Annotated in this window: 46 protein-coding genes and 3 tRNA genes (2 of these 49 cut by a window edge); 24 read left to right on the top strand and 25 right to left on the bottom strand. The window is 74.6% G+C overall.

Annotated elements, in window-relative coordinates; all coding sequences use genetic code 11:
• The 8 genes from MT994_RS14950 to MT994_RS14915 form a co-directional block, all read right to left on the bottom strand.
• On the bottom strand, positions 1 to 121 hold the 5' portion of the coding sequence (locus tag MT994_RS14950; RefSeq protein ID WP_354806882.1) for a tetratricopeptide repeat protein. 2,231 nt of this gene lie to the left of the window's left edge; the window shows 121 of its 2,352 coding nt (coding positions 1–121); the start codon lies at positions 119 to 121; its stop codon lies off the left edge, out of view.
• The gene (locus MT994_RS14945; protein WP_194228828.1) at positions 118 to 1,224 is read right to left on the bottom strand and encodes a hypothetical protein; all 1,107 of its coding nucleotides are present in this window, start codon (positions 1,222 to 1,224) and stop codon (positions 118 to 120) included. The genes MT994_RS14950 and MT994_RS14945 overlap by 4 nt, the downstream gene beginning before the upstream one ends.
• A complete protein-coding gene (locus MT994_RS14940; protein ID WP_354806881.1) occupies positions 1,221 to 2,261 on the bottom strand; it encodes a glutamate ABC transporter substrate-binding protein in 1,041 nt (346 codons plus the stop codon). The genes MT994_RS14945 and MT994_RS14940 overlap by 4 nt, the downstream gene beginning before the upstream one ends.
• Positions 2,258 to 3,616 carry a hypothetical protein gene (locus MT994_RS14935; protein WP_308820499.1) on the bottom strand — a complete coding sequence of 453 codons (1,359 nt, stop codon included), beginning with the start codon at positions 3,614 to 3,616 and terminating at the stop codon, positions 2,258 to 2,260. Before MT994_RS14935 ends, MT994_RS14940 begins: the two co-directional genes overlap by 4 nt.
• Complete coding sequence (locus MT994_RS14930; protein ID WP_354806879.1) at positions 3,613 to 5,328, bottom strand: AAA family ATPase; 1,716 nt, start codon at positions 5,326 to 5,328, stop codon at positions 3,613 to 3,615. Before MT994_RS14930 ends, MT994_RS14935 begins: the two co-directional genes overlap by 4 nt.
• Positions 5,325 to 5,891, bottom strand: a complete 567-nt coding sequence (locus MT994_RS14925) for a hypothetical protein (RefSeq protein ID WP_354806878.1) — start codon at positions 5,889 to 5,891, stop codon at positions 5,325 to 5,327. The genes MT994_RS14930 and MT994_RS14925 overlap by 4 nt, the downstream gene beginning before the upstream one ends.
• Positions 5,892 to 5,944: 53 nt before the next feature.
• The gene (locus tag MT994_RS14920; RefSeq protein WP_021482025.1) at positions 5,945 to 7,162 is read right to left on the bottom strand and encodes a toxic anion resistance protein; all 1,218 of its coding nucleotides are present in this window, start codon (positions 7,160 to 7,162) and stop codon (positions 5,945 to 5,947) included.
• Positions 7,163 to 7,489: 327 nt separating this feature from the next.
• Entirely contained in the window at positions 7,490 to 8,215 is a 726-nt protein-coding gene (locus MT994_RS14915) for a hypothetical protein (protein WP_354806877.1), read from the bottom strand.
• 448 nt (positions 8,216 to 8,663) lie between these two features.
• On the opposite strand from MT994_RS14915, the gene MT994_RS14910 reads away from it, so the two are divergent.
• Positions 8,664 to 9,593, top strand: coding sequence for an excalibur calcium-binding domain-containing protein (locus tag MT994_RS14910; RefSeq protein WP_198947341.1), 930 nt, complete (start codon positions 8,664 to 8,666; stop codon positions 9,591 to 9,593).
• A 71-nt stretch (positions 9,594 to 9,664) separates the two neighbouring features.
• Here MT994_RS14910 and MT994_RS14905 read toward each other — a convergent pair whose 3' ends face one another.
• Together MT994_RS14905 and MT994_RS14900 are read right to left on the bottom strand one after the other, a co-directional pair.
• A complete protein-coding gene (locus MT994_RS14905) occupies positions 9,665 to 9,895 on the bottom strand; it encodes a hypothetical protein (protein ID WP_354806875.1) in 231 nt (76 codons plus the stop codon).
• A 225-nt stretch (positions 9,896 to 10,120) separates the two neighbouring features.
• Positions 10,121 to 10,196, bottom strand: a tRNA-Arg gene (locus MT994_RS14900).
• A 132-nt stretch (positions 10,197 to 10,328) separates the two neighbouring features.
• Here MT994_RS14900 and MT994_RS14895 point away from each other — a divergent pair.
• From MT994_RS14895 to MT994_RS14860, 8 genes are all read left to right on the top strand, one after another.
• Positions 10,329 to 12,011, top strand: coding sequence for a GTPase (locus MT994_RS14895; protein WP_354806873.1), 1,683 nt, complete (start codon positions 10,329 to 10,331; stop codon positions 12,009 to 12,011).
• Positions 12,008 to 13,594, top strand: a complete 1,587-nt coding sequence (locus MT994_RS14890; RefSeq protein WP_354806871.1) for an ABC transporter — start codon at positions 12,008 to 12,010, stop codon at positions 13,592 to 13,594. Before MT994_RS14895 ends, MT994_RS14890 begins: the two co-directional genes overlap by 4 nt.
• A gap of 44 nt (positions 13,595 to 13,638) precedes the next feature.
• Positions 13,639 to 14,439 carry a single-stranded DNA-binding protein gene (locus MT994_RS14885; protein ID WP_354806870.1) on the top strand — a complete coding sequence of 267 codons (801 nt, stop codon included), beginning with the start codon at positions 13,639 to 13,641 and terminating at the stop codon, positions 14,437 to 14,439.
• A 135-nt stretch (positions 14,440 to 14,574) separates the two neighbouring features.
• Positions 14,575 to 16,257 carry an energy-dependent translational throttle protein EttA gene (gene ettA / locus MT994_RS14880; RefSeq protein WP_021483138.1) on the top strand — a complete coding sequence of 561 codons (1,683 nt, stop codon included), beginning with the start codon at positions 14,575 to 14,577 and terminating at the stop codon, positions 16,255 to 16,257.
• A 267-nt stretch (positions 16,258 to 16,524) separates the two neighbouring features.
• The gene (locus MT994_RS14875; RefSeq protein WP_354806868.1) at positions 16,525 to 17,478 is read left to right on the top strand and encodes an aminoglycoside phosphotransferase family protein; all 954 of its coding nucleotides are present in this window, start codon (positions 16,525 to 16,527) and stop codon (positions 17,476 to 17,478) included.
• Between the two features lie 143 nt (positions 17,479 to 17,621).
• On the top strand, positions 17,622 to 19,715 hold the full coding sequence (locus tag MT994_RS14870) for a dynamin family protein (RefSeq protein WP_354806867.1): 2,094 nt from the start codon (positions 17,622 to 17,624) through the stop codon (positions 19,713 to 19,715).
• The gene (locus MT994_RS14865) at positions 19,712 to 21,466 is read left to right on the top strand and encodes a GTPase (RefSeq protein WP_354806866.1); all 1,755 of its coding nucleotides are present in this window, start codon (positions 19,712 to 19,714) and stop codon (positions 21,464 to 21,466) included. The genes MT994_RS14870 and MT994_RS14865 overlap by 4 nt, the downstream gene beginning before the upstream one ends.
• Positions 21,467 to 21,655: 189 nt before the next feature.
• Positions 21,656 to 22,153 (top strand): thioesterase family protein, encoded by a 498-nt coding sequence (locus MT994_RS14860; RefSeq protein WP_043658693.1) that lies wholly within the window; start codon positions 21,656 to 21,658, stop codon positions 22,151 to 22,153.
• A gap of 34 nt (positions 22,154 to 22,187) precedes the next feature.
• Here the strand turns inward: MT994_RS14860 and MT994_RS14855 are convergent, their stop codons facing one another.
• From MT994_RS14855 to ptsP, 5 genes are all read right to left on the bottom strand, one after another.
• Positions 22,188 to 23,768 (bottom strand): SDR family oxidoreductase, encoded by a 1,581-nt coding sequence (locus tag MT994_RS14855; protein WP_086151417.1) that lies wholly within the window; start codon positions 23,766 to 23,768, stop codon positions 22,188 to 22,190.
• On the bottom strand, positions 23,765 to 24,754 hold the full coding sequence (locus MT994_RS14850; RefSeq protein WP_354806933.1) for a DNA topoisomerase IB: 990 nt from the start codon (positions 24,752 to 24,754) through the stop codon (positions 23,765 to 23,767). Before MT994_RS14850 ends, MT994_RS14855 begins: the two co-directional genes overlap by 4 nt.
• Before the next feature lie 33 nt (positions 24,755 to 24,787).
• Positions 24,788 to 25,636, bottom strand: a complete 849-nt coding sequence (locus tag MT994_RS14845; protein WP_354806932.1) for an acyl-CoA thioesterase II — start codon at positions 25,634 to 25,636, stop codon at positions 24,788 to 24,790.
• Positions 25,637 to 25,778: 142 nt separating this feature from the next.
• Positions 25,779 to 26,210, bottom strand: coding sequence for a globin (locus MT994_RS14840; protein WP_354806931.1), 432 nt, complete (start codon positions 26,208 to 26,210; stop codon positions 25,779 to 25,781).
• Positions 26,211 to 26,327: 117 nt separating this feature from the next.
• Positions 26,328 to 28,031 carry a phosphoenolpyruvate--protein phosphotransferase gene (ptsP, locus tag MT994_RS14835; RefSeq protein ID WP_354806865.1) on the bottom strand — a complete coding sequence of 568 codons (1,704 nt, stop codon included), beginning with the start codon at positions 28,029 to 28,031 and terminating at the stop codon, positions 26,328 to 26,330.
• 208 nt (positions 28,032 to 28,239) lie between these two features.
• Here ptsP and MT994_RS14830 point away from each other — a divergent pair, with 208 nt between their 5' ends.
• Positions 28,240 to 28,521 (top strand): PTS glucose/sucrose transporter subunit IIB, encoded by a 282-nt coding sequence (locus tag MT994_RS14830; RefSeq protein ID WP_255181276.1) that lies wholly within the window; start codon positions 28,240 to 28,242, stop codon positions 28,519 to 28,521.
• A gap of 67 nt (positions 28,522 to 28,588) precedes the next feature.
• Here MT994_RS14830 and MT994_RS14825 read toward each other — a convergent pair whose 3' ends face one another.
• The gene (locus tag MT994_RS14825; RefSeq protein WP_354806863.1) at positions 28,589 to 29,719 is read right to left on the bottom strand and encodes a mechanosensitive ion channel family protein; all 1,131 of its coding nucleotides are present in this window, start codon (positions 29,717 to 29,719) and stop codon (positions 28,589 to 28,591) included.
• Between the two features lie 90 nt (positions 29,720 to 29,809).
• Here MT994_RS14825 and malQ point away from each other — a divergent pair, with 90 nt between their 5' ends.
• Positions 29,810 to 31,987 carry a 4-alpha-glucanotransferase gene (gene malQ, locus MT994_RS14820; protein WP_043658677.1) on the top strand — a complete coding sequence of 726 codons (2,178 nt, stop codon included), beginning with the start codon at positions 29,810 to 29,812 and terminating at the stop codon, positions 31,985 to 31,987.
• Between the two features lie 169 nt (positions 31,988 to 32,156).
• Here the strand turns inward: malQ and pepN are convergent, their stop codons facing one another.
• On the bottom strand, positions 32,157 to 34,736 hold the full coding sequence (gene pepN, locus MT994_RS14815; protein ID WP_340698283.1) for an aminopeptidase N: 2,580 nt from the start codon (positions 34,734 to 34,736) through the stop codon (positions 32,157 to 32,159).
• Positions 34,737 to 34,988: 252 nt separating this feature from the next.
• Here pepN and MT994_RS14810 point away from each other — a divergent pair, with 252 nt between their 5' ends.
• A complete protein-coding gene (locus MT994_RS14810) occupies positions 34,989 to 35,588 on the top strand; it encodes a DsbA family protein (protein WP_085388806.1) in 600 nt (199 codons plus the stop codon).
• A 201-nt stretch (positions 35,589 to 35,789) separates the two neighbouring features.
• Complete coding sequence (locus tag MT994_RS14805; RefSeq protein WP_354806861.1) at positions 35,790 to 36,983, top strand: hypothetical protein; 1,194 nt, start codon at positions 35,790 to 35,792, stop codon at positions 36,981 to 36,983.
• A gap of 69 nt (positions 36,984 to 37,052) precedes the next feature.
• Here MT994_RS14805 and MT994_RS14800 read toward each other — a convergent pair whose 3' ends face one another.
• A complete protein-coding gene (locus MT994_RS14800; protein ID WP_354806859.1) occupies positions 37,053 to 39,107 on the bottom strand; it encodes a M13 family metallopeptidase in 2,055 nt (684 codons plus the stop codon).
• A 60-nt stretch (positions 39,108 to 39,167) separates the two neighbouring features.
• On the opposite strand from MT994_RS14800, the gene MT994_RS14795 reads away from it, so the two are divergent.
• Positions 39,168 to 39,629 (top strand): ribose-5-phosphate isomerase, encoded by a 462-nt coding sequence (locus tag MT994_RS14795; protein WP_021482425.1) that lies wholly within the window; start codon positions 39,168 to 39,170, stop codon positions 39,627 to 39,629.
• A gap of 1 nt (position 39,630) precedes the next feature.
• The gene (locus tag MT994_RS14790) at positions 39,631 to 40,638 is read left to right on the top strand and encodes an Fpg/Nei family DNA glycosylase (RefSeq protein WP_354806857.1); all 1,008 of its coding nucleotides are present in this window, start codon (positions 39,631 to 39,633) and stop codon (positions 40,636 to 40,638) included.
• 36 nt (positions 40,639 to 40,674) lie between these two features.
• On the opposite strand, the gene MT994_RS14785 is transcribed toward MT994_RS14790, so the two are convergent.
• Positions 40,675 to 42,015, bottom strand: a complete 1,341-nt coding sequence (locus MT994_RS14785; RefSeq protein ID WP_076406714.1) for a GNAT family N-acetyltransferase — start codon at positions 42,013 to 42,015, stop codon at positions 40,675 to 40,677.
• Between the two features lie 67 nt (positions 42,016 to 42,082).
• Between MT994_RS14785 and MT994_RS14780 the strand changes: the two genes are divergently transcribed.
• The gene (locus tag MT994_RS14780; RefSeq protein WP_083712040.1) at positions 42,083 to 42,472 is read left to right on the top strand and encodes an MGMT family protein; all 390 of its coding nucleotides are present in this window, start codon (positions 42,083 to 42,085) and stop codon (positions 42,470 to 42,472) included.
• Between the two features lie 19 nt (positions 42,473 to 42,491).
• Here the strand turns inward: MT994_RS14780 and MT994_RS14775 are convergent, their stop codons facing one another.
• The 4 genes from MT994_RS14775 to MT994_RS14760 form a co-directional block, all read right to left on the bottom strand.
• The gene (locus MT994_RS14775; protein WP_061269278.1) at positions 42,492 to 43,541 is read right to left on the bottom strand and encodes an LLM class F420-dependent oxidoreductase; all 1,050 of its coding nucleotides are present in this window, start codon (positions 43,539 to 43,541) and stop codon (positions 42,492 to 42,494) included.
• A 181-nt stretch (positions 43,542 to 43,722) separates the two neighbouring features.
• On the bottom strand, positions 43,723 to 44,352 hold the full coding sequence (epsC, locus tag MT994_RS14770) for a serine O-acetyltransferase EpsC (protein WP_076406715.1): 630 nt from the start codon (positions 44,350 to 44,352) through the stop codon (positions 43,723 to 43,725).
• Between the two features lies 1 nt (position 44,353).
• Positions 44,354 to 45,289, bottom strand: a complete 936-nt coding sequence (cysK, locus tag MT994_RS14765; RefSeq protein ID WP_021482934.1) for a cysteine synthase A — start codon at positions 45,287 to 45,289, stop codon at positions 44,354 to 44,356.
• A gap of 453 nt (positions 45,290 to 45,742) precedes the next feature.
• Positions 45,743 to 45,813 (bottom strand) — tRNA-Gly (locus MT994_RS14760).
• 189 nt (positions 45,814 to 46,002) lie between these two features.
• Here MT994_RS14760 and MT994_RS14755 point away from each other — a divergent pair.
• The 6 genes from MT994_RS14755 to clpX all read left to right on the top strand — a co-directional run bounded on the left by MT994_RS14755 (position 46,003) and on the right by clpX (position 51,826).
• A tRNA-Pro gene (locus MT994_RS14755) sits at positions 46,003 to 46,076 on the top strand.
• Between the two features lie 83 nt (positions 46,077 to 46,159).
• A complete protein-coding gene (locus MT994_RS14750) occupies positions 46,160 to 47,116 on the top strand; it encodes a DMT family transporter (protein WP_083712041.1) in 957 nt (318 codons plus the stop codon).
• 167 nt (positions 47,117 to 47,283) lie between these two features.
• Positions 47,284 to 48,693, top strand: coding sequence for a trigger factor (gene tig / locus MT994_RS14745; protein ID WP_061269281.1), 1,410 nt, complete (start codon positions 47,284 to 47,286; stop codon positions 48,691 to 48,693).
• Positions 48,694 to 48,935: 242 nt separating this feature from the next.
• On the top strand, positions 48,936 to 49,583 hold the full coding sequence (locus tag MT994_RS14740) for an ATP-dependent Clp protease proteolytic subunit (protein ID WP_044144211.1): 648 nt from the start codon (positions 48,936 to 48,938) through the stop codon (positions 49,581 to 49,583).
• Positions 49,584 to 49,620: 37 nt separating this feature from the next.
• A complete protein-coding gene (locus tag MT994_RS14735; protein WP_021482022.1) occupies positions 49,621 to 50,337 on the top strand; it encodes an ATP-dependent Clp protease proteolytic subunit in 717 nt (238 codons plus the stop codon).
• 202 nt (positions 50,338 to 50,539) lie between these two features.
• A complete protein-coding gene (gene clpX, locus MT994_RS14730; RefSeq protein ID WP_085388150.1) occupies positions 50,540 to 51,826 on the top strand; it encodes an ATP-dependent Clp protease ATP-binding subunit ClpX in 1,287 nt (428 codons plus the stop codon).
• A gap of 119 nt (positions 51,827 to 51,945) precedes the next feature.
• Here clpX and MT994_RS14725 read toward each other — a convergent pair whose 3' ends face one another.
• The gene (locus MT994_RS14725) at positions 51,946 to 53,763 is read right to left on the bottom strand and encodes an AMP-dependent synthetase/ligase (RefSeq protein WP_354806853.1); all 1,818 of its coding nucleotides are present in this window, start codon (positions 53,761 to 53,763) and stop codon (positions 51,946 to 51,948) included.
• Between the two features lie 107 nt (positions 53,764 to 53,870).
• Between MT994_RS14725 and MT994_RS14720 the strand changes: the two genes are divergently transcribed.
• Positions 53,871 to 54,221 carry a chorismate mutase gene (locus MT994_RS14720; protein WP_021482739.1) on the top strand — a complete coding sequence of 117 codons (351 nt, stop codon included), beginning with the start codon at positions 53,871 to 53,873 and terminating at the stop codon, positions 54,219 to 54,221.
• A 185-nt stretch (positions 54,222 to 54,406) separates the two neighbouring features.
• Positions 54,407 to 55,606 carry a Vms1/Ankzf1 family peptidyl-tRNA hydrolase gene (locus MT994_RS14715; RefSeq protein WP_021482740.1) on the top strand — a complete coding sequence of 400 codons (1,200 nt, stop codon included), beginning with the start codon at positions 54,407 to 54,409 and terminating at the stop codon, positions 55,604 to 55,606.
• 75 nt (positions 55,607 to 55,681) lie between these two features.
• On the opposite strand, the gene valS is transcribed toward MT994_RS14715, so the two are convergent.
• A protein-coding gene (valS, locus tag MT994_RS14710; RefSeq protein ID WP_354806851.1) for a valine--tRNA ligase crosses the window boundary here: on the bottom strand, positions 55,682 to 57,671 show its 3' portion. 818 nt of this gene lie beyond the right edge of the window; only the last 1,990 of its 2,808 coding nucleotides appear in the window; its start codon lies off the right edge, out of view — the gene reads right to left on this strand; it ends in the stop codon at positions 55,682 to 55,684.

The raw sequence follows: 57,671 nt of genomic DNA, 5'->3' as shown, positions 1-57,671 counted from the left end.
CGGCGGGCGTCGGCGTGGTGCCGGAGCCGCCCGCGGGCGCGCCGCAGACGTTGCAGTAGCCGTCCTCGATGGTGCCCGGGCAGCCGGGCTCCGAGCACGGGACGGTCGCGGTGGTCGTCACGACGACGCTCCTTCCGGGGTGGGCAGGTCGCGGGTGAGGAACTGGTACTGCTCGACGAGGAACCGCGCGAGCGTCACGTCGCACGGCGTCGTCTCGACGGCCTCGCGCGCCTCGGCGAGGCCCGAGCGCACCGTGGGGGACGCCGAGCGGCCGTTGGCGTCGGCCCGCGCGGCGAGCCGCTCCAGGCTGTACCGCAGCTCGGCGCGGGCGCGCAGGGGACGGGTGTAGGCGTCCTCGACGGTCTCGACGGCGCGGGCCACGGTCGCGAGCCGGGCCGCGTAGGCGTCGAGCTCGAACCGCGAGTCGGGCACGGGGCCGAGGCGCGAGACGTCCGGGACGGCGAGCCGCGGCGGGTGCGCGATCTCGCGGCGGCAGCGCGCGACGAGCTCGCGCAGGGCGGGCTCGCGCGCCTCGAGCGCGGCGCGCTGCTCCTCGGTGCGGGCGCGGTCGCGGCGCAGCTCGCGACGCTGCGCGGACGCGACGATGAGGTCGCGCTCGGCGCGCGCGACCTCGGTCTCGAGCTCCGCGAGCGGGCCCGACACGTCGGCGCCGCGCGCGGCCTGCGCGACGAGGTGGTCGAGGCGCCCGCGGAGGGTCTCGACGCGCCCGCGCGCGTCGGCGTCCGAGCCTGCGAGGTCCTCGCAGCGCACGAGCTCGGCGCGCACGCCGCGCAGCCGCGCGACCTGGTCGGCCGTGTGCGGGTCGAAGGACAGGCGCGTGCGCAGCTGCACGACGAGCGCGTCGCACAGCTTGACCGCCTCGACGAGCGAGACGAGCGCGGCGCCCGAGCCCGAGTCGAGCCGGCCCCACAGGAGCTGGGAGATCTTCTCGCGCGCGACGGCGTCGGCCCGGCCCGAGTCCCACACGGGCCGGATCTCGTCGGCGCGCGAGCGGATCGCCTGCCACAGCGACAGCGCGAGCACGAGGTCGGCGGTGTAGGCGTCGGGCGTCGCGGCAGCCTGCGCGGCGGCGTCGAGCCGGTCGAGCTCGGTGCGGCGCTCGTCGAGCCAGGTCTCGAGCGCGCCGAGGTACGCCAAGAGGTCGGCGGCGGGGATCGCCTCGCCGAGCCGTCCCGGCGCCTCGGGTGCGGGGGTGCGCGTCACGGCGTGCGGCCGTACACCGCGGCCGGCGGGGTCGGGGCCGGGCCGAGGCCGCCGAGCCACTCGCCGTAGATCGCGGCCCAGCGCCCGTCGGCCTTCATCTGCTCCAGCACGCCGTTGACGAACCGCACCATGTCGACGTTCTGCGCCGGGACGCCGATGCCGTAGGGCTCGTCGCTGATCGCCTCGCCGACGACCTTCGCGTACGGGTCCTGGGCCGCGAAGCCTGCGAGGATCGTGTCGTCACCCGTGATCGCGTCGACCTTGCCCTGCTGGAACAGCACGAGGCACTGCGTGTGCGTGGTCGCCGGGACGGGCTCGATGCCGGAGAACTGCTCGAGGCGCGTGAGCGTCGTCGTGCCCTCGGGCGCGCACACGCGCTGTCCCTCGAGGTCCGCGATCCCGTTCGCGGTCGAGTCGCGCGTGACGAGCACCTTCTGCCCCGCGTGGTAGTACTCCGCGGAGAACGCGATGGACTCCCAGCGCTCGCAGTTGATGGTGAAGGCGCGCGCGACGAGGTCGACCTCGCCGTTCTCGAGCACCTCGAGCCGCTGCCCCGACGTGATGACGCGGAACTGCAGCCGGTCGGGGTCGCCGAAGATCGCGCGCGACACCTCGTGCAGCACGTCGATGTCGAAGCCCTCGATCTGGCCGGACAGCGGGTTGCGCGCGCCCATGAGCAGCGTGTCCGCCGAGACGCCGACGACGAGCGTGCCGCGGTCGCGGATCGCGGCCATGGTGCTGCCGCCGGGCAGGGCGTCCGGGCCGGGCAGCGCGCCCTCGGGCGCGTACGAGGCGAGCGGGTCGGCGCACTCGGCGGGTGCGGCGGGTGCCGCGGGGGACTCCGTGGCCGACTCGTCCTGCGGGGTGGTCGTCAGGCGCAGGTCCTCCGCGCCGGACGGCCCGGAGCACGCGCCGAGCGTCAGCAGCGCGACGAGCGCCGAGGCCAGCCCGGTCGTGACGACGCCGGCGCGGCGCGCGCGCGTGCCGGTGCGGCGGGTCCCGGCGGGCCGGGCGTGGGGGGCGGGCGTCGTGGTCACCGGTACTCCTCCAGTCGTGCCGTCACGCCGCGCCACGCGAGCAGCGCCGCGACGAGCCCTGCCGCGAGCAGCAGCCAGCCCGCGACGGTGGCCGTGGTCGCCGCGCCGTCGAGGCGGTCGCTCGTCGCGGCGGCGTGGGTCTCGATGTCGTCGCGCGCCGCGGCCGAGAACGCGTCGAACGCGGCGTTGGGGCTCTCGGGGTCGGTCGCGGTCGCGAGGGCGACCGCGTCGTCCCACTGGCCCGCGTCGTCGAGCGCGCGGATCTCGGCGTGCCGCGCGACCCAGGCGTCGAGCGCCTGCGCCGTCGTCCCGTCGAGGTTGCCCTCGGCCGCCGCGGTGTCGAGGCGTGCCGCCGCGTCGTCCGTCGCGGCGACGAACGACTCCTCGTACGTCTGCCCCGAGCCGCGTTTGATGAGCGTGAACGCCTCCATGGACTTCGCGTCGTTCGCGAGCGAGTACGCCTGCGACGCGGCGAGCGTCGCGGCGTACGGGCCGGTCCGCACGTCGTGCGCGCGGGCGCTCGCCTGGGACAGCAGGACCGTCGAGACGACGCCGACGACGAGCAGCACGGCCGTGGCGACGGCGAGCCCCACGTTGAGCACGCGGTGCGTGCGCCGCGCGAGCCAGACCTGGCTCGCGAGGAGCACGGCGAGGGCCAGCAGGCCGGCCGCGAGCACCCACAGCGCGTTGCGCACGCCCGAGAAGTCCGCGGCGACGCGGTCGGCGTCGTCGAGCACGACCTCGTCGAGCGCGGGGAGCATCTGCTCGCGCAGGATCGTCGAGGCCTGGTCGAGGTACGCGGACCCGACGGGGAAGCCCTGGCGGTTGGTGGCGCGCGCCTGCTCGACGAGGCCGGTGTAGACCGTGAGGTCGGCGGCCACCTGGCCCAGCAGCGCGGCGTCCGCCTCGTTGCTGCCCGAGAGCGTGGCGAGACGGTTCGCGGCCTGGTCGACGAGCTCGTCGTACCGCGCACGCTGGTCGGCGGGCTCGAGGCCCCCGACGAGGAACGCCCCGGTGGCGGTCGCGTCCGCGGCGACGAGCGCGTTGCGGACCTCCTGGACCCCGACGAGCTGGGCCGCGTCCTCGCTCGCCGCGGCGAGGGCGCGCGACTGGAGGCTGCCGGCCTGGAACCCGAGGACGCCGAGCGCGAGCGCGGCGAGCACGCACAGCGCCATGACGAGGCGCAGCTTGCCGGGCGTCCGTCGCAGCGCGCCGCGCGCACGGGACACGGCGGCGCCCTGCGAACCCTGCGGGACGACGGCGCCCCCGCCCGGGGCGGTCAGGGCACCGCCCGGCGCGGGTCCGCCGGCCGGGACGATCTGCTGGCCCGCCGGGCGGACCGGGGTGGTCGTCATGCGTTCTCCTCGGCGCTGGAGCGTGCGGTGTCGGGTGCGTCGTCGGTGTCGTCGGTGTCGTCGGTGCCGTCGGTGCCGTCGGTGGTCTCGGTGCTCTCGGGGGCAGGGGACTCGGCCGGCGCGTCCTCGGGTGCGGGCGGCTCGAGCGTCGCGAGGAGCGCGGGAGCGCCCTCGCCGTCCACGAGGTCGACGGGCAGGAGCAGGCGCAGCTCGTCGATCGTCGGGGCGTCGACGTCCTTGAGCCGCCACGCGTGGCGCGCGATCGCGGCGTCGAGCACGTTGCGGGCCCAGCGCGCGTTGCCGAACCCCTCGGTGCGCGGCTGCGCCGCGGCGAGCCGGGCGAAGACGTCGAGCGCCTCGGGGGTCGGCTCGAAGTCGGCCCGGGAGGCCATGCTCGCGAAGATGTCGCGCAGCTCGGCGTCGGCGTAGTCCTCGAACGTGATGGTCGTGGAGAACCGCGACTCGAGGCCGGGGTTCGTCGCGAGGAAGTCGGCCATCGGGCCGGGGTAGCCGGCGACGATGACGACGAGCTCGTCGCGGTGGTCCTCCATGTCCTTGACGAGGGTGTTGATCGCCTCGGCGCCGTACTGGTCCTCCGCGAGCCCGTACGCCTCGTCGACGAACAGGACGCCGCCGAGCGCGGTCGCGACGACCTCCGACGTCTTGACGGCCGTCTGCCCGAGGTAGCCCGCGACGAGCTCCGAGCGGTCGACCTCGACGAGGTGGCCCTTCTCGAGCAGCCCGAGCGCGCGGTAGATGCCCGCGACGAGCCTCGCGACCGTCGTCTTGCCCGTGCCCGGGTTGCCGAGGAACACGAGGTGGCGCGTGAGCGTGGGGCGGGTCAGGCCCGCCTCGGTGCGCAGCTTCTCGACGCGCAGCAGCTCGGTCTGGCGGTGGATCTCGTCCTTGACGCGCGTGAGGCCCGTGAGCGCGTCGAGCTCGGCGAGCAGCTCCTCGATCGAGCGCGCGGGCTCCTCCTCGACCGCCGCCTCCGCGGCGGTCTCCATGGCCGTCTCCGCGCTCCCGGCGGTCGCGTCCGCCGTCGTGCCCGACGGCGGGGCGTGCGTCGTGCCGGACGGCGCGGCTCCGCCCCCGGTCCCGCGCGCGCCGAGCGCGTCGAGGATCGACGCGACCGTCGGGACCTCGGGGGCCGGGCGACGCAGCGCGTCGAGCGAGCCCTGCGCGGCGAGCAGGTCGCCGAGGTCGAACGGGTCCGCCCCGCCCGTCGTGCGGGGGGCGGCGAGCGGGCCGCCCGCGGCGGGCGTCGGGCCCGACGGCGCGTGGCCGACAGCGGGAGCGGCCACTGGGCCGGCTCCGGCCTGCTGGACCGCGGCGGTCGAGGCGGCGGCCCCGGCGACGTGCGGGCCGGGGGAGCCGAGGCGCGCAGCCGCGCGGGCGACGTCGGCGAGCGCCTGCCCGTACGCGGTCGCGTGCTTCGAGCGCGCTGCCCCGAGGGCGGCGAGGACGTCGGTCGGGGACGTGCGCCAGCGCCGGGCGCTCGACGCCGCGGTGAAGAACGCGCCCGTCGCCGCCGGGTCGTGGCCCAGCGCGGCGAGCCACGCCGCCGGGGCGCCGGGGGAGGACTCGGCGACGGCCGCGGCGAGGCGCGCGCCCTCGTCGCGGGCGGCCTCCTCGTCGACGCCCGCGGTACGCGCGGCGGCGTCCAGCGCGTCGAGCGCCGCCGCGAGGGTCGGGGTGTCCGGGGTGGTCACGGTGCCTCCAGTCGTCCGGGCTCCGACGGCGGGCCCGGCTGCGGCGTGCCCCGGCCCGCGCCAGGGTCGAGCGCGATTGACGAGTCGCGGAACTTCTCCGCGAGGAACGCGCCGTGCGCGACGAGGGCCGCGGCGTCGGCCCGCGAGACGGCGTCGGAGATCTTGTCGAGCGTCACGCCGAGCAGGTCGAGCTGGTCGCACAGCAGCATGAGCGACGTCTTGCCCTGCGCCACGACCCGCCGGTCGGCGAAGTCGCGCGGCAGGCGCAGGTAGGCGCCGACGGCCTCGGGCAGGTAGCTCGTCGCCGTCGCGACGACCGTGTGCGCCTGCTGCGACCCGCCGCCGAGGCGGTCGAGGCGCGGGACCATCTCCTCGACCGTGCCGGTGATGCGGTGCACGCGCGCCGTCACGGCGGGCGGCACGCGCCCCTCGATCTGCTGCTCGACCCGCTCGACCGACGCGAGGATGTCGGTCGACGTGGGCGGGGCCGGCAGCCCGTGCTCGGGCTCGGGCGCGGAGGACCGGCCGCCGAGGCGGCCGATCACGTCGGAGAACCAGCCCATCTAGCTCGGGGTCCGATCTGTGGTGCGGGGAGGGGTGGTCGGGGGACGGCGCGTCACAGCCGGCCGATGTCGAGCGAGCCGCTGCCCGCCTGCGACTGGTCGGAGCGGCGCGCGCGGTCCAGGTACTCGTTCGCCTTCGTCGTCTCGGTCTCCAGGACGCCGATCGTCTGCGCCATGGAGTCGAGCGCCTGCGTCTTGAACGTCGAGATCGAGTCGAGCGTCGCGTAGATGTTGGCGAACGCCTGCTGGAGCTGCGGGAGGCCGACGGTCGCGCTCGCGGCCTGCTGCTGGATGCTCGCCGACTGGTCCGCCAGCATCTTCGAGGTCGACGCGATCATGTTCGACGTCGTCGTGTTGAGCGCCGTGATCTGGTCGAGCACGAGCTTCTGGTTCGCGAGCGCCTGCGCCACGATGACGGCGGTGCGCAGCGCCGAGATCGTCGTGGTCGTCGCGCGGTCGACGCCCTTGATGAGCTCGAGGTTGTTCTTCATGATGATGTCCATCGCGAGGTAGCCCTGGATGGACACCGCGAGCTGCGTGAGCAGGTCCTGGTGCTTCTGGCGCACGTAGAACAGCACGTCCTCGCGCAGCGCCTGGGCCCGCTCCGGGTCGCTCGCCTCGATCTCCGCGATCTTCGTGGACAGCTCGGTGTCGAGGCGCTCGGCGATGAAGATGTACTGGTTGAGCCGCGCCATCGTGTCCCAGAGGTTCTGCTTCTCCAGGTTGAGCGCCGCGTTGTCCTTGCGGAGCTCGTCCTGACCGTTGTAGAGCGACTGGACGATCGCGTTGAGCTGCTTCTGCGAGCTCTCGTAGCGGCGGAAGTAGTCCTGGAGCTTCCCGCCGAACGGGATGAGGCCCAGGAACTTCTTGCCGACGCTCGCCTCGCTCGGGTCGAGGTCCTCCACGGTGCGGCGCAGCTCGAGCAGCGACTTGCTCACCTTCGAGCTGTCGGACACGCCGCCCTCGCGCAGCTCCTTCACGGGCATCTCCAGCATGCGGTTGGAGACGTCGGCCGCGGCGCGGATGTCCTTGTCGCCCATCTTGCGGACGTCGTCCGCCTTCGCGCCGAACTCGGGGGAGCGGGTGTCCGTGGTCAGGAGCTGGTCGAGGTAGGACGACACCTTCGACTCGAGACCCGGGATGGCCGCCTCGTCGATGCGCGGCGCGAGCGCCGGGGCCTGGGTGGCCGCGACCGGCTTGACGGGCTCCGGGGCGCTGAGCGTGAGCGTCTCCGTCGGGGCGGGGGGCTGGAGCGGTGCTGCCTCGGTCATGTCGGTCCTTCGCTCGTGCGTGCCGTCGGACGCCGTCGGTGGCGGGTGGAGGACGCCCTCGCGGGCTCCCCCTCGACCCGGGCGAACCGGGTGGAACCGGCCTGCGCCGGTCGGGCGAGTATATCTACGACCGGTGGCCGGATCTTTACCCTTTCCGGGGATCGGGAGGGTGAGAACTCCCCATGTCAGACCAACGTTCGGGCCGCCGGCGAGTTCCGCCGTCGGCTCGCACGGGCACGTTCCGGGGACGCCCGGCTGTGCCGGACGTGAGCGGGACCCGGACGGCTGACGAGGCCTGGTCGCGGCCCACCTGCGCCCGTCGGTCGCTCAGGGTCGGCGATCTGGTCCTTGCGCTCCGTCGACGGCACGAGGCTCCCGCTCCTGCCGGTCGGACGTGAAGGCCTCGATCACGAGCTCCGCCGCGCGCACGCTCTCCTCGGGCACGTGCTCGTCGTAGAACCAGGTGCGGCCCTCACCGTCGGGGGTGAGCGCGACGGTCACCGCCTCCGCGAACGCCTCCCGCGCTGGACGGAGGGTCGGCCGCTCGCGGTCGAGCTCGACGACGACGAGGTCCCGGAGGTCGTCCTCCGAGAGGCCCAGCAGCGCGTCGAGCACGTGCCCGAGCTCGTGCCGCACCGTGGTGCGGACGTGCTGCTCGAGGAGCTCCCCATCGACGGCGTCGCCGTCGTCACCGTAGGCGGCGACGTCCTCGACGAGCCAGACCCGCGGCGCCTCCCCGGGCCGCACGATCGCGTCGGCGAAGCCCCACCACCCGACGCCGCCCGGGACGAACCGCCACCGCACGTCGCACACCGGCAGCCCGCGCGCCCCGAGCCGCTCGATCTCCTCCCACGCGATCGCGTTGACGACGCCCGCGACGTCGTCGGGCACGCACGACGTCCCGGGCGTCACGGGGGAGTAGGCGGCGAAGCGCGGGGGCGGGACGGTCGCGGGCAGGTCGGCGCTCGCGGTCGAGCCGACGAGCGTGGCCGGGACGGCGAGGAGGAGGGCAGCGCAGAGCGCGCGACGGCGAGCGTGCCCCCAGCGACCCACGTAGCGGAGAGAGGGACATGCGCCGTTCCTGATACCCGGGGTGCGAGACGGCCGCCTCGGCCGACACGAGCGTGTGGGGGATCGTCGCGCCGCAGGCGCTTCCAGGCTGGCCCGGGCGTGACGTGCCTCGCGCGGGGGGTCGCGCGTGGTCCCCCGAGCGGGACTCGAACCTGCACCCTACGGATTCTCAAGTTCGGAAGATGGAGACGAGGTTCAGGATATCTCCGACAACGACGGACGAGCTTGGGGTTGAGGGCGTGTTTCGCACGGCCCCGCGCCGGCCGCAGCCTGTTCAATGAGACGGGCCCGGTGGCCGCGGGCGATCAACGCGACGCGCCCGGGTGAAGTCTGGTCACAGGTTGGTCTCAGGTACTGGTGTACCAGGACGCGCGGCGGCGATGCTGCGAGCGTCGGGGGGAGCGGTTCCACCCGTGCGGAGAGGCACGACATGAAAATGTGGCAGAGGGCGACAGCGGCTGTCGCCACGGTTGGGCTGGGGCTCGCGGTCGCGGTCTCAGCGGCGGCACCGGCGAGCGCACGATGGGTTCCGGACGGGTACTACCTCACGAAGTACACCGGCGAGATCTGGCACGTCGACAGCGGCGCGGGTGAGATCTACCCGATCACGTACGACGAGTGGCGCAATGCGGGTTTCCCGTCTCCCAAGGCGGCCCCGACGAACTACGTGAAGTACTCGTGGGCCCCGAGCATCCACGCGGTCACGTTCTTCGACCCGGCTGACCCGAACGTGTGGCTCTGGGACGAGCTGAGCTTCGCGGACTGGTCGCGGGCGGGCAAGCCCGCTCCCCGCAACGCGGGGTGGATCGAAGGCTCGTACGTGTACAAGTGGGGCACGTCCGCCGAGATCTTGATCGAAGAGCCCAACGGCGGGGTGAACCACAAGCTCACCTACAACGAGTGGCGCGACACCGGGTTCAAGCCGTACGTGAACCGGGCCAACGAGGGCTTCGTCAAGTATTCCTGGGACTCGACCATCGTGCGGCTGACCAACATCTCCGCCGGCCAGGGCTACCGCCTGAGCTACGGCGAGTGGCAGGCCGAGGGCTTCCCCACACCGCAGGTCGTCAACCGGGTCAACGGCGACCAGGTCTACCAGAACTACGGCTCGCCGACGCTGTACTACGCGGGTCCGGGGCTCAACCGTGCGATCAACTACGCCGAATGGACCGCGATGGGTCAGCCCCGACCGATCGTCTACGGCGCGCCGGGGCGGCCGAGCTTCGACAAGGACTGCAAGGACTACCCGAGCCAGGCAGCTGCCCAGGCTGAGTACCGCCACTACTACTCCCTGTACGGCGACGTGTTCGGTCTCGACGCTGACAACGACGGCATCGCGTGCGAGAGCTACTTCGGCTGACGCGGTCGTGAACGTCGAGAAGCGCCCCGCCCTCCCGAAAGAGCGGGGCGCTTCGTCATGCCGCGGCAAGGTCAGGTGAATCGAGAGTCGTCGTGGCGCTTGGTTTCGCGCAAGTGCGTCACCGCGCCGCGCTCGTCGGCGGTCAGGGCCGTGATGGCGGGGGTGCGGTCCCGGCCGACGGCCGGGAAGGTCGGTGTCGAGGAGAGGCCGAGGTGGCGCAGCCACGCGTCGACGGCGGGGATCGCCATGATCCGGGCGAGCGATGCGGCAACGGCCGCGAGGACCGCGCCGACAGCGACCACTCAGGCGAGCCATGTGTCGGACACGAACTCGCCGAGCTCGTCGTGCAGGATCGCCGCGACGACGCGACGATGACCTTGCCCTCCCCAGGCCCATGCCGCCTATGTGACGCCGGGCACGTTGCGGCCGCCCGCCAAGAGCAGGTGAGATTGTGCGGTGCTGCCCAGCGTTTGCCCAGCAGGGCAGCGGCTCCGGCGCCGCTGACGTGCGTTCTGACAGGTCCGGCGTGGTGCCCCGAGCAGGACTCGAACCTGCAACCTACGGATTAGAAGGCCGTTGCTCTATCCATTGAGCTATCGAGGCGCGCGCCCATCGTAGTGGGAGCCGGGCGTGCTCGGGAGGTGGGGCCGCGGCGGTGGAACCGCAGGTCGGGTGGTCGTGCGTCGTCCGGCGCGTGCGTTTGGCGGGGCCCTCGACAGCGGTCACTATGAACCAGTGAGAACCCCAGACGCCGCCACGAGCGACGCGAGCGCCACCTCGGCCGGCCGGTCGCCGGGCTCGTGGCGTCCCGCTCAGGCGACCGAGGAGCTCGGTGTCACGGTCTTCGACGTCGCGCGCGACCTGCGCCGCGACGTGGCGGACGTGCGCCTCCCGCTCGCGATCGACGGCGCGACCGAGGCCGACGCCTCGCGCCGCCGTCTGCTGACCCAGCTCGACGAGCACCTGCTGCCGCGGCTGCGGGAGCTGTCGTCGCCCGCGATCGTGGTCATCGCGGGGTCGACGGGGGCGGGCAAGTCGACGCTGTACAACTCGCTGCTCGGCGAGGAGGTGTCGCAGGCGGGCGTGCTGCGGCCCACGACGCGCGAGCCGGTGCTCGCGTTCAACCCGCTCGACGCGGACGTCATCGTCGAGGGCCCGGTGACGCGCGTGGCGCGCGTGATCGACCACGACGGCGTGCCGCGCGGCACGGGCCTGCTCGACGCCCCGGACCTCGACTCGCTGCTGTCGGAGAACCGCGACACGGCCAGCCTGCTCCTCGAGGCGGCGGACCTGTGGCTGTTCGTCACCACGGCGTCGCGCTACGGCGACGCGCTGCCGTGGCAGGCGCTGTCGCGCGCGAAGGAGCGCGGCGCGAGCGTCGCGATGGTCCTCAACCGCGTCCCGCGCGAGACGCTCACGACGATCCGCGGTGACCTCCTCCAGCGGCTGCGCGACCACGGCATGGACGGCGTGCCGCTGTTCGTCGTGCCCGACGTCGGCCCGCACGAGGGCCTGCTCGACCGCTCGGTCGTCGCGCCGGTCGCGCGCTGGCTGACGATGCTCGCGGGCCCGGACCGCTCCCGCGCGGTGATCGTGCGCACGCTCAAGGGGTCGCTCGCGGCCCTGCCCGACTGGGTCACCGGCGTCTCGGACGCGGTGGAGGAGCAGGTCGAGGCCGCGGCGGACCTGCGTTCCGCCGTCGAGCGGGCGCTGCCGCCCGTGCAGGAGACCGTGCGCCGCACCGCGCGGGACGGTGCCGTCGCGCACGGGTCGCTCGAGGCGCGCTGGGCCCAGGTGACGGGTGCCGGGCGGGTCGACCGCGTCAAGGTGCGGGGCGGCGTCGTGCGGTCGTCCCGCCGCCGGGGCCGCGCGCGCGACCTGGTGCTCGCCCCGCTGCTCGACGAGACCCGCGACGCGGCGCGCCGCACGCTCGCCGCGGACGGCGTCCTCGCGTACGAGGCGCTGCGCGCGGCGCTCGACGGCGACCGCCCGCTGCCCGGCGGGGCCGACGTCCTGCCCGCCGAGGACGCCGCCGCCGCGCGCCGGGAGGCGTCCGCGACGACCCAGGTGCAGCAGTGGGCGACGCGCGCCGAGCACGTGGTGGCCGCGCTCGGGGCGCCGTCGGCGTCGGAGGCGGGCCGTGCCGCGGTGAAGGCGTTCGGGGAGACGGGCGTCGCGGCGCTGCTCCTCGCCGGCGCGGCAGGGAACGACGACGCCGCCCGGCTCGTGCGGACCGTGCTCGCCGACGAGGGCGACGAGGCGGTCGCCGCGCTGCGCGACGACCTCGCCGACCGGGCCGCGACCATGGTCGAGCGGGAGGCGGAGCCCGTCCTCACGACGCTCGCCGACCCCGCGCTCGCCGCGGACGCCGCCGTCGGCCTGCGCCTACGACTCGCCGAGCTGAGGAGGCTCATGTGACGTCCCACGACGCCCAGCTGCGCGCCCGGGTCGACGACCTCGCGCGCGCGGTGGACCTCGCGGGCGACCGCCTCGACCCCGCCGTCGCGGCCCAGGTCCGCGACGCGATCGGCGGCGTGCGCGAACGCCTCGCGCTCGGCGTCGACCACACCGTCGTCGCGCTCGCGGGCGGCACCGGGTCGGGCAAGTCGAGCCTCTTCAACCGGGTGTCGCGCCTCGACTTCGCCGACGTCGGCGTCAAGCGGCCCACGACGGCCCGGGTCACGGCGTGCTCGTGGAGCGACGCCGCGACGGCGCTGCTCGACTGGCTCGACGTCGACCCCGAGCGTCGTATCACGCGCGACGGCGAGCTCGACGCCGAGGACGAGTCGGCGCTCGGCGGCCTCGTCCTGCTCGACCTCCCGGACCACGACTCGATCGAGCCCGCCCACCGCGCGGTCGTCGACCGGGTGCTGCCGCTCGTCGACCTGCTCGTGTGGGTCGTCGACCCGCAGAAGTACGCCGACGACGCGCTGCACTCGGGCTACCTGCAGAAGTCGACGGGGCTCGAAGGCTCCATGGTCGTCGCGCTCAACCAGATCGACACCGTCCCCGAGGCGCGCCGCGCGTCGCTCGTCGAGGACATGGGCCGCCTCCTGCAGGAGGACGGGCTCGACGGCGTCTACGTCACCACCGTCTCCGCGCGCACCGGCGAGGGCCTGGACGAGCTGCGGTCGCTGCTCGAGCAGGCGGTCGCGCGACGCAGCGTCGCCGCGAGCCGCGTCGCGGGCGAGCTCGACCGCGCCGGGGCGCTCCTCCTGGAGCAGCTCCCGGGCGACGTCCCGTGGACGATGAGCACGGCCGTCGAGGAGGAGGTCGACGCGCTCGCCGACGCCACGGGCCTCGCCGCGGTCGCGGGTCAGGTCGGCGCGGCCGTGCGCAACGGGTACGGGCGGCCCGAGTTCTCGCCGCCGCAGCCCGACGCCGTCGCCCTGTCGCGCTCGCGCTGGCTCGCGCGCGCCGGGCGCTCGCTGCGGTCCGGCTGGCAGAAGGCCCTCGACGAGGCCGTCGCGCCGTCTCCGCGCGTCGCCGAGGCGACGCGGTCCGCGCTCGCGAAGATCCCCCTCGACACGCGCGGGCCGTCGTCCTCGCGCCCCACGCGGCGCGCGGCCTGGTCGGCGCTCGCGGTCGGGGTCGTGGCGGGGGTCCTGGCGGTGCTCGGGTCGCTGCGCGTGCTCGACCTCGGGCGCACGCTCGTCACGGTGTGCGCGGTCGTGGCGGCGGTCGCCGTCCTGGGCGCCGTGGTCGCGTTCCTCGTCGCGCTCCAGGTGCGGCGCACGCTCGCCCGTCGCCGGGAGCAGCAGGTCCTCGCCTCGGGGCGCGGCGCGATCGAGCGCGTCGTGCAGGACGCGATGGGCCGGCCCACCCAGGAGCTCCTCGACCTGCACCGGCAGGTGCGCGAGCTGGCGCAGTCCGCGCGGGACAAGACGCCTGCCGCGCCGCTCACCGGGGCACTACGGCTACCCCCAGGCATGGACGGCGCAGGCTCGTCCACAGGCGAGGGCCCGACGCCGGACGGCACCGCCGCTCCCACCGCACCCTGAGGCGGTGGCCGGGACCAGCCCGGCCGTCGACCTCAGGAGGAACCATGCCCGGTGACGTCACGGTCACGCTGTCCGGCTTCGTCGCGACCACGCCCACGCTGTTCCGCTCGCAGTCGGGCAACGACTTCACGAGCTTCCGGATCGCCCAGACCCGGCGCTACCTCGACCGCGAGCGTGGCGAGTGGGTCGACGGCCGCACGCTGTGGTTCACGGTCAAGGTGTGGAAGAACACCGCGCGCAACGTCGCGCTCTCGCTCCACAAGGGCGACCCGGTCGTCGTCACGGGTCGGCTCTCGCTCGACGAGTGGGACGGCCCGGACGGCCCGCGCACGAGCCTCGTCGTCGAGGCGACGGCGCTCGGCCCGGACCTCACGCTCGGCGAGGCGCGGTTCACGCGCACGGTGCACCGGCGCGACGACGACGCCACGCGCCGCACCGAGGGCGGCCCCGCCGACGTGGCCGACGGCGACCCGCCCGCCCCGGCCGGCACGCTCGACCCGACCGGCGGGCCTGGCGCCGCAGGCGGGGGCGACGCGGGCGGGGGCCCGGGCGACGGCCGCGGTGAGCCTGTCCCCGGTGAGCCCGCGCTCGACGAGCCTGCCGACGACGACCCGTGGGCGGCGGCGGAGGTCGCCGCGGCGCTGGGCGGGGAGCCCGGCGCGGTGGGTCCCGCCGACGACCAGCGCGTCGCCGTCGCGTCCCCTGCCACGGGCGACTCCGGCGCCGCGCCCGTCGGGGACGGCCCGCCCGTCGGGGACGGCCCGCGCGGCGCGGGTGGCCCCGCGGGCGCCCGTGCGCCGCGTGCCCGCACCGCCCGGAAGGGGAGCGTGACGGCGGCCGCCTGAGCCGTGGGACGGGGCGGCGTCGTGACCTTCGACCGGTCGCGGCGCCGTCGGGCGCGTCCCGGCGGCCCGACCGCGTAGGCTGAGTGGTCGACGAATCCCGTACCTCTCCCGACCGAAACGGTGGAACGACAGGCTGTGGCTGAGTTCATCTACTCCATGTACAAGGCGCGCAAGGCGCACGGAGACAAGGTCATCCTCGACGACGTCTCCCTGAACTTCCTGCCCGGCGCCAAGATCGGCGTCGTGGGCCCCAACGGCGCCGGGAAGTCCACGATCCTCAAGATCATGGCCGGCCTGGACACGCCGTCGAACGGTGAGGCGCGCCTCTCCCCGGGGTACAGCGTCGGCATCCTGCTCCAGGAGCCGCCGCTCAACGAGGAGAAGACTGTGCTCGGCAACGTCCAGGAGGCCGTTGCCGACATCCTCGCCAAGAAGCAGCGCTTCGACGAGATCTCCGCGCTCATGGCGGAGCCCGACGCGGACTTCGACGCGCTCCTCGCCGAGATGGGCACGCTCCAGGAGGCGATCGACGCCGCCGACGCGTGGGACCTCGACTCGCAGCTCGAGCAGGCGATGGACGCGCTGCGCTGCCCGCCGCCGGACGCCGACGTGTCGGTGCTCTCCGGCGGTGAGCGACGCCGCGTCGCGCTGTGCAAGCTCCTGCTCGAGAAGCCCGACCTGCTGCTGCTCGACGAGCCCACGAACCACCTGGACGCCGAGTCCGTGCTGTGGCTCGAGCAGCACCTCGCGACGTACCCGGGTGCGATCCTCGCCGTCACGCACGACCGCTACTTCCTCGACCACGTCGCGGAGTGGATCTGCGAGGTCGACCGCGGGCGCCTCTACCCGTACGAGGGCAACTACTCGACGTACCTGGAGAAGAAGCAGGAGCGTCTCCAGGTCCAGGGCAAGAAGGACGCCAAGCTCGCCAAGCGACTGAAGGACGAGCTCGAGTGGGTCCGCTCGAACGCGAAGGGCCGCCAGACCAAGTCGAAGGCGCGTCTCGCCCGCTACGAGGAGATGGCTGCCGAGGCCGAGCGCACGAGGAAGCTCGACTTCGAGGAGATCCAGATCCCGCCGGGCCCGCGCCTGGGCAACCTGGTCCTCGAGGCGTCGAACCTCCAGAAGGGCTTCGACGGGCGCCAGCTCATCGACGGCCTGAGCTTCACGCTGCCGCGCAACGGCATCGTCGGTGTCATCGGCCCCAACGGCGTCGGCAAGACGACGCTGTTCAAGACGATCGTCGGGCTCGAGCCGCTGGACGGCGGCGAGCTCAAGGTCGGCGAGACCGTGTCGATCTCGTACGTCGACCAGTCGCGCGGCGGCATCGACCCGAAGAAGACGCTGTGGGAGGTCGTGTCCGACGGCCTCGACTTCATCAAGGTCGGCAACGTCGAGATCCCGTCGCGCGCGTACGTCGCGTCGTTCGGGTTCAAGGGCCCGGACCAGCAGAAGCCCGCAGGCGTCCTGTCCGGTGGTGAGCGCAACCGCCTCAACCTCGCGCTGACGCTCAAGCAGGGCGGCAACCTCCTGCTGCTCGACGAGCCGACGAACGACCTCGACGTCGAGACCCTGGGCTCGCTCGAGAACGCGCTGCTCGAGTTCCCCGGCTGCGCCGTCGTGGTGTCCCACGACCGGTGGTTCCTCGACCGCGTGGCGACCCACATCCTCGCGTACGAGGGCACCGAGGAGAACCCGGCGAGCTGGTACTGGTTCGAGGGCAACTTCGCCTCCTACGAGGAGAACAAGGTGGAGCGTCTCGGCGCGGAGGCGGCCCGTCCGCACCGCGTGACGTACCGCAAGCTCACGCGCGACTGAACTACCGTCGTCGCACGGCTCGGCACGACGCCGGGCGGGACCCGTTCCCGCCCGGCGTCGGCGCGTCCAGGCCCGTCCTGGCAGGCCGAGCCGGCGGGAAGGTCGTGCCGTCGGGCTCGCGAGCCGTCAGCCCGTCCAGACCTCCAGGCGCCCAGCCGTCAGGACCTCGGCGTTCCAGCGGGACGGACCGTCCCCGCCGTCCGTGGCGGCTCGGCGACGCGGAAAGGCGTTGACGCGCGCTGCGGCCGGTCGCGAGGATCCCTCGGCATGACCCTCGACCTCGCCCCCTCGCGCGTGCGCCCCTCCTGGCCCGACCTCCCGGCGGCGGTCCGCGCTGCCGTCGAGACCCGGCTGAGTGCCGGCGTCTCGGGCTGGACGAGCCACGACGGCGGCTACTCGCAGGGGCTCGCGTCGACGCTCCGGACCGACGCGGGCGACGTGTTCGTCAAGGCGGTCGGGCCCGAGCACCCCTTCACCGCCGACCTGTACCGCCGCGAGGCGCGGACCGCGCGGGCGCTGCCCGCCGGGACACCGGCGCCTGCGCTCCGCTGGGTGCTCGACGACGACCTCGACGGTGCGGGGCCCTGGGTCGCGCTGGCGTTCGACGCCGTGCCCGGCCGGGCCGTCGCTACGCCGTGGCGCGACGACGAGCTCGCGGCGGTCACGGATCTCGCGCGCCGCATCGGCGAGGTCGAGGTGCCCGCCGACTCCCCGCTCCCGCGCTTCGCGGACACGGTGGAGTGGCGCGAGTGGGAGGACCTCGCGGACCGTCGTCCGGCGGGCCTGGGCACGTACGACCCGTGGGTCGCGGACCGCCTCGACCGGCTCGCCGTGCTGGCGGAGTCGTGGCCCGAGGCCACGGCGGGGGACCACCTCGTCCACGGCGACCTCCGGGGCGACAACACGGTGCTCGTCGACCGTGCGGCCGTCGCGGTCGACTGGCCGTGCGCCGCGCGGGGTGCCGCGTTCTGCGACGCGGTCGGCATGCTCCCGGCCGTGCAGGTCGAGGGCGGTCCGCCGCCCGAGGAGATGCTGCGGCGTCACCCTCTGCCGCGCGACGTCGAGCCCGACGCCGTGACCTCCTACCTCGCTGCGCTGACCGGCTACTTCCTCAAGTCCTCGCTCGACCCGGCGCCGCCGGGCATCCCGCACCTGCGCGCGTTCCAGCGGGCGCAGGCCGAGGTCGGGGTCGCGTGGCTCCGGCACCGCCTGGGGGAGTGACCCTCTGCGAGACCGGCTCGTGCGGTCGCGGTCGACCCTCGCAGGGGCGGTCTCGACCCTTGCGCGTCGATGTCGGGGGGTGCGGGGACGGTCCTCTCGTGTCCCATCGGGCCTGGCCAGCGGCATTCCGGCAGACTGACGGGATGACGGCCAGCGGTGACTCCGGAGACGACGCGGTCCGTCCGGACGCGCCGACCCCCGACGGCACGCGCCCCGATGGCACGCGCCCCGACGGACCGCGCGCCGGCGGGGTCGCGGCGAGCGCCTCGGCGACCACGGGGCTCGTCGAGGCGCTGGAGATCCTGCGGGGGCGGCTCGCCGCCACGCGGCTCCCGCTCGACCTGCCCGGTGCGGCGCTCGCGCGCGAGGACCTCGGCCTCGCGGTCCACCAGCTCGACGACTACCTGCTGCCCCGCCTGCGCTCGCACGCGGCGCCGCTGCTCGTCGTCGTCGGCGGGTCGACCGGAGCGGGGAAGTCGACGCTCGTGAACTCCCTCCTCGGCGAGCACGTCTCGGCGCCCGGCGTGCTGCGCCCGACGACGCGCGCGCCCGTCCTCGTCCACCACCCGCTCGACGAGCGCTGGTTCTCGACCGACCGCGTGCTGCCCGGGCTCGCGCGCGTGAGCGAGCACGGCGCGCGGTCCGCAGCCCCCGGCACCCCGACCGGCACCCCGACCGGTCCCGGGACCAGGCCCGGCGAGCCCGCCACGCCGCCCGACCCGACGCGCACGCTGCGCCTCGTCGCGAGCGACGCGCTGCCGCAGGGCCTCGCGCTCGTGGACGCGCCCGACGTCGACTCCGTGGAGACGGCGAACCGCGAGCTCGCCGCGCAGCTCCTCGCCGCGGCCGACCTGTGGCTGTTCGTCACGACGGCCGCCCGCTACGCCGACGCCGTCCCGTGGGACCTCCTGCACCGTGCCGCCGAGCGCCGCGCGCAGGTCGCGATGGTCCTCGACCGGGTCGACCCGGGCACCGAGGCCGTGGCGGACGACCTGCGCCGGATGATGGACGAGAACGGCCTCGACGCCGCGACGCTCTTCGTCGTGGGGGAGTCCGAGCTCGTCGACGGCTTCCTCCCCGAGCGGGCGGTCGCCGCGGTGGCGTCGTGGCTGTCCGCGCTCGGGGCGGACGGCGACGAGCGGGACCGCGTCGCGACCGCGACGCGCGACGGGGTCGTGGACGACCTCGTGCGCCGGGCGGTCCTCGTGGCGGGTGCGGCCGACGCGCAGGCGGCGTCGGACGCGCGCCTGCGCGCCGTCGTCGAGCGCGCGTACGACGAGGCGGCGACGACCGTGGACGCGGCGACGAGCGACGGGGCGCTGCTGCGCGGCGAGGTGCTCGCGCGCTGGCAGGACTTCGTGGGCACGAGCGAGCTGTTCCGCTCCGTCGAGCAGGGCGTCGGCCGGGTCCGCGACGCGCTCGCGGCGTTCTTCCGCGGGCGTCCGGCGCAGGCGCCGCAGGTCGAGCAGGCGATCGCGCACGGCCTGGAGGCGGTGGTCCTGGACGCGACGGACGTCGCGGCCGAGCGCGCCTACGGCGGGTGGCGCGCGGACCCGGCGGGGTCGGCCCTGCTCGACGGGCTCGACCTGGCGCGGTCGTCCGCGGGCGTGCGGGCGCGCGTCGCGGAGGAGATCCGGGGCTGGCAGTCCGACGTCCTCGACCTCGTGCGCGAGCAGGGCGCGGGCAAGCGCGGCGCCGCGCGGGCGTTGTCCTTCGGCATCAACGGGCTGGGGCTGAGCCTCATGGTCGTCGTGTTCGCCTCGACCGGCGGTCTGACCGGCGCCGAGGTCGGGATCGCGGGCGGGACGGCGATCCTCGCGCAGAAGCTCCTGGAGGCCGTGTTCGGCGACGACGCGGTGCGGCGTCTGACGCGGACCGCGCGCGAGCGGCTCGCGGAGCGGGTGCGCGTGGTGCTCGACGACGAGGCGCTGCGCTACACCGCGCAGCTCGACGCGCTCGGGACGGCCGACGCCGACGAGACCGCCCACTCCGTGCTCGAGGCGGCGCGCGCGGTCGAGGCGGCGGCCCGGGTCGAGCGGTCCGCACGCCCTGCCGTCGCGCCCGGTGCGGACGGCGGCCGGACCGCCGTGGGTCGGCACGCCGCGCGTCTCCTGCGGGGCGCGGGGTGGACGCCCCCGCCTCCGGACGAGCCCGCGGTCGCGCCGGGGGACGAGGCGGCCGAGCCGGCCCGGCGACCCGGGTTCTGGCGCCGCCTGCTGGGGGGTGAGCAGGCATGACGATCGACCTCGCGGCGCGCACGACCGCGCTGGAGACCGCCGTGCGTGCGGGGGAGGGACGCGTCGACGCCGACCTGCTCGCCGACGCACGGACCGTCGTGGCCCGCGCACGCGAGCGGGCCGGGCTCTCGGCCGACCACACCGTCGTCGCGCTCGCGGGCGCGACCGGCTCCGGCAAGTCGTCGGTGTTCAACGCGCTCGCGGGCACCGAGCTCGCGACGGTCGGGGTGCAGCGGCCCACGACGGCCCACCCGCTCGCCGCGGTGTGGGGCGCGTCGGGACCCGCCGCCGGCCCGGCGGGACCGGCCGCCCTCCTCGACTGGCTCGAGGTGCGGCGGCGCCACGAGATGGGCACCCCGCTCACGTCCGGCGACCCGGGCGACGCGCGCGCGGGCGGCGGCCTGCGCGCGCTCCTGCGTGGTCGCCGCGCGGGTGAGCTGACGAGCGGCCTCGTGCTGCTCGACCTGCCCGACCACGACTCGGTCGTCGTCGAGCACCGCGTGCGCGCGGAACGCCTCGTCGAGCGGGCAGACCTGCTCGTGTGGGTCGTCGACCCGCAGAAGTACGCGGACGCCGCGCTGCACGAGCGCTACCTGCGTCCGCTCGCGGGGCACGGGTCGGTCGTCGTCCTCGTGCTCAACCAGGTGGACCGGCTCACGCCCGCCGACGCCGACGCGTGCCTCGCCGACCTGCGCCGGCTCGCTGCCGAGGACGGGCTCGCCGACGCGCGCGTGCTCGGCGTCTCGGCCCGCACCGGCCAGGGCCTGGACGAGCTGCGGGGGCTGCTCGCGGACGCCGCGGCCCGGCGGCGCGCGTCGAACGACCGGCTCGCGGCCGACGTGCGCGCGGTCGCGCGCCGCGTCGCCGCGGCGTGCGGGGAGCCCGTCCCGGAGCGCGCGGCGCGCCGCGCGCGCGACGGCCTCGTCGATGCCCTGGAGGCCGCGGCGGGCGTCCCGACGGTCGTCGCCGCCGTGCGCGGCTCGGCCGTGCGGGACGCGCGCGCCGCGACGGGCTGGCCCGTGACGCGCTGGGTCGGCCGGTTCCGGCCCGACCCGCTGCGCCGCATCGGGCTGCGCACCGGCCCTGCGCCGGGCTCGGCCCGCGCGCGGGCGGCGAAGGAGCTGGGCACGGGCGAGAGCGCGAGCCGGCCCGAGCTCGCGCGGACCTCGCTCCCGGCGGTCGGTGCCGCGCTGCGGGCCGGTGCCCAGACGGCGGTGCGCGACTACGCGGCCGAGGCCACCGCGGGCGTGCCGGACGACTGGGCGCTCGCGGTGCGCCGTCGGGCGTCCGAGGGTGCGGCCGACCTCGCCGACGCGCTCGACCAGGCCGTCGCGGGGACGGAGCTCGAGGCGGCCCGCCGTCCGGTGTGGTGGCGCGTCGTCGGCGCGTTCCAGTGGCTCGTGCTCGCGGCGCTCGTCGTGGGCCTGCTGTGGCTCGCCGCGCTGTGGGGGTTCACCTACCTGCGCCTGCCCGAGCCGCCGACGCCGGTCCTCACGCTCGGCGGCCCGGGCGCCCCGGAGCTGCCGTGGCCGACGCTCCTCGCCCTCGGCGGGATCGTCGTGGGCGTGCTCGTCGCGCTCGTGTCCCGCGTCGCGGCCGCGGTGGGCGGACGACGGCGGGCGGCGCGCGCCCGACGGCGGCTGCGCGACGCCGTCGGCCAGGTGGCCGACCGACTCGTGCGGCTCCCCGTGGGCGAGGAGCTCTCCGCGCTCGCGAGCTGCCGCGCCGCGGCCCTCGTCGCCGCGTCCTGACCACCCCACCCCCTCCTGGCGCCGAGCACGATGTTGCCGTCGTCTTAGCGCCCAGGACGACGGCAACCTCGTGCTCGGCGCGGAGGAGCCTCGTGGTCGGCGGGCCGGTGGAGAATGGACCCGGTCCGGTGACCGGGGCATCTGCCCGCCGGCCGCGCCGGGCCGCACCGTCGAGCGAGAGGACCCTCCATGACCCGTCTGCACGTCCCCGTCTCCCTGCGGTGGTCGGACCTCGACGCGTACGCGCACGTCAACAACGTGGAGATGTTCCGCCTGCTGGAGGACGCCCGCATCACCGCGTTCTGGACCCACCCGGACGCGGGCGAGGACGCCTGGCCGACGGCCGTCCTGGAGACCGGCCCGCACGCGACGAGCCACACGCTCGTCGCGCGCCAGGAGATCGAGTACCTGCGCCCGCTCGGCTTCACGCGCACGCCCGTCCGCGTCGAGCTGTGGATCGGGCACCTCGGCGGGGCCAGCCTCGAGGTCTGCTACGAGGTGCACGACGGCGCCGCGCGCTTCGAGCGCACCGGCCCCACCTCGGGCGGCGCCCCGTACGCGAAGGCCGCGACGACGATCGTCGTGGTCGACGCCGCGACGGGCTCGCCCCGGCGCATCAGCGAGGCCGAGCGTGCCGCGTGGGAGCCGTTCGTCGAGGAGCCGCTGACGTTCCGCCGCCGCCGCTGAGCCCCCGGAGCGGCGGCGTGCGTCGCCGCTCCGGTCAGCCCGCCTCTCGGTCGTCCCGCGGCCGGTCCGCGGAGGGGCGACCGCTGCGCGCGGCGCGCTCGGCGGCCTCGGCGACGTTGCGCTGCATGCCGCCGAACACCACGCCGTGGAACGGCTTGACGGCCCACCAGTAGAGCTGGCCCGCGAGCCCGTGCGGGTGGAACAGCGCGCGCTGCGCGAAGTAGGTCCGGCCCGGCCCGCTGGCGTCCTCCGGCGAGGGACCCGGCGCGTCGGGGTCGGTCGCGTCGGGGAGCTCGGCCGCCGCCTCGTCGACGCGCAGCTCGAGCCACGCGAGGCCCGGGAGCCGCATCTCGGCGCGCAGCAGGAGCCGACGCCCGGGCTCGATCGCCTCGACGCGCCACCAGTCGAGCTCGTCGTCCACGCGGAGGTAGCGCTCGTCGCGCCGGCCGCGGCGCAGGCCCGGCCCGCCGACGACTCGGTCCATGAGGCCGCGCACGCGCCACGCGAGCGACCACGAGTACCAGCCGCCCTGCCCGCCGATCTCCTCGATCACGCGCCAGAGCACCTCGCGCGGTGCGTCCACGACGGTGCGGCGCTCGTCCACGTAGAGCGAGCCGCCCGCCCAGTCGGGGTCGCTCGGCAGCGGGTCAGACGGCGCCCCGGGCACCGACGCGGACGACCAGCGCGTCGTGACCTCGCCGTCGTGGATGCGCTCGAGCGCGAGCTCGACGGCCCGGTCGAACCCGATGAGCCCCTCGGGCGGGTCGGGCACGTACTGCGCGATGTCGTGCTCGTGGCACACGACCTCGTGCTGGAGCGACTCGACGAGGGGTCGGGCGATGCCGCTCGGCACGGGCGTGACGAGCCCGACCCAGTGCGACGACAGCCGGGGCGTGAGCACCGGCACGCTGACGATGCGCCGCCGGGGGAGGTTCGCCACGCGCGCGTACCGCTGCATCATGTCGCGGTAGGTGAGCACGTCGGGGCCGCCGATGTCGAAGCCGCGCGACACGTCGTCGGGCATCGAGGCCGAGCCGACGAGGTAGCGCAGCACGTCGCGGACCGCGATCGGCTGGATGCGGTTGTCGACCCACTTCGGGGTCGTCATGGCCGGGAGCCGCTCGGTGAGGTAGCGCATCATCTCGAACGACGCGGAGCCCGAGCCGAGGATGACCGCGGCGCGCAGGACGGTCGTCGGGACGCCCGACGCGAGCAGGATCTCCCCGACCTCCTTGCGCGACGCGAGGTGCGGCGACAGCTCGCCCTCCGGCACGTCGGGGAACAGCCCGCCGAGGTAGACGATGCGCCGCACGCCGGCCTCGCGCGCCGCGCGCGCGAACGTCAGCGCGGTGCGCCGGTCGCGGACCTCGAACGTGCGCCCGGTGCCGAGCGAGTGCACGAGGTAGTACGCCACGTCGGCACCCTGGAGCGCCGCCCGGATCTGGTCCAGGTCGCTTGCGTCCGCCTCGACGAGCTCGACGTCGTCCGCCCACTCGCGGCCCGCGAGCCGCTCGGGGTGGCGGGCGAGCGCACGGACCTCGAAGCCGGCGCGGAGCAGCTCGGGCACGAGCCGCCCGCCGACGTACCCGGTGACCCCGGTGACCGCGGCCCTCATCCGAGGAGCTCCAGGACCTCGCGCTCGGCGCGCGTCTGCGAGCGCGTCGACCCGATGGTCTCGCCCCGCTCCCACAGGTCGAACAGCCGCGGGTCGATGTACGACGAGCGCGCCACGGCGGGCGTGTTCCCGAGCTCCTCCGCGACGTCCTTGACGATCCCGGTGACGACCCGGCGCCGGGCGCGCTCGGACGCGGGCGCCGTGCCGGCGTCGGCCAGGGCGCGCGCCGCGAGCACCGTCGCGTGCCACGTGCGGAAGTCCTTGGGCGTCGCGTCGTCGCCCAGGCGCTCCTTGATGCCGGCCTGGACGTCGGCGCTCGTGACGTCGTGCCACACCGCGCTGCCGGTCGCGTCCACGTCGCGCCACGCGAGCAGCTCGACGCCGCCCCGGCGCCGCTTGAGCGTCGTCACGAGCTCGGCGACCACCGGGTCGTCCACGACGACGTCACGCACCTGGCCCGACTTCGCCGGGTAGTGGAAGTGCACGCTCCCGTCGCGGCGGACGCGCGCGTGCTCCTTGCGGATCGTGGCGAGGCCGTAGCTGTTGTTCTGCTTCGCGTAGATCTCGCCGCCCGCCCGGAAGTACGCGAGGTCGAGCAGCCGGAACGCGAGCGCCAGCACCTTCTCGCGCGGCATGCCGGGGAGCTCGAGCTCGCGCGCGACCCGGCGCCGGGCGGCGGGCAGGCGACGGCCGACGTCGAGGACGTGGTCGTGCTTGCGTCGGGCCCGCCGCACCTGCCACTGCTCGTGGTAGAGGTACTGGCCGCGCCCGGCGACGTCCCTGCCGAACGCCTGGATGTGGCCGTTGGGGTACCGGCAGATCCAGACGTCGGACCACGCGGGCGGGACGGCGAGGCGCTCGCAGCGCGCGACCTCCTCCTCGTCGGCCAGGGGCAGGCCCTCGACGTCGAGGAACACCCACGCGTCGCCCTTCGGGCGGCGGGTGTACCCCGGCGAGGTCACGGTCACGCGGCGCAGTCGCACCAGGACAGTGTCGGGCCGACGCGCGTCCGTCGCCCGTCAGAGCGCGGGGAGGCGGACCATGCCCTCCTGGGCGATCGACGCGACGAGCGTGCCGTCCTGCGCGAACACCCGCGCGGCGCCGAGCCCTCGGCCGCCCTGGGCGCTCGGGGCCGACTGCACGTAGAGCAGCCACTCGTCCACGCGCACGTCGCGGTGCCACCACATCGCGTGGTCGAGGCTCGCGATCGACATGTCGGGCGTGACCCAGCTCGTGCCCGCCTGGCGCAGGATCGGCTCGAGCATGACCTGGTCGCACGCGTACGCCATGAGCGCTCGGTGCAGCAGCTGGTCGTCGCCGACGTCGCCCCGCGCCCGCATCCACACCATCTGGTGGTCCTTGGGCTCGTGGTCCGGGTGCAGGTAGAGCGACCCGCCCACGTGCCGCAGCTCGAACGCCGAGTGGTGCGACCAGAACCGCGCGATGGGGTGGTCGATGCCGCCGAGCACGTCGAGCGCGGACGGCACCTGCTCGGGGGCCGGGGCGGCGGGCATCTCGGACGCGTGCTCGATGCCGCCCTGCTCCTCCTGGAACGAGGAGATCATCGACAGGATCGGCTTGCCGTGCTGGATCGCGTGCGTCCGGCGGGCGCTGAACGAGCGCCCGTCGCGCAGCCGCTCGACCGCGAAGTCGATGGGCACGTCGAGGCCGCCGGGTCGCAGGAAGTACCCGTGCAGCGAGTGGGGGAGCCGGCCCTCGGGGACGGTGCGGCCCGCGGCGAGGACCGCCTGCGCGAGCACCTGCCCGCCGTAGACGCGGCCCGTCGGCTGGTGCACGGAGACCCCGCGGAAGTGCTCCGGGTCGGCGGCCGACCCGTCGCCGTCGCCGACGCGCTCGAGGCGCAGCACGTCGAGGAGGTGGTTCAGCGGGTTCGGGACCTGCTCGCGCGGGGCGGCGTCCGACGTCGGGCCGGGGGAGGCCGAGGAGGTCGACGGCGGGGTGGGCTCGGGGGTCACGGGTGGGGGCTCCTTCGCTCGGGCGGCGGGTCGGTCAGTCCTCGAAGGTGTTGAGGAGGGAGTGCGCCGCGCGCTCCAGATAGTCCCACAGCGTCGCCTCCTGGATCGGTGGCAGGTCCAGGGTGTCGACGGCGGCGCGCATGTGCGCGAGCCAGCGGTCGCGCGCGTCGGGGTTGACCTTGAAGGGCGCGTGCCGCATGCGCAGGCGCGGGTGGCCGCGCTGCTCGCTGTACGTCGTCGGGCCGCCCCAGTACTGCTCGAGGAACGCGGAGAGCCGCCAGCGCGCCGGCCCGAGGTCCTCCTCGGGGTACATGGGCCGCATGACCGGGTCGTCCGCGACGCCCTCGTAGAACGCGTCGACGAGACGCACGAACGTCTCGTGCCCGCCGACCTCGTCGTAGAACGTGCGGCTCGGGCGGACCGGCGCGGTCGCGCCCGCGGGGTCGGCCGGCGCGCCGTTCGACAGTCCGGCGACGGGCAGCGTCGGGCGGGGGGTGGGCTCGGTCGTCACCGGCCCATCATCGCACCGGCGGCGGCGCGCTCCCGAGCCCCGAGCCGCCGCCCGGGGCGGTCCGGGCGCACGTCACAGCCCGAGCTCGGCGAGCACCGGCAGGTTCTCGCGCACGACGGCGCGCGCCTCGGCCGCGCTCTCCGCGTCGACCGCGAGGCGCGCGAGCCGTCGGCACTCGTCGACGTCGACCTCGCGCAGGAGCGCCGCGACGTCGGGGATCGCGCGCGCCGTCATGGACAGCGACGACACCCCGAGCCCCACGAGCACGACGGCGAGCACCGGCTGGGACGCCGCCTCGCCGCACACGCCCACGGGCCGGCCCTGCTGGGCCCCGCCCGCGCACGTCGCCTCGACGAGCCGGAGCACGGCGGGCTGCCACGGGTCGCTCAGCTCCGCGAGCGACCCCAGGAGCCGGTCCGCGGCCATCGTGTACTGCGTGAGGTCGTTGGTGCCGATCGACGCGAACGCCGCGCGCGCGAGGATCGGCCCGGAGAGCAGGGCCGCGCTCGGGACCTCGACCATGACGCCCGCCACGTCGAGGCCGTGCGCGCGGCAGCGCTCGACGAACCACTCGGTCTCCCCGACGGTCGAGACCATGGGCGCCATGACCCACACCTCGGCCTCCTCGGCCGCGGCGGCCTGCGCGATCGCGTCCAGCTGCTGCTCGAGCAGCTCCGGCCAGCGCGCGGCGGTGCGCAGCCCGCGCACGCCGAGCGCCGGGTTCTCCTCGTCGTCGACGGTGAGGAAGTGCAGCGGCTTGTCCGCGCCGGAGTCGAGGGTGCGGATCACGACCTTGCGCCCCCCGAACTCGTGGAAGACGGTGCGGTAGGCGGCGACCTGCTCCTCGACGGTCGGCGGCTGCTCGCGGTCGAGGAAGCAGAACTCGGAGCGGAACAGCCCGACGCCCTCCGCGCCGGACGCGGCCGCCGTCGCGGCGCCCGCCGGGTCGCCGACGTTCGCGAGGAGCTGCACGCGGTGCCCGTCGCGCGTGCGGCCCGTGCCGTCGAACGTGCGCACCTGCTGCGAGCGGGCCCGCGCCGCGGCCACCTGCTCGGGCGACGGGTGCACGACGACCGTCCCGGCCGCGCCGTCGACGAGCACGACGTCCTCCGGGGCGAGCGCGGCGCTCGCTCCCGTGGCCGCGACGACCGCGGGGATGCCCTTGGCGTTCGCGACGATCGCGGTGTGCGACGTCGGCCCGGCGCCGTCGGTGACGATCGCCAGCACGCGCGCGGGGTCGAGCGCGGCCGTGGCCGACGGCGCGAGGTCGTACGCGACGAGGACGAACGGCTCGGTGTGCTCGGGCACCCCGGGCGCGGGACGGTCGGTGAGGGCCGCGACGAGCCGGTCGCGGACGTCCGCGACGTCGCGGGCGCGCTCGGCGAAGTACCCGCCGAGCTCGGTGAACTGCCGCACGACCTCCTCCGCGGCCTCCCACACCGCGCGCTCCGGCACGAGGTGCTCGTCGAGCACGCGGCGCCGCGCGTCGGCCGCGAGCGTGGGGTCGGCCGCCATCGTCGCCGTCGCCTCGAGGACGTCGCGCGCGTCGCCGTCGGCGGCGTCGGCGGCGCGCTGGAGGTCGCCCGCGACCTGCTCCGCCGCGGCGTCGACGCGCCGCGCCTGCGCCTCGTGGTCCTCGCGCGGGCCCATGCGCAGCCCGGGCGCCGGCTCGTCGATGGCCTCCGGCATGAGCACCACCGGCCCGACGACCGTGCCGGGGCACACGCCGATGCCCGTGATGACCTGCCGTGCCTCGTCCTCGGTTCCGCCCGTCACGACCCTCGCTCCTCGTCCGCCTCGGGCGTGCGACCCGGGTGCCCGGGCCGGTGCGCACGCGTGCCCGTCACGGTCCGACCGCCAGGCCGCCGTGCACGTCCCTGTTGCGGGGGCGTTGCGGGGCCGCGTCGATCCGGTGACAACCTCGCCAGGAGACTAGGCTGTTCCCAGGTGCTCGGCACCCCGACACCCCGGATCCCCCGCGCGGATCCCCACCCGCGACTCGCCTCAGGAGACACTTTCGATGAGCACCCCCTCGGACCAGAAGGCACAGAACATCCTCGACGCCCTCGGGGGTCAGGGCAACGTGGTCGACCTCGAGCCGTGCATCACGCGCCTGCGCGTCGAGGTCACGGACCCGCAGCTCGTCGACGAGGCGCGCCTCAAGGCGACGGGCGCGTTCGGCGTCGTGCGCTCGGGCCGCGTCGTCCAGGTCATCGTCGGCCCGGAGGCCGACAACCTCGCCGCGGAGCTCGACGGCCTGCGCTGAGTCCCCCGGGTCCCTCCGTACGGGGGGACCGGCGCCGTCGTGGTCGTGCCCGACGGCGCCGCGCGGCTCAGGACGCCGGGCCGCCCGCCGCGTCCTGCACCACGGTCGCCGCGGCGGCGCCGCGCCGCTCGCGGGCCGCCTGCGCGGACCGGTCACCCGTGTCATCGGGACGGTCGTCGGGCCGCGCGTCGGTTCGGTCGTCGGGCAGCGACGGGGAGTGGTCGAGGACGACCACCTGCTGCGCTCCGGCGAGCGGGATGCGCGCGTCGGACAGCGCCTGCCGGACGCGCGACCGCAGCGCCCGCGCCACCTCCCACTGCATCGCGGCCTGGGTCTTCACCTGCACCTTGAGCTGCAGCGCCTCGGCCGTCATGGCCTCGATGCCCGTGACCTCGGGCGGCTCGAGGAAGTACGTGCCGAGCACCGGGTCGCTCCCGACGTCCTCCGCGGCCGCGAGCAGCGCCGCGCGCACGGCCTCGACGTCGGCCCAGTACGCGACGCGCACGTCCACCACCGCGCGACCCCACTCCTGGGTCTTGTTGCCCGTCCGCAGGATCTCGCCGTTGCGGACGAACCACAGCGTGCCGTTGCCGTCGCGGACCTTCGTCACGCGCAGCGCGACCTCCTCGACGGTGCCCGTGACCTCGCCGAAGCCGACCGTGTCCCCGACGCCGTACTGGTCCTCGAGGAGCATGAACGTGCCCGAGAGGAAGTCCTTCACGAGGCTCTGCGCGCCGAAGCCCAGCGCGACGCCCGCGATGCCGGCCGACGCGAGGAACGGCGCGATGTTCACGCCGAGCTCGGTGAGGACCATGAGCACGATCGTCGCGCCGATGACGATGTTCGCGGTCGAGCGCAGCACCGAGCCCACGGTCCGCGCCCGCTGGGCCCGGCGGGCGCTCGCGAGCGGGTTCGCGCGCAGCAGCACCGTGCCGACCTCGGACCCGCCGAAGCCCTTGAGCCGCTTGCCGCGGAGCGTGGGCGTGCCCTCGGCGATGTGCTCGGAGACGCGACGGATGAGCCGGCGCACGACCGCGAGGACGAGCGCCCCGATCACGACGATGAGCAGCACGCGCAGCGGGAGGCCGACGAACCACTCGAACCAGTCGTCGGGGTTGCTCGCGTCGAAGCCGTTGGCGAGCTCTTCCGTGACCTCCGCGGGCGCGCGCACAGCAGGAGCGAGAAGGGGGAGGGACATGCGGGCAGGGTACCCGGGGCACATGAGAGCGCCCCGGGCACGCCGGGCGATCGTCCTGCTGGCAAGGCCCTGGTCTGGCAGGATGCAGGCGTGAGCGAACCCCCGCAGACGGACCTGCCCGAGCCGTTGGTGCAGCTGGCCGACGCCCACGGCGTCGCGTCCGACTTCTGGGACTTCGACGGGACGCGCCGCCAGGTCCGGGCCTCGACCCTCGTCGCCGTGCTGGAGGCCCTCGGCGTCCCCGCGTCGTCCCCGGAGAAGGTGGCCGTCAGCCTCGAGCACTCGCGCGACGACGCGTGGCGGCAGATGCTGCCCCCGACCGTCGTCGTCCGGCAGGGTGACGCCGTGCCGGTCCCCGTGCACGTGCAGGACGGCGCCGCCGTCGACGTCTGGGTCGAGCTCGAGGCGGAGCAGGGCCGCTCCGGCGTCGCCGGGCACCACGCCGCGCGCGCCCCCCGGGAGCGCCGCGACCTCGGCCAGCTCGACGTGTTCGTCGAGCCGCGTACCGTCGACGGCCGGCGCGTCGGCCGCGCGACGTTCGAGATCCCGGCCGACCTGCCCCTCGGGTGGCACGACCTGCACGCCGAGAGCGACGGCGCCCACGCGCGCGCCACCCTCGTCGTGACGCCGCAGCGGCTCGAGCTGCCCGCCGCCGTCGCGGAACGGCGCGCGTGGGGCTTCATGGCCCAGCTGTACTCGGTGCGCTCGCGCGCGTCGTGGGGCGTCGGCGACCTGGCCGACCTCGCCGACCTCGCCTGGCTCGCCGCGCACGAGGCCGGCGCGGACTTCGTCCTCGTCAACCCGCTGCACGCCGCCGAGCCGCGCACGCCGATGACGCCCTCGCCCTACCTCCCGACGAGCCGCCGCTTCGTCAACCCGCTGTACATCAGGGTCGAGGACATCCGCGAGACGGGGTACCTGTCCGCGGCCGACCGCTCGCTCGTCGAGTGGGCGTTCGACCCGGTGCGCGACCTCGACACCGACCCCGGTCCCATCGACCGCGACGCCGCGTGGGAGGCCAAGAAGGCGGCGCTGGAGGTCGTGTTCACCGCGCCCCGGTCCACCGCCCGCCAGGCGTCGCTCGACGCGTTCCGCGCCGAGCAGGGCAAGGGGCTCGAGGACTTCGCCACGTGGTGCGCGCTCGCCGACCACTACGGCGACCGGGACTGGCCGCCCGGCGCGTCCGACCCGAACGGCCCGACCGTCGCGGCGCTGCGCGAGCAGCTCGCCGACCGCGTCGAGTTCTACTGCTGGCTCCAGTGGGTCGCCGACGAGCAGCTCCGCGTCGCGCAGCGCACCGCGCGCGAGGCGGGCATGTCGGTGGGGATCATGCACGACCTCGCGGTCGGCGTGCACCCCGAGGGCGCCGACGTCTGGTCGCACCGTGGCGTGCTCGCCACCGGGGTGTCCGTCGGGGCGCCGCCGGACATGTACAACCAGCAGGGCCAGAACTGGTCCCAGCCGCCGTGGCACCCGCGGGCGCTCGCGCGGGCCGGGTACGCCCCGTACCGCGACATGCTGCGCACCGTCCTGCGGCACGCGGGCGCGATCCGGATCGACCACGTCATCGGCCTGTTCCGGCTGTGGTGGATCCCGGGCGGGGCGCGCGCCGACGCGGGCGCGTACGTCCGCTACGACCACGAGGCCCTCGTCGGCATCCTGTGCCTCGAGGCGCACCGCGCGGGCGCGATGGTCATCGGCGAGGACCTCGGCGTGTTCGAGCCCTGGGTCCGTGACTACCTCGCGGACCGCGGCGTCCTCGGCACGTCCGTCCTGTGGTTCGAGAAGACCGACGACGGCCGTCCCCTTCCCCCGGAGGACTACCGGCGCCTCGCGCTCGCGACCGTCACGACGCACGACCTGCCGCCCACGGCCGGGTACCTCGCGGGCGAGCACGTCGAGCTGCGGGACCGTCTGGGCGTGCTCACGGAGGACGTCGCCGACGTGCGGCGGGCCGCGCGCGCCGAGCGGGACGCGATGATCGCGTTCCTGCGCGAGCGCTCGCTCGTGGGCGAGGACCCGTCCGAGCGCGAGCTCGTCGAGGCCCTGCACCGCCTCGTCCGCAGCACCCCGGCGGTGCTGCTCGGCGTCTCGCTGGCCGACGCCGTGGGGGAGCGCCGCTCGCAGAACCAGCCGGGCACGGACCAGGAGTACCCGAACTGGAAGGTGCCGCTCGGCGACTCGTCGGGCAACCTCGTCCTGCTCGAGGATCTCTTCGACTCCGCCCGCCTGCGCTCGCTCGCCAAGGCGATGAACGACTCCCTCTGACCGGCCGAGCAGGCCGTCCCGGCCCGTCCCGCTCGCCGCACGCACCGGGACCACCTGCTCGCGACGCCGGTACCGGCTGGTCGCGGACCCGCGCGGGACGACGAGCGCCGGGCCGCTCCGTCGGACGGAGCGACCCGGCGCGCGGTCGTGAGGGTGCTGACCCGAGGGGTCAGGCGTCGGCGGCCTGGGCCGCGAGGGCGCGCTCGACGCCGGCGAGGTTCTCCACCACGAGCCGGCGCAGCGCCGGGGCGGCGTCGGCGTTGGCGTCGAGCCACTCCTGCGTCGCGTCGCGCAGCACCGTGCTCGCGAGCGGGGCCGGGTAGAGACCCGTGACGAGCGCCTCGGCGATGTGGTACGACCGCTGGTCCCACAGGGGGAGCAGCGCGTCGAAGTACGCGCCGACGAGCGGCGCGAGCGACTCGGGGTCGTTGACGTGCTGGAACCCGAGCGTGGTGGCGCGGACGATCGCGTTGGGGGCGTCGTCCGAGCCGACGAGGCGGTCGAACGCGGCGCGCTTCGCCGCGGCGGTGGGCACCGTCGCGCGGGCCCGCGCGGCGGACTGCTGGCCCGTCGCGGTCGAGTCGGCGTCGAGCGTCGCCTCGATCTCGGCGTCGTCCGCGAGGTCGAGCAGGACGAGCCCCTCGAGGATCTCCCAGCGCAGGTCGGTGTCGATCTCGAGCCCGTCGAGGGCCGCGGAGCCGTCGAGCAGCGACCGCAGCGCCTCGCCGTGCGCGGGCGTCGACGCGAGGTGCGCGAAGAACTTCACGAGCTGGAACTGCAGGTCCGAGCCGGGGGCCGCGTCCTGCGCGAGCGACCAGAGCACGTCGCCGACGTGCGCGAGCGTCTCCTCGCGGCGCTCCGGGGCCACGTACGTCTTCGCGGCGAGCGCGAGCTGGTTGAGGGTGGTGCGGATCGTCGTCGACTCGGTCTCGCGGGCGATGTTGCCCAGCACGAGGCGCACGTAGTCGCTCGCCGGCGTCTCGCCGTCGCGCGTCGCGTCCCACGCGGAGCCCCAGACGAGCGAGCGGGCGAGCGGGTCGGCGAGGTCCGCGAGGTGCTCGGTCGCGACCTGGAGCGACGCGGGGTCGAGGCGGATCTTCGCGTACGCGAGGTCGTCGTCGTTGAGCAGGACGAGCTGCGGGCGGTCGAGGCCGAGCAGCTCGGGGATCTCGGTGCGCGGCCCGGCCACGTCGACCTCGGTGCGGTGAACGCGCGTGAGCACGCCGTCAACGAGGTCGTAGAAGCCGATCCCGAGCCGGTGCGGGCGCAGCGTCGGGTGGTCGGCCGCCGCCGTCTGCACCACGGAGAACGTGGTGAAACGGCCGTGGGCGTCGAGGTCGAACTCGGGCCGCAGGGTGTTCACGCCCGCGGTCTCGAGCCACAGCGCGGACCACTCGGTGAGGTCGCGGCCGCTCGTGGCCTCGAGCTCGACGAGCAGGTCGCGCAGCTCGGTGTTGCCCCACGCGTGCTTGCGGAAGTACGCCGCGACGCCGGCGAGGAACTGCTCCTTGCCGACCCACGCGACGAGCTGCTTGAGCACCGACGCTCCCTTGGCGTAGGTGATGCCGTCGAAGTTGACGAACACGTCCTCGAGGTCGTTGATCGTCGCGACGATGGGGTGCGTCGAGGGCAGCTGGTCCTGGCGGTAGGCCCAGGACTTCTCCATCGCGGCGAACGTCGTCCACGCCTCGCGCCACTCCGTCGCCTCGGCGGTCGCGAGCGTCGACGCGTACTCCGCGAACGACTCGTTGAGCCACAGGTCGTTCCACCACTTCATGGTCACGAGGTCGCCGAACCACATGTGCGCGAGCTCGTGGAGGATCGTCACGACGCGACGCTCCTTGACGGCGTCAGTGACCTTGGACCGGAAGACGTACGTCTCGGTGAACGTCACGCACCCGGCGTTCTCCATCGCGCCCATGTTGTACTCGGGCACGAAGAGCTGGTCGTACTTGTCGAACGGGTACGGGTGCTCGAACGCGGACTCGAAGAACGCGAAGCCCTCGCGCGTCTTGTCGAACACGTAGTCGGCGTCCATGTGGTCGGCGAGCGACGCGCGGCAGAAGACCCCGAGCGGGATCGTGCGGCCGTCGGACGACGTGAGCTCGCTGCGCTCCACGACGTACGGCCCCGCGACGAGCGCGGTGATGTACGACGAGATGCGCGGCGTCGGCTCGAACGCCCAGCGCGCGACCTCGACGTCGCCGGCGCCGGTGCCGGTCGGGTCGGCCTTCGTGCCGAGCGCCTCGGGCGCGGGCGTCGGCTGGTTGCTCACGACCTCCCACGCCGCGGGTGCGGTGACCGTGAACGCGAACGTCGCCTTGAGGTCGGGCTGCTCGAAGACGGCGAACACGCGCCGCGAGTCCGGGACCTCGAACTGCGTGTAGAGGTAGACCTCGCCGTCGACCGGGTCGACGAACCGGTGCAGGCCCTCGCCCGTGTTGGTGTACGCGCAGTCGGCGACGACGCGCAGCTCGTTGTCGGTCGCGAGGCCGTCGAGCGCGATGCGCGAGTCGGCGAACACCTGCGCCGGGTCGAGCGCACGGCCGTTGAGCACGACCTCGCGCACGGTCGGCGCGACGAGGTCGACGAACGTGCTCGCGCCCTCGGTCGCGGTGAACCGCACCACGGTCGTCGACGCGAACGTCGTCGCCCCCGTCGTGAGGTCGAGGTCGACCTCGTAGGACTGGACGTCGACGATCGCCGCGCGCTCGCTCGCCTCGGCGCGGGTGAGGTTCTCTCCGGGCACTGCATCTCCTCGGTCTCGTGGTCGGGCCGGTCGGCCTCGACGGCGGCCTGTGGGCCACGGACGATCATCCCACGCGTGCCCGCGCCCGCTCCCGGGAATACGCTGCGGTCGCGCGGTGTCGGAACGGGGTGGGGACGCCGTCGGCCCGGCCGCCGCGCCCCGGCGACCCGGACCCCGGGCGCGCCCGACGACGAAGGAGACCGCCCCGTGACGCTCACCGCGACGACCGACCCCACCGCGACCGAGGACGACCTGCGCGTCGCCGACTTCTGGTTCGACCCCGTGTGCCCGTGGGCGTGGATGACGAGCCGCTGGATGGGCGAGGTCGAGCAGGTGCGCGACGTCACCGTCCGCTGGCACGTGATGAGCCTCGCGGTGCTCAACGAGGGCCGCGACCTGCCGGAGGAGTACCGCGAGCTCATGGCGAAGGCGTGGGGCCCGGTGCGCGTGGTCACCGCCGCGCGCGTCGAGCACGGCGAGGACGTCGTCAAGCCCCTCTACGACGCGATCGGGACGCGCCTGCACCCGGGCGGCCGCACCGACTACGACGCCGTGCTGCTCGAGGCGCTCGCGGAGGTGGGCCTGCCCGCGTCGCTCGCCGACGCCGCGGGCTCCGACGCCTACGACGAGCAGCTGCGCGCGTCGCACGCCGAGGGCATCGGCCGCGTCGGCGAGGACGTCGGGACGCCCGTCGTCGCGTTCGGCGGGACGGCGTTCTTCGGTCCCGTGGTGACGCCCGCGCCGAAGGGCGAGGCCGCCGGGCGGCTGTGGGACGGGTGCGTCCTGGTCGCGAGCACTCCGGGCTTCTTCGAGCTCAAGCGCACGCGCACGCAGGGCCCGGTCTTCGACTGACGTCGGGCACGGCGCCGCCCTCGTGCGGACGTCGTGCGGACGTCGTGCAGGCCCCGGGGGCGAGGGCGTCGCGGTGCTCCCGGGGTTCGACCGGTGCGGGTGGCTCGTGCCATGCTTCGTCAGTTCGCGGGCGGTGTCAGGAGCGCCCGCCGCCCGGTCGCGCCGGGCGAGTCCGCCGAGGAAGCCCGCGAGGAGCCGAGCATGTCCCCGAACGCACCCGTGCCACCGCCGCCGCCGCCTCCCGGCGGCGTCCCGGGGGCCGCGGTCGGTCGTGACGACGCCCAGCCGACCACGGCGTTCGCCCCCGTGCCCGCGCACGCGACCTCGGGGCCGCCCTCGTTCGCCCCGACGAGCGGCCCGACGGCCCAGGCGCCGCGCGCGACGCCCGCGGACGGCCAGCCGACCGTCGTCGCGTCGGCGGCGTCCTTCCAGGCGACGACGGTCCAGCACGTGACGCCGATCACCCAGCTCCCGACGGCCGCGCAGCCCGCGGTCCCGGCGCCCTCGCCGTCACCGGTGCCGCCGCAGCGCGTGCGCTACGCGACCGAGCAGAACGGGTTCGGCGTCGCGGCCCCGGTCGGGACGGCCGCGGGCCGTCCCGGCTACGCGCCGGGTGACACGGCAGCCGGTCACGCCGCGGCCGGTCCGTACGCGGGCGGGACGGCGGCGTACGAGCCGACCGCCCAGCCCGCCTACGCGGCCGCCACGCCGCCCGCGCAGCAGCCCGCCTACCACCCGCCGGCCTCGGCAGCCCCGGCCGCCGCCGCCCCGCGAGCCTCGTCGGGAGGGACGGGCGCCCCGTCCGGCCCGTCGACCGGTCGGCGCGACGGGCGCGGCGGGGACGGCGGCGGTCGCGGCTCGAACCGGCTGGGCGCGGGGTGGATCGCGTTCATCGTCGTCGACGCGCTGCTCGTCCTCGGGGCGATCGTCTTCGCGATCTCGCTGCTCGGCGGCGGCGACGAGGAACCGCTCGGCGGGGCGTCGACGTCCCCGGCGGCGACCGCCACGGACGGTGCCGAGGAGCCGGCGCCTGCCGAGCCCACGGTGTCCGAGACGTTCGCGTCGGAGTCGCGGAACATCACGTGCGAGGTGACCGACGTCAGCGCGACGTGCGTGATCGCCCAGCTCGGCACGCAGCCCGCCCCGGTCGACGGGTGCGACGGCACGGTCGGCTACAAGGTCGTCCTGGACGCCGACGGCAGCGTCGACCAGCCGTGCGTGCCCGCGGCGGAGCAGCCGCAGCCCGCGCCGGGGGACACCGCGATCCTCGACTACGGCACGTCCACGACGGTCGGCCCCTTCACGTGCGACAGCGCCGAGACCGGCATGACGTGCCGCGACGACGCCACGGGCAAGGGCTTCACCATCGCGCGCGCGGGCATCCGGACGCTCTGACCGGCCCGACCACCACGCAGGAGGGCCCGCGGCGGGACGACCCGCCGCGGGCCCTTCGCGCGTCCGGGGTCACCAGATGCGCACGCGCTCCTCGGGGGCGAGGTAGAGCGCGTCGCCCGGCTGCACGTCGTAGGCGTCGTAGAACTCGTCCACGTTGCGCACGACCCCGTTGCAGCGGAACTCGTTGGGCGAGTGCGGGTCCGTCGCGATGCGGCGCACGACCTCCTCGTCCCGGCCCTTCGACTGCCACACCTGGGCCCAGCCGAGGAACACGCGCTCGATGCCCGTGAGCCCGTCGACGACGGGCGCCTCCTCCAGCGGACGGCCGAGCGCGATGCGGTACGCCTTGAGCGCGATCGACAGACCGCCGAGGTCGCCGATGTTCTCGCCGATGGTCAGCGCGCCGTTGACGTGCGGGCCGTCCTCGCCGAGCTGCGCGGGGCGGTACGCGTCGTACTGGGCGACGAGCGCCGTCGTGCGCTTCTCGAACTCCTCGCGGTCGCGCGCCGTCCACCAGTCCTCGAGGCGGCCCGCGCCGTCGTACTTGGAGCCCTGGTCGTCGAAGCCGTGACCGATCTCGTGGCCGATCACCGCGCCGATGCCGCCGTAGTTCACGGCGTCGTCGGCCTCGGGGTCGAAGAACGGGGGCTGCAGGATCGCGGCGGGGAAGACGATCTCGTTCATGCCCGGGTTGTAGTAGGCGTTGACCGTCTGCGGCGTCATGAACCACTCGTCGCGGTCGAGCGGGCGCCCGATCTTGCCGAGCTCGCGGTCCTGCTCGAACGCGTGGGCGCGGCGCACGTTGCCCACGAGGTCGTGCGCGTCGACGACGAGCGCCGAGTAGTCGCGCCACCGCACGGGGTAGCCGATCTTCGGGGTGAAGGCCTCGAGCTTGGCGAGCGCCCTCTCCTTCGTCTCGTCCGTCATCCAGTCGAGCGTCGTGATCGACTCGCGGTAGGCGGCCACGAGGGTGGCGACGAGCTCCTCCATGCGCGCCTTGTGCGCGGGCGGGAAGTGCCGCGCGACGTACTGCGCGCCGACGGCCTCGCCGAGCGCGCCCTCGACGACGGAGACGGCGCGCTTCCAGCGCTCGCGCACCTCCTGCGCGCCCGACAGCGTGCGCCCGTAGAAGTCGAAGTTCGCCTCGACGAGGTCGTCGGAGAGGTAGGGCGCCCGGGCGGTGACGAGGTGGTACACCATCCACAGCTTCCAGTCCTCGAGCGGCTCGCTCGCCCAGAGCTCGGCGAACCCGGCCGCGAAGTCCGGCTCGCGGACCACGACGTCGTCGAGCGAGCCCTGCGGCGCGCCGAGCGCGAGGACCCACGCGCGCCAGTCGAACCCGGGGGCCTCCTCGACGAGCGCGGCGAGCGTCCGCGGGTTGTACGTGAGGTCGGCGTCGCGGTCGCGCACGACGTCCCAGTGCTTCGCGGCGAGCCTCGTCTCGAGCGCCACGATCCGCTCGGCGGCGTCCTCGGGCGACGCGCCCCACGTCTCGGACGTGACGCCCGCGAGCGCGAGCATGCGCGCGACGTGCGGTACGTACTTCTCGCGCACCGGGGCGTACTGGTCCTCGCGGTAGTACGCCTCGTCCGGCAGGCCGAGCCCGGACTGGTAGAGGTAGGCGACGTAGCGCTCGGGGTCCTTCGCGTCGTTGTCGACCCAGAAGCCGACGGCGCCCGCGCCGCCCGTGCGCTGGAGGGCGCCGAGCGCCCCGGTGAGCTCGGCCTGCGTCGTGGCGGACGCGATGAGCGCGAGGTCGGGCTGCAGCGGCGTGGTGCCGAGCGCCTCGATCCGCTCGGTGTCCATGAAGCTCGCGTAGAGGGCCCCGACCTTCGCCGCGTCCGGCCCGACGTCCGCGCCGCCTGCCGCGACCTGCTCCCCGAGGTCCGTGATGATCTCGCGGACGTGCACCTCGGCCTGGTCGTGGAGCGCCCGGAACGCGCCGTCCATCGCGCGGTCGGCAGGGATCTCGTGCGTCGCGAGCCAGCGGCCGTTGACGTGGCGGTACAGGTCGTCCTGCGGGCGGACCGCGGGGTCCAGCGCGTCGAGGTCGATGCCGGAGCGCGCCGCGTCGGCCGGGCCGGACGAGGACGGAGGCGTGGACGTCGGGGAGGTCTGTGTCATGCGTCTCAGGCTACGGCCTCACCCCGGCGGCGAGGGGGCCCGCTGGGGCATGATGAGCCCATGCGCGTTCACATCGCCGCGGACCACGCCGGCTACGAGCTCAAGACCCATCTCGTCGAGCACCTGGGGGCGGCGGGTCACGACGTCGTCGACCACGGTGCCCACACCTACGACGCGCAGGACGACTACCCGTCGTTCTGCTTCGCGGCGGGCGAGGCGGTGGCGGCGGAGCCCGGCTCGCTGGGCGTCGTCATCGGCGGCTCGGGCAACGGCGAGCAGATCGCGGCGAACAAGGTCGTCGGCGTGCGCGCGGCGCTCGCCTGGAACCTGGAGACCGCGCGCCTCGGGCGCCAGCACAACGACGCGAACGTGGTCGCGGTGGGCGCGCGCCAGCACTCGGTGGACGAGGCGGTCGCGCTCGTCGACGCGTTCCTCGCGGAGCCGTTCAGCGGCGACCCGCGCCACCAGCGCCGCATCGACCAGCTCGCGGCGTACGAGGCGGCGCGCGGCACCTCGGCCTGACGTGCCCGAGGGCCACACCGTCCACCGCCTCGCGCGCGCCTTCGGTGAGCTGTTCACGGGCGAGCCGCTCGCGGTGAGCAGCCCGCAGGGCCGATTCGCCGCGGGAGCCGCCCTGCTCGACGGCCGCGTGCTCGTCGCGAGCGAGGCGTGGGGCAAGCAGATGTTCCTCGGCTTCGCGGGGCCGGGCGGCGCGTCCGACGACGTCCGCTGGCTCCGCGTGCACCTCGGCCTCTACGGCGCGTGGACGTTCGCGGGCGACGGCAGCACCGCCGTCGTGCACGCGATCGGCGCGCCCCGGCGCCGGATCGGCGAGCGCGAGACCGTCCCGGCGGGCCCTGGGGAGGTGCCCGGCGCGCCCGACGACGCCTGGTCGCCCCCGCCGCCGCGCGGCGCCGTGCGCGTCCGGCTCGTCGGCGCGCACGCGGTCGCGGACCTCACGGGCCCGACGGCGTGCGAGGTCGTCACGGACGACGAGAAGCGTGCGGTCGAGGACCGGCTCGGTCCGGACCCGATCCGCGACCCGGGCCCCGGCGAGCCCGACCCGCGCGACGCGTTCGTCGCCGCGGTGCGGCGCTCGCGCAGCCCCGTCGGGCTGCTCCTCATGAACCAGGACGTCGTCGCGGGCGTGGGGAACATCTACCGCGCGGAGGCGCTGTTCCGGGCCGGGCTCGACCCGATGCGCCCCGGCCGCGACGTGCCCGCCGAGGACCTGCGGACCCTGTGGGACGACCTCGTCGTGCTCATGCGCGACGGCGCGCGCACGGGCGCGATCGTCACGACGCGCCCCGAGCACCGCGACGACGGCGCGGGCGAGGCCCCCGACGAGGCGGGAGCGGGACGACGGCGCGTGCGGCAGAACACGGACGTCGCTCCCGGCGCCGTGCCCGCGGACGAGGCGTTCTACGTGTACCACCGCGACGGGCTGCCGTGCCGGGGGTGCGGCACGCCGGTGCTCCTCAAGGAGCTCGCGGGGCGCAACCTCTTCTGGTGCGGCGTCTGCCAGACGTGACGGCGGGCGCACCCGGGACCGGGTGCGCCCGACCGGTCAGAACACCCAGCTGCACACCGGGGCGACGGGCCAGCCGAGGGCCGCGCTCGTGCGCGCGAGCGCGCCGGGGGAGTGCTCGGTGACCAGACCTGCCGCGCCGAGGGCCGCGAGCGACGTCCCGCCCAGGTAGGTCGCGCCGAGCTCGCGCACGTCGAGGGAGACATCCGCCGCGTCGTCGGTCCGCTCGGCCGTCGCCGGGCCGAAGGCCTCCGCCCGCAGCCGCCAGCGCCCCGCGTTGTCGGGCAGTCGCTCGTCGGTCACGTGCAGCACGACGTCGACGTCCGCGGCGTACCGGCGCGCGGCGAGCGCGCCGGGCACGTCCACGACCCGCACCCAGAGGTTGTCCGCGAGGCGCGGCGACGCGGAGCGCGGGTCCACGAGCAGGCTCGTGACGACGTCGTCCACCGGCAGCATGAAGGGCGTCACCTCGTGCGTGAGGTCGAGGTCGGTGAGCACGCCCCACAGCGCGCGGGCGGCCGCGGCGTCGAGCGCGACGACCTCGCCCGTGCTCACCGGGCCGCGCGGGCCCGTCACCTCCCAGGAGAGCTTGCGGTGGAAGCGCGCGTACCCGCGCGGCTCGCCGTCGAGCTCGACGATCGCGATGCGCGTGGGCTCGCGGTCCTTGCGCCAGACCTTGGCGTCGTCCCAGAACGTCGCCTGGAGCTCGGGGGTCTCGCGTGTCGCCCACCCCGGACGGTTGATGCCCGCGCCCTGGCCCGTCGGGTCGGCGCCCGCGCGCTCGTGGATCGTCGCGACGAGCTCGCCGTGCCGCGCGCGGTCCGCGCGCTCGATGCGGACGGTGTGCCGCTCCGCGCCCGGGACGTCGCGCAGCGCGACGCCGCGCGGGACGGTGAGGCGCACGTCGTCGGCCGCCTTGCCGTACCCGAACCGGCCGTAGATCGCGGCCTCCGCCGCGAAAAGCGCCGAGACCGGCTCGCCCCGCTCGCGGCACCGGGCGAGGTGCGTGTCGATCATCGCGCTGAGGATGCCGCGCCGCCGGTGCGCGGGGTGGACGCCCACCCAGGTGAGGCCCGCGACCGGAGCGGTCGCGCCGGGGACCGGGAAGCGCGCGAACGGGTACGACGCGTGCATCCCCACGAGCTCGCGCCGCACGGGACGCGCGCCGTCGACGGGCGGCGCGTCCGCGTCCTCGCGCTCGACCGTCACGCCGAGCGCGCGCTCCCACGTGAGCGGGAACGGGAGGTCGACGAGCTCGTCGACCTCCACCGGCGAGGGGAACGTCGTGGTGTCGAGGTCGAGCACGTCGCGCAGGTCGGCGGACGTGAGGGGGACGAGCTCGTAGCCGTCGGGGAGGCGTGCGGGTCGGTGGTCGCTCATGCCCCCGATCCTCCTGTCCCGGGCCGTGCTCGCGCCAGGACATTCGCGACGGCTAGGGTCGGGCGCCATGGCACGACGCACCCCCGGACGCGGCGGCGACGACCGCGCCGACCCTCGCGCCCTCGCCCAGGAGTACGCGACCGCGGTGCTCGACCTCGTGCGGCGCGTCCCGCCCGCGCGGGCCATGACCTACGGGCTCGTCGCGGAGATCGTCGCGGAGTCGCTGGGGCGGGGCGGCCCGCGCCAGGTCGGGCAGGTGCTCGCCGGGTCGTCCGGGGTGGACGACGACGGCACCCCCGTGCCGTGGTGGCGGATCGTCAACGCGGCGGGGTCGCCGCCCGCGCACCACCTCGACGCGGCGCTCGCGGAGCTCCGCGCCGAGGGCTGCCCGCTGTCGCGCGACGGGCGTCGCGTGGACCTGCGCCGGGCGGTGTGGTTCCCCGGCGCCGACGGCTGACCGCGCGGCGCCGGGCCGGTCAGCCCGGGGTCGGGGCCGCGAGGAGCGGGGCGAGCGTCTGCACGGCCGTCGCGTCGCCCTGGACGAGGAGCGTCGTCACCGCCGTCTCGCGCCACGCCGCGAGGTCGCTCGCGATCTTCTCGGGGGGGCCGACGAGCGCGACGTCCTCGACCATCGCCGTCGGGACGGCGGCGGCCGCGAGGTCCTTGCGTCCCGCGAGGTAGTGCGCCTGGATCTCGTCGCACGCCTCGGCGTACCCGAGGCGGTCGAGCGCGTCGCGGTGGAAGTTCGCCCCCTTGGCGCCCATCCCGCCGACGTACAGCGCGAGGAACGGGCGCACCTGGTCCGCGGCCTGCTCGACGTGCTCGCGCACGACGACGGGGACGGTCGCGCTCACCTCGAACGCGGACTCGGGCGAGCGCTCGGGCGCGCGGCGCGCGAAGCCGTCCGCGAGGAGCTCGCGGAACGTCGCGTCCATGCGCGGCGAGTAGAACAGCGGGAGCCAGCCGTCCGCGATCTCGGCGGCGAGCGCGATGTTCTTCGGCCCCTCGGCCGCCAGGTGGATCGGGAGGTCGGCGCGCAGCGGGTGGACGGTCGAGCGCAGGGGCTTGCCCAGCCCGGTCCCGACGCCGTCGGGCAGGGGGAGGGGGTAGTGCGGGCCGGACGACGTCACGGGCGCCTCCCGGCGCAGGACGTCGCGCACGACCTGCACGTATTCGCGGGTCCGTGCGAGCGGCTTCGCGTACGGCTGGCCGTACCAGCCCTCGACCACCTGCGGCCCGGAGACGCCGAGGCCGAGGACGAACCGGCCGCCCGAGAGGTGGTCCATCGTCAGCGCGGCCATCGCCGTCGCGGTCGGGGTGCGCGCGGAGACCTGCGCGACGGCGGTCCCGAGGCGGATGCGGGTCGTGCGCGAGCCCCACCACGCCAGCGGCGTGAACGCGTCGGAGCCGTAGGCCTCCGCGGTCCAGACAGAGTCGACGCCGAGGCGGTCGGCCGCGACGACCGCGTCCTGGATGCCGTCGGGGGGACCGGCGGACCAGTAGCCGGTGTGGATGCCGAGGCGCATGCGCGCTCCTCCTCGTCGAGGGTCGTGGTGCCGGGACCGGCGGCCACGGACGGGCGGCTGCGGCCGGCGGTGAGCGGGCGGTACCCGAGGGCGCACCGGGCAGGGGGGTATCCGGTACGCGCGGTCTCAGGTACCGCCCACGACCACACTAGCCGATCCGGGGCCGCCCCCGGCGTCCTCCTCAGATGACGTACTCGATGAGGAGCGACGGGTCCTCGACGGCCTCCCGCGCGGCGGGCGTGCCCGCCGGCATCCGGACGGTGGCCGGCACGCCGACGGCGACCGCGCCCGGGGGCACGTCCTTGACGACGACGGCGTTGGCGCCGACCTGGACGTCGTCGCCGACCCACACCGGCCCGAGGATCTTCGCCCCGGCGCCGACGACGACCCGGTCGCCGAGCGTGGGGTGCCGCTTGCCCCGCTTCATCGAGCGCCCGCCGAGCGTCGACGTGTGGAACAGCACGACGTCGTCGCCGACCACGGCCGTCTCGCCCACGACGACGCCCATCCCGTGGTCGATGAACAGCCGTCGGCCGATGCGCGCGCCGGGGTGGATCTCCACGCCGGTGAGCGCGCGCGCCGCCTGCGACACGAGCCGCGCCGGCAGGCGCAGCAGGGGCTCGCGCCACATGCGGTGCGCGAGCCGGTAGGCCCACACGGCGTGCACGCCGGGGTACGCGAGAGCGACCTCGAGGCGGCTGCGCGCGGCGGGGTCCCGCCGTCGGGCCGCCTCGAGGTCCTCGCCGAGCACGCGCACGAACCGGCGCAGCCGGTGGCCGGCCGTCCGTGCGCGGGGGTGGGGGTCGGTCACGTCAGTCCAGCAGGTCGGCGTAGAGGACGGAGGACAGGTAGCGCTCGCCGAACGACGGGATGATCGTCACGATGAGCTTGCCCGCGTTCTCGGGACGCGCGGCGAGCTGCAGCGCGGCGGCGATCGCGGCGCCCGAGGAGATCCCGACGAGCAGGCCCTCCTCCTTGGCGGCGCGGCGCGCGTACTCGACGGCGGTCTCGGCGTTGACGTCGATCACCTCGTCGTAGACCGAGGTGTCGAGGATCTCGGGCACGAAGTTCGCGCCGATGCCCTGGATCTTGTGCGGGCCGGGCTGGCCGCCGTTGAGGATGGCCGACTCCTCGGGCTCGACCGCGACGATCTGCACGCCGGGCTTGCGCTCCTTGAGCACCTGGCCGACGCCCGTGATGGTGCCGCCCGTGCCGATGCCCGCGACGACGATGTCGACCGCGCCGTCGGTGTCGGCCCAGATCTCCTCGGCCGTCGTGCGGCGGTGGATCTCCGGGTTCGCCTCGTTCGCGAACTGGCGGGCGAGGATCGCGCCCTCGCGCTCGGCGACGATCTCGTCCGCGCGGCTGACCGCGCCCTTCATGCCCTCGGAGCCCGGCGTGAGGATGAGCTCGGCACCGAACGCGCGCAGCAGCGCGCGGCGCTCCTTCGACATCGTCTCCGGCATCGTGAGCACGACGTCGTACCCGCGCGCCGCACCCACCATCGCGAGCGCGATGCCGGTGTTGCCGGACGTCGCCTCGACGATCGTCCCGCCCGGCTTCAGCTCGCCGGACGCCTCGGCGGCGTCGATGATCGCGACGCCGATGCGGTCCTTGACCGAGTTGGCGGGGTTGTAGAACTCGAGCTTGCCCACCACGGTGGCGCCGAGCCCCTCGGTGAGCTTGTTGAGCCGGACCAGCGGGGTGTTGCCGACGAGCTGCGTGACGTCGTCGTAGATGCGTGCCATGTCTTCCTCTTCTGTCGACGGCTCGGGGTGAGCCGGGTGGGGGTACCGATGGGGAGCGGGGCGCGCCCGGTGGCCGGGGTCCAGCGTCTCGCGGGGGCGGCGCGGGCGCGCGCGGGCGACGGGACGGGCTCGGGCGGGACGAGGGGCGTGCGCGGGCGTGCCGGGGCACGCGGGGACGGCCGTCGTCAGCGGCAGCCGAGACAGCGACAACAGGAGGTGCGCGGCGCGGCGCGGTGCAGCGATGCAGGACGCGCGGTCGTCGCGGTCATTCCTCGCTCCTCCTGGTCGGTCGCGCCGGGGGAGTCGCCCGGAGCTCCGGGCGGGCCGACGGCGCGCGTGCCCCGAGGCTATCGGTCCGCGGCGCGGCCCTGCAACGCCGTCCGCGGGGCCCAGGAACGACGACGGGCGCCTCGCCGGGGAGGCGGGGCGCCCGTGGGGTCGTGGGACGAACGGAGCGGGCGACGGGAATCGAACCCGCGTAGCCAGTTTGGAAGACTGGGGCTCTACCATTGAGCTACGCCCGCGCGGGCCTCGGCTCGCCCGGTGGTCGGCCTGTGCGGCCGCCCGGGACGGCGTGCCACCGACCTGCGGCCGCCACCCTAGCAAACGTCTGGCGGGCCGCCCGTGCCGCGGCGTTCCCCACGCGGCGGCACGTCGGTCGCGCCCCGTCCCGCCAGTACACTTGCCCCTGGTCCGCCCGCCGTGGCGGACGACGGGGTGTGGCGCAGGTTGGTAGCGCGTCCGCTTTGGGAGCGGAAGGTCGCAGGTTCAAATCCTGTCACCCCGACCTTCGCGCGGCGCCCTGCGGGGCGCCGCGGGACGTCGTCGACGTCCGGGCCGCCGTGGTGGTCCCGTCCTGGGAGGTGCCCGTTGACCCCGTCCTCCGCGACCGCCGGTCCGGCAGCCCGCGTGACCCTCGCCGCGCTCGTCGCCGCGGGCAGCGGTGCGGTCCTCTCGCTCCAGGGACGCCTCAACGGCGACCTCGGAGCGGCGGGCACGGGGCCCGTCCTCGCCGCGTGGCTCTCCTACGTGGGCACCCTCCTCGCGACCGTGCTCGTGGTGGTCGCCCGCCGCCGCGTCCGGTCCACGCTCGCCGTCGTGCGCTCGTCCGCCTCATGGTGGTGGTTCGCCGTCGGGTTGTGCAGCGTGCCGATCGTCGTCGCCATGGCTGCCGGGATCCCCCTCGTCGGGGTCGCGGTCGCGTCCGTCTGCTCCGTGGCCGGCCAGACCGTCGCCGGGCTCGCGCTCGACGCGCGGGGCGTCGGGCTGCCCGCGCCGCTGCGGCTCACGCCGCGTCGTGCGGGCGCCGGCCTCGCGGCGCTCGCCGGTCTGGGCATCGCGGTGCTCGGGAGCAGCGCAGGCGGTCCCGGGTGGGCGGTCGTCGCGGCCGGTGCGGCGCTCTTCGTGGGCGGCGCGGTGCTGTGCGGGCAGCAGGCGGGCAACGGCCGCGTCACGCAGCTCACGGGCGACCCGGTCGTGGCGACCCTCACGTCGGTCACGGGCGGGCTCGCCGGGATCACGCTCGTGTGCGCGCTCGGCGTCCCGTTCGGCGTGCTCGACGGCGTCGTGCTGCCCCCGCAGTGGTGGCTCTACCTGGGCGGGCCGCTCGGGACGGTCGTCACCGTCGCGGCCGCGTTCGCCGTCCGCCACCTCGGCACGTTCGTCCTGACGCTGACCGTCGTCGGGGGCCAGATGGTCATGGCGGTCCTGCTCGACGTGCTCGGCGTGGTGGGGCTGCGCTGGCCGACCGTCGTCGCGACCGCGGTCGTCGCGCTCGCGGTGCTGCTCGTCGTGCCCCGGCCCGGACCGCGGCCCGGGTCGAGGTGAGGATCGGAGTCGGGACCACCGTTAGGTTCGGGGCGAGGATCGAGGTCGGGTCCGCGCGTCGGGCGCGCTTGACCGCTCGCGTACGATGGGACGGTTGCCCGTACGCCCGCGTGCGGTGCCGTCCCCGGCCGCCCGCGGCCCGCCCCGATCAGTTGGAGATCATCGAAGTGAAGAGCGCCGTCGAGACCCTGGACCCCACCAAGGTCAAGCTGACCGTCGAGGTGGAGTACGACGAGCTCAAGCCGAGCATCGACCACGCCTACAAGCACATCGCGGAGCAGGTGAACATCCCCGGCTTCCGCAAGGGCAAGGTCCCGCCCCGCGTCATCGACCAGCGCGTCGGCTGGGGCGCCGTGATCGAGCACGCCGTCAACGACGCGCTCTCCGGCTTCTACCGCCAGGCCGCGAGCGAGGAGAACCTGCGCCCCCTCGGCCAGCCCGAGGTCGAGGTCACCGAGATCCCGGCGAAGGCCGGCGAGGGCCAGCTGGTCTTCACCGCCGAGGTCGAGGTCCGCCCCGAGATCACGCTGCCCGCGCTCGACTCGCTCGCCATCACCGTCGAGCCCGCCGAGGTCACGGACGAGGACGTCACCGAGCGCCTCGACGCGCTGCGCGAGCGCTTCGGCACCCTCGTCGGCGTCGACCGCCCCGCGGCCGAGGGCGACTTCGTCGTGCTCGACCTGAAGGCCGAGATCGACGGCGAGGAGGTCGACTCCGTCTCCGGCGTGAGCTACCAGATCGGCTCGGGCAACATGCTCGAGGGCCTCGACGAGGCGCTCACCGGCCTCTCGGCCGAGGAGACGACCACGTTCAACGCGCCGCTGGCCGGCGGCGAGCACGAGGGCAAGGAGGCCGCGGTCACCGTCACCGCCACCTCCGTGAAGCAGCGCGACCTCCCCGAGGCCGACGACGACTTCGCCCAGCTCGCCTCCGAGTTCGACACGCTCGAGGAGCTCACCGCGGACCTGCGCGAGCAGGTCGCGAGCATCAAGACGTCGAACCAGGCCGTCGCCGCGCGCGACGAGCTGCTCAAGGCGCTCAACGACGCCGTCGAGATCCCCGTCCCCGCGGGCGCCGTCGAGGCCGAGGTGCACCGCCACCTCGAGTCCGAGGGCCGCCTGGAGGACGACACGCACCGCGCCGAGGTCACGGTCGAGGCGACGGACGCCCTGCGCAACCAGATCCTGCTCGACACCCTCGCCGAGCAGCTCGAGATCAAGGTCGCGCAGAACGAGCTCCTCGAGTACCTCGTGAGCGCCTCGCGCCAGTACGGGATGGACCCGAACCAGTTCATCCAGTCGCTCGACCAGGGCGGGCAGATCCCCGCGATGGTCGGCGAGGTCGCGCGCTCCAAGTCGCTCGCCGTCGCGCTGCGCCAGATCGAGGTCAAGGACACCGCCGGCAACGTCGTCGACCTGACCGAGTTCATCGGCTCTGACGACGAGGACGCCGCCGCGGACGAGTCCGTCGAGGACGTCGCGGGCGAGCCGGTCGAGGAGGCGCTCGTGGACGACTCGGCCGCCCCCGCCGCCGACGCCCCGGTCGAGGACGACGAGAAGGACGCGACGAAGGCCTGACGCGTCGCCGGCCCCCGGCCGGACGGTCCCCACGACGGCCCGCACCCTCCACGCGAGGGTGCGGGCCGTCGTCGTCGGCGAGGGGCGTGGTGGCTGGTGCGCCGTCAGCGAAAACGCGGCCCGCCGGGACGAACGGCGGGCACGGACCGCGTTAGGGTCACTGCAGCACGGCTGGACCGGGACGCCGTCCCGGCCGGCCAGGGCAGCGCAGGCGGGGGCGACCCGCGGGAGCGACGAAGGAGATGGATGTGAACGAGCTGTACCTGCCGTCCGACGCGACGGCCCCGGTGAACCGCGCCGAGGGTCCGGGCCTCGGACTCAACGACTCCATCTACAACCGGCTCCTCAAGGAGCGCATCATCTGGCTCGGCTCGGAGGTGCGCGACGAGAACGCGAACGCCATCTGCGCCCAGATGATGCTGCTCGCCGCGGAGGACCCGGACAAGGACATCTGGCTCTACATCAACTCGCCCGGCGGCTCGATCACGGCCGGCATGGCGATCTACGACACGATGCAGTACATCCAGCCCGACGTCGCGACGATCGCCATGGGCATGGCGGCGTCGATGGGGCAGTTCCTGCTCTCGTCCGGCACGAAGGGCAAGCGGTACGCGACGCCGCACGCGCGCGTCATGATGCACCAGCCGTCCGGCGGCATCGGCGGCACGGCGACCGACGTGCGCATCAACGCGCAGCTGATCATGCACATGAAGCAGGTGCTCTCCGAGCTCACGGCCGAGCAGACCGGCAAGCCGCTCGAGCAGATCCTCAAGGACAACGACCGGGACAGCTGGTTCACCGCGCAGGAGGCGCTGGAGTACGGCTTCATCGACCACGTCGTCACCAACGCGTCGTCCGTGACCGGCGGCGGCGGCACCACGGGTTCCTGACCCCGCACCGGACACCAGACTTCACCGAGGAGAACCCGTGAGCTTCAGCGCCGAGTCCCAGTACCTGTCCACCGCCCAGCGCCTCGCCGGCCCCGCGGCCCGCCCCGGCGGCATCGCCCTGCCGGGCGGTGCGCCGTCCGCCCGCTACGTGCTCCCGCAGTTCGAGGAGCGCACCGCCTACGGCTTCAAGCGACAGGACCCCTACACCAAGCTGTTCGAGGACCGCATCATCTTCCTGGGCGTCCAGGTCGACGACGCGTCCGCGGACGACGTCATGGCCCAGCTCCTCGTGCTCGAGAGCCAGGACCCGGACCGCGACGTCATCCTCTACATCAACTCGCCGGGCGGGTCGTTCACCGCGATGACCGCGCTCTACGACACGATGCAGTACATCAAGCCCCAGATCCAGACGGTCTGCCTCGGCCAGGCGGCCTCCGCCGCGGCCGTGCTGCTCGCCGCGGGCCAGCCGGGCAAGCGTCTCGCGCTCCCCAACGCGCGCGTGCTCATCCACCAGCCCGCGATGGAGGGTGGCGGCTACGCGCAGGCGTCCGACATCGAGATCCACGCGAACGAGCTCATCCGCATGCGCGAGTGGCTCGAGGACACCCTCGCGCTGCACTCGGGCAAGTCGGTCGAGCAGGTCCGCCAGGACATCGAGCGCGACAAGATCCTCACCGCCGAGCAGGCGAAGGAGTACGGCCTCGTGGACCAGGTCCTCGAGAGCCGCAAGGCCGTCGCGGTCAACAAGCCGTGACCCGGTCCGCCTGACCACGCGCCGCGCCGCCGTCCCCGCCGGGGTCGGCGGCGCGACACGTTGCGCCCCGTGCGGAGAGCCCACCTGACAACGGGGGCCCCGTGGTGTGGAATGGGGAGCAGGACCCGCTCGGCCGTGCCCGGGCCCCGCGCCGTCGAACCCGACGGGCGGAGGACCGGTCACCGGGACAAGGAGACGCGTAGTGGCTCGTATCTCAGACGGTGCCGACCTGCTGAAGTGCTCGTTCTGCGGCAAGTCGCAGAAGCAGGTCAAGAAGCTCATCGCGGGCCCCGGCGTGTACATCTGCGACGAGTGCATCGACCTCTGCAACGAGATCATCGAGGAGGAGCTCGCCGAGGCGACGGAGCTCGGTCTCACGGAGCTGCCCAAGCCCAAGGAGATCTTCGAGTTCCTCGAGCAGTACGTCATCGGCCAGGACGCCGCGAAGCGGGCTCTGGCCGTCGCCGTCTACAACCACTACAAGCGCGTGCAGGCGGGCGAGCAGGCCAAGCCCTCGAACCCGGACGACGCGGACTACGTGGAGCTGGCGAAGTCGAACATCTTGTTGATCGGTCCGACGGGGACGGGCAAGACGTATCTGGCGCAGACGTTGGCGCGGATGTTGAACGTGCCTTTTGCGATCGCGGACGCGACGGCGCTCACCGAGGCGGGGTATGTCGGTGAGGACGTGGAGAACATTCTGCTGAAGCTGGTGCAGGCGGCGGACTTCGATGTGAAGAAGGCTGAGACGGGCATCATCTACATCGATGAGATCGACAAGGTGGCGCGGAAGGCGGAGAACCCCTCGATCACGCGGGACGTGTCGGGTGAGGGTGTGCAGCAGGCGTTGTTGAAGATCATCGAGGGCACGTCGGCGTCGGTGCCGCCGCAGGGTGGTCGTAAGCATCCGCACCAGGAGTTCATCCAGGTGGACACCTCGAACGTGCTGTTCATCGTGGCGGGGGCTTTTGCGGGGTTGGACGACATCGTGGCGGCGCGGGCGCGCAAGCGGGGTGTGGGGTTTGGTGCGCCGATCGAGACGGGTGCGGGGGAGGACCTGTTCGCGCAGGTGCGCCCGGAGGATCTGCACCGGTTCGGGTTGATCCCGGAGTTCATCGGGCGCCTTCCGGTGATCGCGTCGGTGGCGGCGTTGGATCGTGAGGCGTTGGTGCGGATCTTGACCCAGCCGCGGAATGCGTTGGTGAAGCAGTATCAGCGGATGTTCGCGATCGACGGGGTGGAGCTGGAGTTCACCGAGGGTGCGGTCGAGGCGGTCGCGGAGCAGGCGTTGTTGCGTGGGACGGGGGCGCGGGGGTTGCGCGCGATCATGGAGGAGGTGTTGCAGCAGGTGATGTTCGACGTGCCGTCGCGTGATGACGTGGAGCGGGTCGTGATCACGCGCGAGGTCGTGCTGGACAACGTCAATCCCACGATCGTGCCGCGCACCACGACCGCGCGAGCACGCACCCCGCGCGAGAAGTCCGCCTGACCCCACCGACCGTCGAACAGGCGATGTAGCTCGGCCGAGCAGGTGGTCCTGGTCCGTCTCGTCACCCGGACGCACCAGGACCTCCTGCTCGACCCGTGACCGGGGCCGGGGGTGGGTCGTCAGGCGTCGGCGCCGACCTTCGAGCCGTAGAGCGTGTCGATCGTGTCGGCGAAGTCGTCGATGACCAGGCGGCGCTTCACCTTGAGCGACGGCGTGAGGTAGCCGTTCTGCTCGGTGAAGTCCGTCGTGAGCACGGTGATCTTGCGGATCGACTCGGCCCGGGAGACGGCCTCGTTGGCGTGCGCGACGGCGCGGTCGAGCGCGGCGAGCACGTCGGCGTCGTGCGCGGCCGTCTCGACGTCCATCGGACGCAGGCCGTGCGTCGCGAGCCAGCCCGGCAGCATCTCGGCGTCGAGCGTGACGAGGGCGCCGATGAAGGGTCGCTGGTCGCCCACGACGACGACCTGGCTCACGAGCGGGTGCGCGCGCAGCCGGTCCTCGAGCACGGCCGGCGCGACGTTCTTGCCGCCGGCGGTCACGATGATCTCCTTCTTGCGGCCGGTGATGCGCAGGTAGCCGTCGTCGTCGAACGCGCCGAGGTCGCCGGTGCGGAACCAGCCGTCCTGGAGCGCCTCGGCGGTGAGCTCGGGCTGGTTGCGGTAGCCGCGGAAGATGTGGTCGCCCTTGACGAGGAGCTCGCCGTCCGCGTCGATGCGCAGGGACGTGCCGGGGAACGCGGGCCCGACCGTCCCGATCTTCGTCAGGCCGGGCAGGTTCACGGCCGTGGGGGCCGTGGTCTCGGTGAGGCCGTAGCCCTCGAGGATGCGCAGCCCGACCCCGCGGTAGAAGTGGCCCAGCCGCTCGCCGAGCGGCGCGCCGCCGGAGATGGAGTACGTGAGCCGGCCGCCCATGGCGGCGCGCAGCGTCGAGTAGACGAGCCGGTCCGCGACGGCGTGCTGGAGGCGCAGCCCGAGCGCGGGGCCGCCCGGCGTGTCGAGCGCCCGGGACCAGGTGATGGCGACCTTGGCCGCCCAGTGGAAGATCTTGCGCTTGGCGCCGGTCCCGGTCTTCTGCTCGGCGGTGTTGTAGACCTTCTCGAACACGCGCGGCACGGCGAGCAGGAACGTCGGGTGGAACGAGCCGAGGTCCGCGACGAGGTTCTTCGTGTCCCAGGAGTGCGCGAGGACCGCGTTCGACGCGACGACGACGACCTGGATGAACCGGGCGAACACGTGCGCGAGCGGCAGGAACAGCAGGGTGCGTGCGCCGTCGGCGTCGAGGATCTCGGCGAGGCCGGCCCGGCCGTTGAGCGCGAGGTGCACGAAGTTGCGGTGGGTGAGCTCGACGCCCTTGGGGCGCCCGGTCGACCCGGACGTGTAGATGACCGTCGCGAGGTCGTCGACGCGCTGCGCGGCCCGACGACGCTCGACCTCCGCGGCGGAGACGTCGGCCCCGGCGGCGCGCAGGGCGTCGACGGCGCCGTCCTCGACGACGAGGACGTCCTCCAGGCCGGGCAGGCGGTCGCGCACGGTCGCGACCTCGGCCGCGTGGGCCGCCGTCTCGACGACGGCGAGCCGGACGCCGGCGTCCGACAGGATCCAGTGCACCTGCTCGGCGGACGACGTCTCGTAGACGGGGACGGGCACGGCACCCACGGCCCAGGCGGCGAAGTCGAGGAGGGTCCACTCGTAGCGGGTGCGCGACATGATCGCGACGTGGTCGCCGGGCTCGATGCCGCGCGCGAGGAGGCCGCGGGCGACCGCGACGACGTCGTCCTCGAACTCCTGCGCGGTGACGCGCTCCCACGGACCGTCGGCGGTGGTGCGGCGCTCGACGAGCGTCGCCCGGGGGTCGCGCGCGACACGGTCGGTGAGGAGGGTGCTGATGGTCGCCGTGGGGGAGACCTCGACGAGGCTCGGCGACGTGTGTTCCGTCATGAAACTCTCCGCTGAGTGGGACGGTAGGGAGGGACGGCGAGCCACTTTACTCCGTACTCCGAGTATCGAGTTCCTCGACGCCCGACGGGCACCCCTAGGATCGGTGGGTGACGAACGACCCCGGGCAGCCCGCCGTCCCCGACGAGATCCTCCGCCTGCGCGACAGCATCGACAACATCGACGCGGCGCTCATGCACCTGCTCGCGGAGCGGTTCAAGTTCACGCGCCGCGTGGGCGAGCTCAAGGCGCAGGGCGGGCTCCCGCCCGCGGACCCGGACCGGGACCGCCAGCAGATCGCCCGGCTCACGGGCATCGCGAGCTCCGCCGGTCTCGACCCGGAGTTCGCCGAGCAGTTCCGCGCGTTCATCGTCCACGAGGTCATCCGCCACCACGAGCGCATCGCCGCCGAGCACGCCGCCTCGGGCGAGGGGACCCCGGTCCTCGACACCTATTCCTGACGGCCCGGGAGCGGACCGGGCGAGGGTCGAAAGGCCGGCGCGAGGTGCCCCCCGGGCCCGACGCGCGGTGGCGACCCCCGTCGATCTGACGGACCCTGGTGGGGACCCAGGGCGGGCCCCGGGCGTCGGCACCGCCGCGTCGGGCGGCCCTCCCGCCACGCCGACGGACGTCATGAGGTGTTCGCATGAAGATCGATTGGCTCAAGCCCCTCCTCGGCCATCCTGGCCCCTTCGCGACGGTGTACATCGACGCGACGCGCGCCAACGAGGCCGGGGACCGCGAGGTCGAGAACCGCTGGAAGGGAGTGCGGCGCCAGCTGCACCAGGAGGGCGCGCCGGACGCGGTCCTCGACGACCTCGAGGAGGTGGTGCTGCGGCCGACGCGGGTGGGCGGCACCCACGGGCGCGTGCTGATCGCCGACGACACGGGCGTGCTCGTCGACCGGGTCGTCAAGGACCCGCCGGCGCTCACGAAGGGCTCCTGGGGACCTGTGCCCGCGCTGCTGCAGGCGGCGCGCGCGGCGGACGAGTCGGTCGACTACGTGCGCGTCGTCGTCGACCGGCAGGGCGCGGACCTCACGTGGTCCGTCGCGGGCGGCCACCTGCCCTACGCGGAGCCGGAGACGGTCGAGGGCGGCCACGACGTCATCAACAAGGTCCGCACCGGAGGGCTGTCGCACAAGCGCATCGAGTCCCGCGCGGAGGACTCCTGGGAGCGCAACGCCGAGGCGGTCGCCGCTGAGCTGGAGCGCCAGGCGGCCGAGTACCGGCCCGAGCTCGTGCTGCTCACCGGTGACGTGCGTGCCGTGCCGCTCGTGCGGGGCGCGCTCGGGCACGCGATCTCCGAGCTCGTGGTCGAGGTCCCGGGCGGCGGCCGGGGCGCCGGCATCAACGAGGCCTCGTTCGAGGCGAACGTGGCCGACGCGCTCGACAGCTACCGGGAGCGTCGCCGCGAGAAGGTCCTCGCCGAGTTCCGCCAGGAGCAGGGCCGGGAGTCCGGGGCGGTGACGTCCGTGGAGGACGTCGTCGCGGTGCTCGCGCGCGGCCAGGTCAAGGAGCTCGTGCTGGCCGACGAGTACGGGCAGGACGGCGCGCTCGACGGCCGCTCGCTGTGGATCGGGCCCAGCCCCCTGCACATCGCGGCGACTCGCGAGGAGATCGAGTCCCTCGGCGTGACCGACGGCCTGGAGAAGCTGCCCGCCACGGTCGCGCTCGTGCGGGCCGCCGTCGGGCAGGACGCCGGGCTGACGTTCGCGCCCGAGGGCAGCGTCGAGCTCATCGAGGGCGTGGGCGCCACGCTCCGCTGGGCGGACGAGGGGACGCCGCGCGAGGTCGCCGCGACGATGTCCGGCGACGACTCGCGGCTGCGCGGCGAGATCATCTAGGCCCGCCGCCACCGACGACGACGCCCTTCCCGGCCGCAGCCGGGGAGGGCGTCGTCGTGCTGTCGTCGTGCGGGGTCAGCCCTTCTTGCGGGCCTCGGGCTCGCCGAGCTCGGAGGAGACGACGACGATCCCGCCCTGGACGGCCGGGTCGCCCTGGCCCTCGGCCGCCGCGACGAGGTCGAGCGTGCCGGTGACGCGCCCGCCGTTGCGGACGTCCACGACCGACGCCTCGACGCCGGGGAGCGACGCCGCCGGCACCGCGACCTGCGCCGCGAGGATCGGGGTGCGCATCGACACCTTCGCCTCCGACTTGACCTTGCGCAGCGCCGCGAGCGCGTGGCCCGCCGCGGTGAGGACGGCCGGGTCGGCGTCGCCCGCGGCCGAGCGCGCGACGTCGGGCGTGGGCCACGGCGCGCGGTGGATCGAGCCCTCCGAGGCGCGCCACCAGGACCACACCTCTTCCGTCGCGAACGGCACGAACGGCGCGAACAGGCGCAGGAGCGTGTCGAGCGCGATCGCGAGCGCGACGCGCGCGGACCGGGTCTCGGCGGAGACGTCGGAGGCCGCGGCCCCGGCACCGTACGCGCGGTCCTTGACGAGCTCGAGGTAGTCGTCGCAGAACGTCCAGAAGAACGTCTCGGTGACCTCGAGCGCGCGCGTGTGGTCGTACGCCTCGAACGCCTCGGTCGCCTTCTCGACGACGGTCGCGAGGCCCGCGAGCATCGCACGGTCGAGCGTCTCGGTGACGAGCGCCGGGTCGAGGACGATCTCGCCCGTCCCGGTCTCGGCGTCGACCCCGAACGACAGCGCGAACTTCGACGCGTTGAGGATCTTGATCGCGAGGCGGCGGCCGATCTTCATCTGGCCGACCTCGAACGCCGCGTCCGTGCCGAGGCGGGCCGACGCCGCCCAGTACCGCACGGCGTCCGACCCGTGCTCCTCGAGCAGGCCCATGGGTGTGACGACGTTGCCCTTGGACTTCGACATCTTCTTGCGGTCGGGGTCGAGGATCCAGCCGGAGATCGCGGCGTTCTTCCACGGCAGCGAGCCGAACTCGAGGTGCGATCGCACGACCGTGGAGAAGAGCCACGTGCGGATGATGTCCTGGCCCTGCGGGCGCAGGTCCATGGGGAAGACGCGCTCGAACAGGTCGGGGTCGACCTCCCAGCCGCCCGCGATCTGCGGCGTGAGCGACGACGTCGCCCACGTGTCCATGATGTCGTTCTCGCCCACGAACCCGCCCGGCACGCCGCGCTGGTCCTCGGTGTACCCCGCCGGCACGTCGGACGACGGGTCGACGGGCAGCGCGTCCTCGGACGGCACGATCGGGTGGTCGTGGTCGATCTCGCCCGACTCGAGCACGGGGTACCACAGCGGGATCGCGACGCCGAAGAAGCGCTGGCGCGAGATGAGCCAGTCGCCGTTGAGGCCGCCGACCCAGTTCTCGTAGCGCACGCGCATGAAGTCGGGGTGGAACGCGAGCTCCTTGCCGCGGTTCAGCAGCTCCTGGCGCAGGTCGCGCGTCGTGCCGTCGGCCGTCGTCCAGTCGCGGCCGCCGTTGCGGATGTACCACTGGCGCGACGTGACGATCTCGAGGGGCTTGTCGCCCTTCTCGAAGAAGTTCGCCTTGCGCTGGGTCGGCACGGGCTCGCCGTCGAGGTCGCCCGCGTCGCGCAGCGCGTCGACGACGACCTGGCGCGCCGAGAACGTCGTCTTGCCCGCGAGCTCGGCGAACACGCCCTGGCCGGCGTGCGAGGTGATCCAGTCCGGCGTCTCGCGCACGATCCGGCCGTCGCGCGTGATGATCGAGCGCGTCGGGAGCTGCAGCTCGCGCCACCACTGCACGTCGGTGAGGTCGCCGAACGTGCAGCACATCGCGATGCCCGCGCCCTTGTCGCGCTCGGCGGCGGGGTGGGCGAGGACGGGCAGCTCGACGTCGAACAGCGGCGAGCGCACCGAGGTGCCGAACAGGTGCTGGTACCGCTCGTCGTCGGGGTGCGCGACGAGCGCCACGCACGCCGCGAGCAGCTCGGGGCGCGTGGTCTCGATGAGGACGGGTGCGCCG

Origin of the sequence: Cellulosimicrobium sp. MI9406, assembly GCF_040595865.1 — a bacterium.
Taxonomy (GTDB): domain Bacteria; phylum Actinomycetota; class Actinomycetes; order Actinomycetales; family Cellulomonadaceae; genus Cellulosimicrobium; species Cellulosimicrobium funkei.
Note: the sequence above shows the minus strand (reverse complement) of the source record. Positions and strands in the feature narration are given on the sequence as shown.

Excerpts from the sequence above, each read along its gene's own strand:
- MT994_RS14935 (WP_308820499.1), bottom strand. The coding sequence starts at position 3,616 with ATGACGACCACCCCGGTCCGCCCGGCGGGCCAGCAGATCGTCCCGGCC.
- MT994_RS14925 (WP_354806878.1), bottom strand. The coding sequence starts at position 5,891 with ATGGGCTGGTTCTCCGACGTGATCGGCCGCCTCGGCGGCCGGTCCTCC.
- MT994_RS14920 (WP_021482025.1), bottom strand. The coding sequence starts at position 7,162 with ATGACCGAGGCAGCACCGCTCCAGCCCCCCGCCCCGACGGAGACGCTC.
- MT994_RS14910 (WP_198947341.1), top strand. The coding sequence starts at position 8,664 with ATGAAAATGTGGCAGAGGGCGACAGCGGCTGTCGCCACGGTTGGGCTG.
- MT994_RS14885 (WP_354806870.1), top strand. The coding sequence starts at position 13,639 with ATGCCCGGTGACGTCACGGTCACGCTGTCCGGCTTCGTCGCGACCACG.
- MT994_RS14875 (WP_354806868.1), top strand. The coding sequence starts at position 16,525 with ATGACCCTCGACCTCGCCCCCTCGCGCGTGCGCCCCTCCTGGCCCGAC.
- MT994_RS14870 (WP_354806867.1), top strand. The coding sequence starts at position 17,622 with ATGACGGCCAGCGGTGACTCCGGAGACGACGCGGTCCGTCCGGACGCG.
- MT994_RS14865 (WP_354806866.1), top strand. The coding sequence starts at position 19,712 with ATGACGATCGACCTCGCGGCGCGCACGACCGCGCTGGAGACCGCCGTG.
- MT994_RS14860 (WP_043658693.1), top strand. The coding sequence starts at position 21,656 with ATGACCCGTCTGCACGTCCCCGTCTCCCTGCGGTGGTCGGACCTCGAC.
- MT994_RS14855 (WP_086151417.1), bottom strand. The coding sequence starts at position 23,768 with ATGAGGGCCGCGGTCACCGGGGTCACCGGGTACGTCGGCGGGCGGCTC.
- MT994_RS14825 (WP_354806863.1), bottom strand. The coding sequence starts at position 29,719 with ATGTCCCTCCCCCTTCTCGCTCCTGCTGTGCGCGCGCCCGCGGAGGTC.
- MT994_RS14805 (WP_354806861.1), top strand. The coding sequence starts at position 35,790 with ATGTCCCCGAACGCACCCGTGCCACCGCCGCCGCCGCCTCCCGGCGGC.
- MT994_RS14800 (WP_354806859.1), bottom strand. The coding sequence starts at position 39,107 with ATGACACAGACCTCCCCGACGTCCACGCCTCCGTCCTCGTCCGGCCCG.
- MT994_RS14795 (WP_021482425.1), top strand. The coding sequence starts at position 39,168 with ATGCGCGTTCACATCGCCGCGGACCACGCCGGCTACGAGCTCAAGACC.
- MT994_RS14785 (WP_076406714.1), bottom strand. The coding sequence starts at position 42,015 with ATGAGCGACCACCGACCCGCACGCCTCCCCGACGGCTACGAGCTCGTC.
- MT994_RS14780 (WP_083712040.1), top strand. The coding sequence starts at position 42,083 with ATGGCACGACGCACCCCCGGACGCGGCGGCGACGACCGCGCCGACCCT.
- MT994_RS14775 (WP_061269278.1), bottom strand. The coding sequence starts at position 43,541 with ATGCGCCTCGGCATCCACACCGGCTACTGGTCCGCCGGTCCCCCCGAC.
- cysK (WP_021482934.1), bottom strand. The coding sequence starts at position 45,289 with ATGGCACGCATCTACGACGACGTCACGCAGCTCGTCGGCAACACCCCG.
- MT994_RS14740 (WP_044144211.1), top strand. The coding sequence starts at position 48,936 with ATGGATGTGAACGAGCTGTACCTGCCGTCCGACGCGACGGCCCCGGTG.
- MT994_RS14725 (WP_354806853.1), bottom strand. The coding sequence starts at position 53,763 with ATGACGGAACACACGTCGCCGAGCCTCGTCGAGGTCTCCCCCACGGCG.
- MT994_RS14715 (WP_021482740.1), top strand. The coding sequence starts at position 54,407 with ATGAAGATCGATTGGCTCAAGCCCCTCCTCGGCCATCCTGGCCCCTTC.